At 67.7% G+C, this 56,720-nt stretch carries 51 protein-coding genes (2 of these 51 only partly in view); 29 read left to right on the top strand and 22 right to left on the bottom strand.

Translation table 11 applies throughout. The features are described 5' to 3' along the window. The 5 genes from AC3WLE_RS22635 to AC3WLE_RS22615 all read right to left on the bottom strand — a co-directional run. Nucleotides 1-348: the beginning of a branched-chain amino acid ABC transporter permease gene (locus AC3WLE_RS22635; protein WP_492319098.1), read on the bottom strand. The gene continues 537 nt to the left of window position 1, outside the view; the window shows 348 of its 885 coding nt (coding positions 1-348); its start codon is at nt 346-348; its stop codon lies beyond the left edge, outside the window. 11 nt (nt 349-359) lie between these two features. Then, a complete protein-coding gene (locus AC3WLE_RS22630; RefSeq protein WP_492350989.1) occupies nt 360-1,097 on the bottom strand; it encodes an ABC transporter ATP-binding protein in 738 nt (245 codons plus the stop codon). Next, complete coding sequence (locus AC3WLE_RS22625) at nt 1,094-1,900, bottom strand: ABC transporter ATP-binding protein (protein ID WP_492350988.1); 807 nt, start codon at nt 1,898-1,900, stop codon at nt 1,094-1,096. The genes AC3WLE_RS22630 and AC3WLE_RS22625 overlap by 4 nt, the downstream gene beginning before the upstream one ends. A gap of 7 nt (nt 1,901-1,907) precedes the next feature. Continuing rightward, nucleotides 1,908-3,125, bottom strand: a complete 1,218-nt coding sequence (locus AC3WLE_RS22620) for an ABC transporter substrate-binding protein (protein WP_492356452.1) — start codon at nt 3,123-3,125, stop codon at nt 1,908-1,910. Nucleotides 3,126-3,296: 171 nt separating this feature from the next. Beyond that, nucleotides 3,297-4,901, bottom strand: a complete 1,605-nt coding sequence (locus AC3WLE_RS22615) for an MFS transporter (protein WP_492350986.1) — start codon at nt 4,899-4,901, stop codon at nt 3,297-3,299. A gap of 439 nt (nt 4,902-5,340) precedes the next feature. Between AC3WLE_RS22615 and AC3WLE_RS22610 the strand changes: the two genes are divergently transcribed. Genes AC3WLE_RS22610 through AC3WLE_RS22575 form a run of 8 tightly spaced genes read left to right on the top strand, consistent with a single transcriptional unit; the run spans nt 5,341 to nt 14,055 of the window. After that, complete coding sequence (locus tag AC3WLE_RS22610; RefSeq protein WP_492319103.1) at nt 5,341-6,303, top strand: amidohydrolase family protein; 963 nt, start codon at nt 5,341-5,343, stop codon at nt 6,301-6,303. A 21-nt stretch (nt 6,304-6,324) separates the two neighbouring features. Continuing rightward, nucleotides 6,325-7,077 carry a maleate cis-trans isomerase family protein gene (locus AC3WLE_RS22605; protein ID WP_492319104.1) on the top strand — a complete coding sequence of 251 codons (753 nt, stop codon included), beginning with the start codon at nt 6,325-6,327 and terminating at the stop codon, nt 7,075-7,077. Nucleotides 7,078-7,086: 9 nt separating this feature from the next. After that, complete coding sequence (locus tag AC3WLE_RS22600) at nt 7,087-7,914, top strand: alpha/beta fold hydrolase (protein WP_492356451.1); 828 nt, start codon at nt 7,087-7,089, stop codon at nt 7,912-7,914. A 16-nt stretch (nt 7,915-7,930) separates the two neighbouring features. After that, on the top strand, nt 7,931-8,986 hold the full coding sequence (locus AC3WLE_RS22595) for a 2,5-dihydroxypyridine 5,6-dioxygenase NicX family protein (RefSeq protein ID WP_492319106.1): 1,056 nt from the start codon (nt 7,931-7,933) through the stop codon (nt 8,984-8,986). 2 nt (nt 8,987-8,988) lie between these two features. Next, on the top strand, nt 8,989-9,615 hold the full coding sequence (locus tag AC3WLE_RS22590; RefSeq protein WP_492319107.1) for an N-carbamoylsarcosine amidohydrolase: 627 nt from the start codon (nt 8,989-8,991) through the stop codon (nt 9,613-9,615). Nucleotides 9,616-9,648: 33 nt separating this feature from the next. Then, nucleotides 9,649-12,045, top strand: coding sequence for a xanthine dehydrogenase family protein molybdopterin-binding subunit (locus AC3WLE_RS22585; RefSeq protein WP_492350984.1), 2,397 nt, complete (start codon nt 9,649-9,651; stop codon nt 12,043-12,045). 3 nt (nt 12,046-12,048) lie between these two features. Continuing rightward, the gene (locus AC3WLE_RS22580) at nt 12,049-12,876 is read left to right on the top strand and encodes an FAD binding domain-containing protein (protein WP_492350983.1); all 828 of its coding nucleotides are present in this window, start codon (nt 12,049-12,051) and stop codon (nt 12,874-12,876) included. A gap of 9 nt (nt 12,877-12,885) precedes the next feature. After that, a complete protein-coding gene (locus AC3WLE_RS22575; RefSeq protein ID WP_492356450.1) occupies nt 12,886-14,055 on the top strand; it encodes a xanthine dehydrogenase family Fe-S subunit in 1,170 nt (389 codons plus the stop codon). Nucleotides 14,056-14,090: 35 nt separating this feature from the next. Here AC3WLE_RS22575 and AC3WLE_RS22570 read toward each other — a convergent pair whose 3' ends face one another. Further along, nucleotides 14,091-14,687 (bottom strand): helix-turn-helix domain-containing protein, encoded by a 597-nt coding sequence (locus AC3WLE_RS22570; RefSeq protein WP_010813494.1) that lies wholly within the window; start codon nt 14,685-14,687, stop codon nt 14,091-14,093. A 104-nt stretch (nt 14,688-14,791) separates the two neighbouring features. On the opposite strand from AC3WLE_RS22570, the gene kbl reads away from it, so the two are divergent. Then, complete coding sequence (gene kbl / locus AC3WLE_RS22565) at nt 14,792-15,991, top strand: glycine C-acetyltransferase (RefSeq protein WP_492319111.1); 1,200 nt, start codon at nt 14,792-14,794, stop codon at nt 15,989-15,991. Continuing rightward, nucleotides 15,991-16,947: an L-threonine 3-dehydrogenase gene (locus AC3WLE_RS22560; RefSeq protein WP_492319112.1), complete on the top strand. Its 957-nt coding sequence runs from the start codon at nt 15,991-15,993 to the stop codon at nt 16,945-16,947. Before kbl ends, AC3WLE_RS22560 begins: the two co-directional genes overlap by 1 nt. Before the next feature lie 4 nt (nt 16,948-16,951). Here AC3WLE_RS22560 and ccmI read toward each other — a convergent pair whose 3' ends face one another. Beyond that, entirely contained in the window at nt 16,952-18,100 is a 1,149-nt protein-coding gene (ccmI, locus tag AC3WLE_RS22555; protein WP_492356459.1) for a c-type cytochrome biogenesis protein CcmI, read from the bottom strand. A gap of 54 nt (nt 18,101-18,154) precedes the next feature. On the opposite strand from ccmI, the gene AC3WLE_RS22550 reads away from it, so the two are divergent. Beyond that, on the top strand, nt 18,155-18,436 hold the full coding sequence (locus AC3WLE_RS22550) for a tripartite tricarboxylate transporter substrate-binding protein (RefSeq protein WP_492319114.1): 282 nt from the start codon (nt 18,155-18,157) through the stop codon (nt 18,434-18,436). Here AC3WLE_RS22550 and AC3WLE_RS22545 read toward each other — a convergent pair. The 6 genes from AC3WLE_RS22545 to AC3WLE_RS22520 all read right to left on the bottom strand — a co-directional run bounded on the left by AC3WLE_RS22545 (nt 18,427) and on the right by AC3WLE_RS22520 (nt 23,158). Further along, the gene (locus AC3WLE_RS22545; protein WP_492319115.1) at nt 18,427-18,774 is read right to left on the bottom strand and encodes a hypothetical protein; all 348 of its coding nucleotides are present in this window, start codon (nt 18,772-18,774) and stop codon (nt 18,427-18,429) included. The two genes, AC3WLE_RS22550 and AC3WLE_RS22545, sit on opposite strands and share 10 nt — an antisense overlap. A gap of 175 nt (nt 18,775-18,949) precedes the next feature. Then, the gene (serA, locus tag AC3WLE_RS22540; protein WP_492319116.1) at nt 18,950-20,200 is read right to left on the bottom strand and encodes a phosphoglycerate dehydrogenase; all 1,251 of its coding nucleotides are present in this window, start codon (nt 20,198-20,200) and stop codon (nt 18,950-18,952) included. Nucleotides 20,201-20,276: 76 nt separating this feature from the next. Then, entirely contained in the window at nt 20,277-20,810 is a 534-nt protein-coding gene (locus AC3WLE_RS22535) for a hypothetical protein (RefSeq protein ID WP_492319117.1), read from the bottom strand. A 121-nt stretch (nt 20,811-20,931) separates the two neighbouring features. Then, complete coding sequence (locus AC3WLE_RS22530) at nt 20,932-21,126, bottom strand: lipoprotein (protein WP_010813486.1); 195 nt, start codon at nt 21,124-21,126, stop codon at nt 20,932-20,934. Between the two features lie 108 nt (nt 21,127-21,234). Beyond that, on the bottom strand, nt 21,235-21,903 hold the full coding sequence (locus AC3WLE_RS22525) for a Vgb family protein (protein ID WP_492356449.1): 669 nt from the start codon (nt 21,901-21,903) through the stop codon (nt 21,235-21,237). A gap of 34 nt (nt 21,904-21,937) precedes the next feature. After that, on the bottom strand, nt 21,938-23,158 hold the full coding sequence (locus tag AC3WLE_RS22520; protein ID WP_492350964.1) for a helix-turn-helix domain-containing protein: 1,221 nt from the start codon (nt 23,156-23,158) through the stop codon (nt 21,938-21,940). A gap of 98 nt (nt 23,159-23,256) precedes the next feature. Between AC3WLE_RS22520 and AC3WLE_RS22515 the strand changes: the two genes are divergently transcribed. Together AC3WLE_RS22515 and AC3WLE_RS22510 are read left to right on the top strand one after the other, a co-directional pair. Continuing rightward, a complete protein-coding gene (locus AC3WLE_RS22515; RefSeq protein WP_492356448.1) occupies nt 23,257-24,033 on the top strand; it encodes a DUF899 domain-containing protein in 777 nt (258 codons plus the stop codon). Nucleotides 24,034-24,041: 8 nt separating this feature from the next. Continuing rightward, nucleotides 24,042-24,878, top strand: a complete 837-nt coding sequence (locus AC3WLE_RS22510; protein WP_492356447.1) for a DUF2182 domain-containing protein — start codon at nt 24,042-24,044, stop codon at nt 24,876-24,878. A 161-nt stretch (nt 24,879-25,039) separates the two neighbouring features. Here AC3WLE_RS22510 and AC3WLE_RS22505 read toward each other — a convergent pair whose 3' ends face one another. Then, nucleotides 25,040-25,906 (bottom strand): LysR substrate-binding domain-containing protein, encoded by an 867-nt coding sequence (locus AC3WLE_RS22505; protein WP_492356446.1) that lies wholly within the window; start codon nt 25,904-25,906, stop codon nt 25,040-25,042. A 244-nt stretch (nt 25,907-26,150) separates the two neighbouring features. Between AC3WLE_RS22505 and psrA the strand changes: the two genes are divergently transcribed. The 3 genes from psrA to phnY all read left to right on the top strand — a co-directional run bounded on the left by psrA (nt 26,151) and on the right by phnY (nt 30,157). Next, nucleotides 26,151-27,242 carry an iron-containing alcohol dehydrogenase PsrA gene (gene psrA / locus AC3WLE_RS22500; protein WP_492356445.1) on the top strand — a complete coding sequence of 364 codons (1,092 nt, stop codon included), beginning with the start codon at nt 26,151-26,153 and terminating at the stop codon, nt 27,240-27,242. Between the two features lie 79 nt (nt 27,243-27,321). Continuing rightward, nucleotides 27,322-28,626, top strand: a complete 1,305-nt coding sequence (locus AC3WLE_RS22495; RefSeq protein ID WP_492356444.1) for an MFS transporter — start codon at nt 27,322-27,324, stop codon at nt 28,624-28,626. An 85-nt stretch (nt 28,627-28,711) separates the two neighbouring features. Then, the gene (gene phnY / locus AC3WLE_RS22490) at nt 28,712-30,157 is read left to right on the top strand and encodes a phosphonoacetaldehyde dehydrogenase (RefSeq protein WP_492356443.1); all 1,446 of its coding nucleotides are present in this window, start codon (nt 28,712-28,714) and stop codon (nt 30,155-30,157) included. A 20-nt stretch (nt 30,158-30,177) separates the two neighbouring features. Here the strand turns inward: phnY and AC3WLE_RS22485 are convergent, their stop codons facing one another. Together AC3WLE_RS22485 and phnA are read right to left on the bottom strand one after the other, a co-directional pair. Beyond that, nucleotides 30,178-31,857, bottom strand: coding sequence for a Na/Pi cotransporter family protein (locus AC3WLE_RS22485; RefSeq protein ID WP_492356442.1), 1,680 nt, complete (start codon nt 31,855-31,857; stop codon nt 30,178-30,180). 88 nt (nt 31,858-31,945) lie between these two features. After that, nucleotides 31,946-33,166, bottom strand: coding sequence for a phosphonoacetate hydrolase (phnA, locus tag AC3WLE_RS22480; protein ID WP_492356441.1), 1,221 nt, complete (start codon nt 33,164-33,166; stop codon nt 31,946-31,948). A gap of 112 nt (nt 33,167-33,278) precedes the next feature. Here phnA and AC3WLE_RS22475 point away from each other — a divergent pair, with 112 nt between their 5' ends. Further along, complete coding sequence (locus AC3WLE_RS22475) at nt 33,279-34,175, top strand: LysR substrate-binding domain-containing protein (protein ID WP_492319128.1); 897 nt, start codon at nt 33,279-33,281, stop codon at nt 34,173-34,175. A 75-nt stretch (nt 34,176-34,250) separates the two neighbouring features. On the opposite strand, the gene AC3WLE_RS22470 is transcribed toward AC3WLE_RS22475, so the two are convergent. Together AC3WLE_RS22470 and AC3WLE_RS22465 are read right to left on the bottom strand one after the other, a co-directional pair. Continuing rightward, nucleotides 34,251-34,646: a hypothetical protein gene (locus AC3WLE_RS22470; RefSeq protein WP_492319129.1), complete on the bottom strand. Its 396-nt coding sequence runs from the start codon at nt 34,644-34,646 to the stop codon at nt 34,251-34,253. Between the two features lie 157 nt (nt 34,647-34,803). Next, nucleotides 34,804-35,508 carry a Crp/Fnr family transcriptional regulator gene (locus tag AC3WLE_RS22465; RefSeq protein WP_492319130.1) on the bottom strand — a complete coding sequence of 235 codons (705 nt, stop codon included), beginning with the start codon at nt 35,506-35,508 and terminating at the stop codon, nt 34,804-34,806. A 111-nt stretch (nt 35,509-35,619) separates the two neighbouring features. On the opposite strand from AC3WLE_RS22465, the gene AC3WLE_RS22460 reads away from it, so the two are divergent. Next, on the top strand, nt 35,620-36,390 hold the full coding sequence (locus AC3WLE_RS22460; protein WP_492356440.1) for a class II aldolase/adducin family protein: 771 nt from the start codon (nt 35,620-35,622) through the stop codon (nt 36,388-36,390). A 2-nt stretch (nt 36,391-36,392) separates the two neighbouring features. Further along, complete coding sequence (locus AC3WLE_RS22455; protein WP_492356439.1) at nt 36,393-37,322, top strand: 2-hydroxyacid dehydrogenase; 930 nt, start codon at nt 36,393-36,395, stop codon at nt 37,320-37,322. A gap of 29 nt (nt 37,323-37,351) precedes the next feature. Here AC3WLE_RS22455 and AC3WLE_RS22450 read toward each other — a convergent pair whose 3' ends face one another. Then, nucleotides 37,352-39,361, bottom strand: coding sequence for an alkaline phosphatase D family protein (locus tag AC3WLE_RS22450; RefSeq protein WP_492340459.1), 2,010 nt, complete (start codon nt 39,359-39,361; stop codon nt 37,352-37,354). Nucleotides 39,362-39,652: 291 nt separating this feature from the next. Between AC3WLE_RS22450 and AC3WLE_RS22445 the strand changes: the two genes are divergently transcribed. Then, nucleotides 39,653-40,486, top strand: a complete 834-nt coding sequence (locus AC3WLE_RS22445) for a universal stress protein (protein ID WP_010813371.1) — start codon at nt 39,653-39,655, stop codon at nt 40,484-40,486. Nucleotides 40,487-40,541: 55 nt separating this feature from the next. On the opposite strand, the gene AC3WLE_RS22440 is transcribed toward AC3WLE_RS22445, so the two are convergent. From AC3WLE_RS22440 to AC3WLE_RS22430, 3 genes are all read right to left on the bottom strand, one after another. Beyond that, a complete protein-coding gene (locus tag AC3WLE_RS22440; protein ID WP_492356438.1) occupies nt 40,542-41,564 on the bottom strand; it encodes a Bug family tripartite tricarboxylate transporter substrate binding protein in 1,023 nt (340 codons plus the stop codon). Between the two features lie 9 nt (nt 41,565-41,573). Then, entirely contained in the window at nt 41,574-42,827 is a 1,254-nt protein-coding gene (locus AC3WLE_RS22435) for an alkyl sulfatase dimerization domain-containing protein (RefSeq protein WP_492356437.1), read from the bottom strand. A gap of 222 nt (nt 42,828-43,049) precedes the next feature. After that, a complete protein-coding gene (locus AC3WLE_RS22430) occupies nt 43,050-43,982 on the bottom strand; it encodes a LysR family transcriptional regulator (protein WP_010813374.1) in 933 nt (310 codons plus the stop codon). A 200-nt stretch (nt 43,983-44,182) separates the two neighbouring features. On the opposite strand from AC3WLE_RS22430, the gene AC3WLE_RS22425 reads away from it, so the two are divergent. The 9 genes from AC3WLE_RS22425 to AC3WLE_RS22385 form a co-directional block, all read left to right on the top strand. Next, nucleotides 44,183-45,406: a CaiB/BaiF CoA transferase family protein gene (locus AC3WLE_RS22425; protein ID WP_492356436.1), complete on the top strand. Its 1,224-nt coding sequence runs from the start codon at nt 44,183-44,185 to the stop codon at nt 45,404-45,406. Continuing rightward, nucleotides 45,403-46,092, top strand: coding sequence for an enoyl-CoA hydratase/isomerase family protein (locus AC3WLE_RS22420; protein WP_492319137.1), 690 nt, complete (start codon nt 45,403-45,405; stop codon nt 46,090-46,092). The genes AC3WLE_RS22425 and AC3WLE_RS22420 overlap by 4 nt, the downstream gene beginning before the upstream one ends. Before the next feature lie 14 nt (nt 46,093-46,106). Next, nucleotides 46,107-47,330, top strand: coding sequence for an acyl-CoA dehydrogenase family protein (locus AC3WLE_RS22415; protein ID WP_492356435.1), 1,224 nt, complete (start codon nt 46,107-46,109; stop codon nt 47,328-47,330). Between the two features lie 42 nt (nt 47,331-47,372). Continuing rightward, entirely contained in the window at nt 47,373-48,518 is a 1,146-nt protein-coding gene (locus AC3WLE_RS22410) for an acyl-CoA dehydrogenase family protein (RefSeq protein ID WP_492356434.1), read from the top strand. Nucleotides 48,519-48,623: 105 nt separating this feature from the next. After that, nucleotides 48,624-49,631, top strand: coding sequence for a Bug family tripartite tricarboxylate transporter substrate binding protein (locus AC3WLE_RS22405; RefSeq protein ID WP_492356433.1), 1,008 nt, complete (start codon nt 48,624-48,626; stop codon nt 49,629-49,631). A gap of 55 nt (nt 49,632-49,686) precedes the next feature. Next, nucleotides 49,687-50,712, top strand: a complete 1,026-nt coding sequence (locus AC3WLE_RS22400; protein ID WP_010813380.1) for a porin — start codon at nt 49,687-49,689, stop codon at nt 50,710-50,712. Nucleotides 50,713-51,166: 454 nt separating this feature from the next. Further along, on the top strand, nt 51,167-53,641 hold the full coding sequence (locus AC3WLE_RS22395; protein WP_492356432.1) for a type VI secretion system Vgr family protein: 2,475 nt from the start codon (nt 51,167-51,169) through the stop codon (nt 53,639-53,641). Nucleotides 53,642-53,649: 8 nt separating this feature from the next. Further along, nucleotides 53,650-54,564 carry a DUF4123 domain-containing protein gene (locus AC3WLE_RS22390; protein ID WP_492356431.1) on the top strand — a complete coding sequence of 305 codons (915 nt, stop codon included), beginning with the start codon at nt 53,650-53,652 and terminating at the stop codon, nt 54,562-54,564. After that, nucleotides 54,551-56,720 carry the 5' portion of a T6SS effector BTH_I2691 family protein gene (locus AC3WLE_RS22385; protein WP_492356430.1) on the top strand. Its footprint extends 437 nt past the window's final position, so only the first 2,170 of its 2,607 coding nucleotides appear in the window; it begins with the start codon at nt 54,551-54,553; its stop codon lies beyond the right edge, outside the window. Before AC3WLE_RS22390 ends, AC3WLE_RS22385 begins: the two co-directional genes overlap by 14 nt.

The following is a 56,720-nucleotide window of genomic DNA, read 5'->3' as shown; positions in this document are numbered from 1 at the left end:
CGCGCCTTCGATCAGCAGGCAGATGCCCAGCGTCAGCAGCAGCCCGTACAGGTGGTCGAAGCGGTAGAGGTGGCGCAGCATGGTGCGCTCAAGCACCACGCCGAGGGTCCCGGCCAGCACCGGTGCCAGCACCAGCATCAGCCAGTAGTTGAGCCCGAGGTAGTTCAGGCCCATCCAGGCCAGCACCGCGCCAAGCATGAACAGCGCGCCGTGCGCAAAGTTGATCACGTTGAGCAGGCCGAAGATCACGGCCAGCCCCAGGCTCAGGATCGCGTAGAACGAGCCGTTGACCAGCCCCAGCAGCAACTGGCTCAGCAGCGCGGGCAGGGGCACTCCAAACAATTCCATGAAAAGTCTCCTTAAACGCCCAGCAAGGCGCTGAGCGTGGGCATCTTTCGTTCGAGCTCATCGGCGCCGAAGGCCTCGACGATGCGGCCGTGCTCCATCACGAAGAAGCGGTCCGCCAGCGGCGCGGCAAAGCGGAAGTTCTGCTCCACCATGACGATGGTGTAGCCGCGGCTGCGCAGCATGGCGATCATCTTCGCCAGCTTTTGCACGATCACGGGCGCCAGGCCTTCCGAGATCTCGTCGAGCAGCAGCACGCTGGCGCCAGTGCGCAGGATGCGGGCCACCGCCAGCATCTGCTGCTCGCCGCCCGACATGCGCGTGCCCTGGCTCTTGCGCCGCTCGTGCAGGTTGGGGAACATCTCGTAGATCTCGCCCAGCGTCATGGGCTCGCGCAGTCCGACCGCGCCCGGGGTGCAGGCGAATTGCGGCGGCAGCAGCAGGTTCTCCTCGCAGGACAGGCTGGCGAAGATGGCGCGCTCTTCCGGGCAGTAGCCCAGGCCCAGCGGCGCGATGCGGTGCGTCTTCATGTCGATGGTTTCCTGGCCGTGCACGCGCACCGAACCCTTGCGCATGCCGACCAGGCCCATGATGGCCCGCAGCGTGGTGGTGCGTCCGGCGCCGTTGCGGCCGAGCAGCGTCACCACCTCGCCCGGGTTGACGGTCAGGTCCACGCCGTGAAGGATGTGCGACTCGCCGTACCAGGCGTGCAGGCCGCGGAGTTCGAGGGCAGGGGAGGCCGTCCTGGTCATGATGCCTCCGCGTTCAGCGCCGCCGCGGCTGCGGGGCGGTCTTCGGGTTCGTCGGTGGTTCCCATATAGGCTTCCCTTACCTGCGGATTGCGTGAGATCTCGTCATAGGTCCCTTCTGCCAGCACCGCGCCGCGCTGCAGCACCGTGATGCGGTCCACGATGGACGACACCACGCTCATGTTGTGCTCCACCATCAGCACCGTCCGCCCCGCCGAAACGCGCTTGATCAGGGCGGTGACGGTCTCCACGTCTTCATGCCCCATGCCTTGCGTCGGTTCGTCCAGCAGCATCAGCTCCGGGTCGGTCGCGAGCGTGGTGGCGAGTTCCAGCGCGCGCTTGCGCCCGTAGGCCAGCTCCGCCGTGCCCAGGTGCGCGAAGCCGGCCAGGCCGACCGCATCCAGCAGTTCCATGGCGCGGCCGTCCAGCCGCGACAGGGAGCGCCTGCCGCGCCAGAAATGCCACGAGGTTCCCAACCTGCGCTGCAGCGCGATGCGCACGTTCTCCAGCACCGTCAGTTGCGGAAACACCGCCGAGATCTGGAACGAGCGGATCACCCCCATGCGGGCGATCTGGGCCGGCCGCAGCGCGGTGATGTCGGTGCCGTTGAAGTGGATCGAGCCGGACGAGGGCGCATGGAACTTCGTCAGCAGGTTGAAGCAGGTGGTCTTGCCGGCGCCGTTGGGGCCGATCAGCGCATGGATCGAGCCCCGCCGCACGGACAGGCTGACATCGCTGACTGCGGTAAAGCCCTTGAAGGCCTTGGTCAGTCTCTGCGTCTGCAGGATTACATCAGTGTCAGGCATGGCGCGCTCACTTCTTCACCAGGGGGCATTCGCTGGCGGACAGCGGCCGGAAGGCTTCGTCGCCGGGGATCGTGCCGATGTACCTGACCAGGTCCCACGGGCCCTTGGACTCGGCCGGGGTCTTGGCCTGGGCCAGGTACATGTCATGCACCATGCGGCCGTCGACACGCACCTTGCCGTTGCGCACGAAGGCATCGTTGACGGGCAGCGCGCGCATCTTCTCCGCCACGGCCGGGCCTTCCACGGTCTTGGCGGCTTCCACCCCCTTCAGGTAATGCAGCACGCCTGAATAGACGCCGATCTGGCCATGCGTGGGATAGGCCTTGTGGCGCTTGTAGTAGCGCTCGACGAAGTCCTTCGACTTGCCATCCAGGTCGAGCTTGAACGGGTCGACATAGGTCAGCCCCTGCGCGGCGTTCAGGCCCAGGCTCTTGATATCGGTGATGAAGGTGGAGGGCGTGATCACCGTCTGGCCTGCCTTGATCAGGCCGAACTCGCCGGCTGCCTTGACCCCGTTGATCATGTCGTTGCCGGCATTGGCCAGCACCACCACCTTCGCCTTGGAAGCCGAGGCGGCCACCACCGGGCTGCTGAAATCGCTGGCGTTGAGCGGATGCCGGGTGGCACCCACGTTCTTGCCGCCGCCGGCGTCCACGGCCTTGCGGAAATCCGCCTCCAGCGACTGGCCGAAGGCGTAGTCCACGGTGATGTAGTACCAGCTGTTGCGGCCCTGTTCGATCATGCGCCGCACCAGCGGGTAAGACACCGAATACGTGTCCCAGGCCCAGTGGAAGCCGGTGGGCGAGCAGTTCTGGTTGGTCAGTGCCATGGCGCCGCCGGTCGAGACGATGTCGATCTTCTGCTTCTGCCGCGCCACCTCCTGCACCGCCAGCGCGGTCGACGAGTTGGGGAAGTCGATCACCATGTCGACGCCATCGGTATCGAACCAGCGGCGCGCCAGCGACGAGGCGATATCGGCCTTGTTCTGGTGATCGGCGGAAAGCACCGTCACGGGTTTGCCGAGGGCCTTGCCGCCGAACTCTTCCACCGCCATCTGCGCGGCAAGCACGGAGCCCTTGCCGGAGAGGTCGGCGTAGGAGCCGGACATGTCGGTGATGACGCCGATCTTCACGCCATTGGCGTCGGCCAGTGCGGGCGTGGCGGCGGCCAGGCCCAGCAGGGCGGAGGACGCAGTGAGGGTGCGGAGGATGCGAGAGGTGGACATCAGGGGCTCCAGGTTGTCTACGCGAAAGATTGGAATGGTTGCGATGGCTGCGTCGGCAGACCGCGGCGCCATCGCTGCGCCGCGGGTAGCGCGGATAAACTCAGTATGCTGAATAGTTGACCGGAAGAAAGGGCGGAGAGATCCGCCCTTCAGCTTCACCCGTAGTGCCGCTCAGGTAGCCAGGTCGCGGCCGCGCGTCTCCGGCACGAACAGCATGCCAATGACGAAGGCCAGGCCGGCGATGATCACCGGGTACCACAGGCCGAAGTAGACGTCGCCGCTGGCCACGTTCATGGCCGTGACCACGAAGGACAGCATGCCGCCGACCCAGCCCGCGCCGAGGTGGAAGGGCAGCGACAGCGAGGTGTAGCGCACCCGGGCCGGGAACAGTTCCACCATGAAGGCCGCCATCGGCCCGTACACCATCGCCAGGAACAGGATCGGGACCAGCAGCAGCACGAATACCATCGGCGTGTTGATCTTCGCGGGGTCCGCGCGCTCGGGCCAGCCGGCCGCCACCAGCGCGCTCTTGATGGCGTCGCGGTCAAAGCCCTGCAGCGTGCGATCCGCGATGCGTACTTCCGCCTGCGCCGGATTGCTGGCCGGCACGAAGGTGTAGCCCACGCCCAGGTCGGTCAGGTAGCCGCGGATCTTGTCGCAGGCGGACACCGGCTCGCCGAACAGGCGCGCCTTGCAGTCGCCGGCCGTCACCCGCACGGCGCCTTGCTGCTGGAACTGTTCGAGCGCCGGATTGGCATAGTGGGTCAGGCCCTTGAACACCGGCTGGATGCACACCGCCGCCAGCAGGCAGGCGGCCATCATGATGTACTTGCGGCCGATGCGGTCGGACAGCCAGCCGAACAGCAGGTAGCAGGGCGTGGCCACCACCAGCGCGATCCCGATCAGCATGTGGACCGTTTCGAGCGGCACATGCAGCGTCTTGTTGAGGAAGAACATCGAGTAGAAGTGGCCGGTGCCGAAGATGGCGCCCAGGCCCGCCGCCACCACGAACAGCAGCAGCACCGACCTGAGGTTCTTCCAGTTGGTGAAGCTTTCGCGGATCGGCGCCCTGGAGGTGGTGTTGGCAGCCTTCATCCGGGCAAAGACCGGCGATTCATGCAGCTTGCCGCGGATGTAGACCGAGATCACCAGCATCACCAGCGACACGATGAAGGGAATGCGCCAGCCCCAGTCACGGAACTCGGCCTCGGTCAGGAAGGTCTTGAGCAGGTAGACGACCAGCAACGAGGACAGCAGGCCCAGCGTTGCCGTGGTCTGCAGCGAACTGGTGTACAGCCCGCGCTTGTGCACGGGGGAGTGCTCGGCCACGTAGGTGACCGCGCCGCCGACCTCGCCGCCCAGCGCCAGGCCTTGCAGCAGCCGCAGCAACACCAGCAGCACCGTGGCGGTGATGCCGATCTGCTCATACGTGGGCAGCACGCCGACGCCGACGGTGGCAACACCCATCAGCAGGATGGTGACCAGGAAGGTGTACTTGCGCCCGATCAGGTCGCCCAGGCGGCCGAACAGCAGCGCGCCCACCGGCCGTATCAGGAAGCCTGCGCCGAAGGTGGCCAGGCTGGCCAGGAAGGCGGCAGTCTCATTGCCCTTGGGGAAGAACAGTGCGCCGAAGTACACCGCCAGTGCGGCGTAGATGTAGAAGTCGTACCACTCCATCAGGGCGCCGAAGGAAGAGGCAAGGATGACCTTGCGCTCCTCGGCTGTCATGCCGGAGGCGGGGGCGCGTGTCTCGCTGCGAGTCAGGCTGATCGTCATGGCGGGGGTCCTTTGGTCTAGCTGTTGTCTCTATATGTCTGCTCGTCCCGGCGGTGCCGGCGCCGCTGGCCAGGGCCTGTCGGCCCCTCGCGCAGTGCAGCGCCGCATCCTTCCGGTGCATCAGTCAGTATGCTGATGAGAAACGCAGTATGCTGAGCAAAATGTGGGCCAGTCCACAATGTGCCGGAATGCCCGAAATCGCCTGTTTAAATGGTCTTTTAATATCATCAGCATACTGAGCATCTGGGCTCAGTGTACTGAGGGCCTATGGCCATCGTTATAGGTGTTAACCCTCCGCGCCGCTTCTAGACTTTTGGAAATTCGCTGACTAGAATCCGAAACTAATCAGTGTACTGAGTAATTGCATCGGCGCACGTCGCATGCCATGCAGGACGCGCCCGAAGCGAAGCGATTTCACCAATCAGGAGCCCCCACCAGCATGACCAAAGTGAAGAAGATCGCCCTCGAAGAGCATTTCATGACGCCGGGATTCCAGGCCTATTCCAAGGCGTTCACGCAGCATATCGATCCGGCGGTGTTTGCCGAGCTGGACCGCCGCCTCGCCGATTTCGACGAGGACCGCCTCGCCGAGATGGACCGTGCCGGCATCGACATCACGGTGCTGTCGCAGACTGGCCCGGGCGTGCAGGGCGAGTCCGACACCGGCCTTGCCCTGGCGCGGGCGCGCGAGAGCAATGACTTCCTGGCCGCGCAGATCGCACGCCACCCGACGCGCTTTGCCGGCTTTGCCGCGCTGCCCATGCACGACCCGGAACAGGCCGCGCGCGAGCTGGAACGCGCCGTGTGCGAGCTTGGCTTCAAGGGCTCGCTGGTGAACGGCCATACCCACGGGCGCTACTACGACGACCCGGCATACGATGCTTTCTGGGAACGCATGCAGGCGCTGGACGTGCCCATGTACCTGCACCCGACCGACGCGCTGGTTCAGCCGCAGGTCCTGGCGGGCCACCCCGAACTGACCGGCGCGGCGTGGGGCTGGGGCGTAGAGACCGCATCGCATGCGCTGCGGCTGCTGTTCGGCGGCGTGTTCGACCGCTTCCCGCGCCTGAAGCTCATCCTCGGCCATATGGGCGAGGGCCTGCCGTACCAGCGCTGGCGCTTCGACAGCCGCTTTGCGGTCTATTCGCACGGCGTCCGGCTGGCGCGCGCGCCTTCGGAATACATCGGCACCAATATCGTCATCACCACTTCGGGGGTGTGCTCGCACGGTGCGCTGGCCGGTGCCATTGCCGAGCTCGGCGCGGAGGCCGTGATGTTCTCGGTCGACTACCCCTACGAATCGACCGAAGTCGCGGCGAAGTTCATCGAGGACGCGCCGCTCGACGACACCACGCGCGCGCTGGTCTGCCACGGCAACGCGCAACGCCTGCTCAAGCTGTAACCGTACAACCCGAGGACCCTCATGCAAAAAGTCTTTCGCATCGGCCAGATCGTTCCCAGCTCGAACACGACCATGGAAACCGAGATTCCCGCGATGCTGCTGGCGCGCCAGCAGATCCGCCCGGAGCGCTTTACCTTCCACTCCAGCCGCATGCGCATGAAGAAGGTGGTCAAGGAAGAGCTGGCCGCCATGGATGCCGAATCCGACCGCTGCGCGGTGGAGCTCAGCGACGCCCGCGTCGACGTGCTCGGCTACGCCTGCCTGGTCGCCATCATGGCCATGGGCCACGGCTATCACCGCAAGTCGGAGCAGCGGCTGAAGGCCCACACCATCGAGAATGGCGGCGACGCGCCGGTGATCACCAGCGCCGGTGCGCTGGTGGATGCGCTGCGCGTGATCGGCGCGCGCCGCATCGCCGTGGTGGCGCCGTACATGAAGCCGCTGACCGAGCTGGTGGTGGACTACATCCGCAACGAAGGCTATGAGGTGGTGGACTACCGTGCGCTGGAGATTCCGGACAACCTTGAGGTCGGCCGCCACGATCCGTCGCGGCTGCCGGGCATCGTGTCGCAGATGAAGCTGGCGGATGTCGATGCCATCGTGCTGTCGGCCTGCGTGCAGATGCCGTCGCTGCCGGCAGTGGCAAAAGTGGAGGCGATGACGGGCAAGCCGGTCATCACCGCGGCCATCGCCACCACCTACGCTATGCTCAAGGCGCTGGACCTGGAGCCGGTCGTGCCGGGCGCCGGCGCGCTGCTGTCGGGCGCCTACTGAGGGCATGCCATGACCACTTTCCTTTATGGCGGGCATGTCCATGCCAACGGCATTCGCCAGCACTACCTGCGCTATGGCGGAAGTGACGGTGCACGCGCCGCGCGCGATCCCGTGATCATCGTGCCGGGCATCACCAGCCCGGCAATCACCTGGGGCTTCGTCGGCGAGCGCTTTGGCGCCAGCTTCGATACCTATGTGCTGGACGTGCGCGGGCGTGGCCTGTCGTCGGCCGAGGCCGGGCTGGACTACAGCCTCGACGCCCAGGTCCGCGACGTAGTGGCCTTTGCCGAGGCGCTTGGCCTGCGCCGCTACAGCGTGGTTGGCCATTCGATGGGCGCACGCATCGGCGTGCGCGCCGCGGCGGGCCGGCCTGACGGCATGGCCAGGCTGGTGCTGGTTGATCCGCCGGTGTCGGGGCCCGGGCGCCGCGCATATCCCGCGCAACTGCCGTGGTATGTGGATTCCATCCGCCTGTCGCGCCAGGGCACCGACGTGGAGGGCATGCGCCGCTTCTGCCCGACCTGGACCGACGAACAGCTGCGCCTGCGCGCCGAATGGCTGCATACCTGCAACGAAGATGCCGTGGTGCGCAGCTTCGAGGATTTCCATCGCGACGACATCCATGCGGACCTGCCCCGGGTCAAGGTGCCGACGCTGCTGATGACCGCCGGGCGTGGCGACGTGGTGCGCGCTGAAGACGTGGCGCAGATCCGCACGCTGCTGCCGGGGGTGCTGGTCAGCCACGTTGCCAGTGCCGGCCACATGATCCCGTGGGATGACGAAGCGGGCTTTTACGCGGCGCTGGGGGATTTCCTCGGCGCGCCGCTGACGCAATGACAAGCAAGGAGGCGACATGCCGGTAAGTGACCACCAGATGATCGAGGCCTGGCGCAAGGTGCTGAAGCTGTCGCGGCTGGAGCCGGGCCAGACCGTCACCATCCTGACCAGCGCTGCGACCCACCCGCAGACGCTGTCCACCGCGCTGATCGCCACGCAGGCGATGGGTGCCATCGTCAACCGGCTCGACCTGCCGCCGGTCAACGGTGAAAAGGCGCTGAGCCGCGACGCGCTGGCCTACCTGGGCACGACTCCGCTCACGGGCAACCGTGCCGCGATTGCCGCGCTCAGGGAAAGCGACCTGGTGCTGGACCTGATGACGCTGCTGTTCTCCCCCGAGCAGCACGACATCCTGAAGGGCGGCACCAAAATCCTGCTGGCCGTCGAGCCGCCCGAGGTGCTGGCGCGCCTGGTGCCTTGCGAGGCCGACCGCGAGCGCGTCAAGGCCGCCTCCGAGCGGCTGGCCCGCGCCAAGGAAATGCATGTGGTGTCGCCGGCCGGCACCGACCTGCGCTGCCCGCTGGGCGAGTTCCCGGCCATCAGCGAGTATGGCTTTGTCGACGAGCCCGGGCGCTGGGACCACTGGCCCAGCGGCTTCGCGCTGACCTGGCCCAACGAGGGCGCTGCCAACGGCACCATCGTGCTGGAGCGCGGCGACATCCTGCTGCCGCAGAAGACCTACGTCACCGAGCCGGTCATGCTGACGGTCGAGGGCGGCTTTGCCACGCGCATCGAAGGCGGCCTGCACGCCGAACTGCTGAGCGAGTACATGGCCTCCTTCAACGACCCGCAGGCCTATGCCATCTCGCATATCGGCTGGGGGCTGCAGCCGCGCGCGCACTGGTCCACGCTGGGGCTGTACGATCGCGAGGCCACCATCGGCATGGACGCGCGCGCCTTCGAGGGCAACTTCCTGTTCTCGCTCGGCCCCAATAACGAAGCCGGCGGCAGCCGCACCACAGCCTGCCATATCGATATTCCCGTGCGTAACTGTACCGTCCGCCTGGACGGCGTGGATGTGGTGAGCCGCGGCAAGGTCACGGACGGATTCCGCTATCCGGAGGAGAAGTAGCCATGCACAAGGAGATCGGCGCGTACCAGCGCCAGGGCTTCGGCAACGACCTGGAACTGGCGGGCCCGATCGGGCTGCTGGTGGTCGATTTCGTCAACGGCTTTGCCGATCCGGAGGTGTTCGGCGGCGGCAATATCCGCGAGGCCATCGCCAACACCGTGCCGCTGCTGGCCGTGGCACGGCGCGAGGGCTGGGCGATTGCACACAGCCGCATCGTTTTTGCAGACGATGGTTCGGACCACAACATCTTCTCCATGAAGGTGCCGAACATGCTGTCGCTGAAGGAGCGCGAGCGCAACAGCGCCATCGTCGAAGAACTGGCGCCGCGGGCCGGCGAGCTGGTGGTGCGCAAGACCGTGCCGTCGGCGTTCTTCGGTACGTCGCTGGCCGCCTGGCTGACGCAGCGCGGCGTGCGCACGCTGGTGGTGGCCGGCGCGGTGACCAGCGGCTGCGTGCGCGCCAGCGTGGTGGACGCCATGCAATACGGCTTCCGGCCGCTGGTGCTGTCGGATTGCGTCGGCGACCGCGCGCTTGGACCGCACCAGGCCAACCTGTTCGACATGGAACAGAAATATGCCAAGGTCACCACCCGCGCGGAAGGGCTGGCGGCCATCGGGGTGCGCGAATGAGCGCTTGCATGAATCATCGGGACGGATAAGACAATGACATCGTCGATGGAACCGGATCATTCGGAAGGAGGGCGCGGCCAGGGCGTGGGGGCCCGGGTGGCGCGCAAGGAAGACGCCAGGCACCTGCACGGCAAGGGCCGCTTTGTCGCGGACATCGCCATGCCGGACCTGCAGGAGGTGGCCTTCCTGCGCAGCCCCGTGGCGCATGCCAGGCTGTTGTCCGTGACCAAGCCCGCGCGCCACGCGCAAGCGGTGATCGTGCGCGAGGACATGGCGGCGGCGCGGGACATCGTCGCGGATTCGGCGTTCCCGTCCTACCAGCCGTCGGCTCAGGCGCCGCTGGCCAGCGGCAAGGTGCGCTTTGTCGGCGAGCCCGTTGCCATGGCCTTTGCCCCCACGCGCGCCGAAGCCGAGGACATCGCCGAGCAGGTGGTGGCCGAGTTCGACGAGCTGCCCGCGCTGACCGACGTGGCACAGGCCCGCCAGCTCGCAGGCGAGGTGCGCGTGCACGAACACTGGCGCGACAACACCTTCCTGACGCTGAATATCGACAAGAATTTCGAGGCGCGGCAGCGCGAGGCCTCCGTCGTCGTCCACCGCAAGGTCAACCTGGCGCGCCAGTGCATGGTGCCGATGGAGGGCAAGGCGGTGCTGGCCTACTGGGACCACCAGTTCGACCAGCTGGTGGTGTACAGCGCCACCCAGGTGCCGCATATGATCCGGACCATCCTGAGCCATTGCCTGGGCCTGGACCAGGCGCGCGTTCGCGTGATCTCGCCGGACGTTGGCGGCGCCTTTGGCTACAAATGCGTGCTGCAGCAGGAAGAGCTCTGTATCGCCTGGCTGGCGCTGACCTACAAGCGGCCGTTCCGCTTTATCGAGGACCGGCGCGAGCACCTGACCGCCGGCGCCAACTCGCGTGAGCATCACTACGCGCTTACCGCCTATGCCGACAAGCGCGGCCGCCTGCTGGCGCTGGACGCGAACATCGCCATCGACGGCGGTGCCTATTCGGTCTGGCCCTTCACCATCGGGCTGGAGCCGGGGCAGGCGATCGGCAACCTGCCCGGTCCCTATGCCTTCGACGGATACCGCTGCGAGACTACCTGCGTGGCCACCAACAAGCCGGGTTTCGTGCCGTATCGCGGCGTGGCCCGGACCGGCGTCTGCTTCGCCATGGAACTGATGATGGATGCGATCGCGCGCGAGGTGGGGCGCGAGCCGTGGGAAGTGCGCTGCGAAAACCTGGTGCCGCCGCAGGCCATGCCTTACGTCAACGTGACCAACAAGCACTTCGACGGCGGCGACTACCCGGCCAGCGTGCGCCAGGCGATGGAGATGATCGACCTGCCCGCGATCCGCGCGCGGCAGCAGGCGGGTCCGCAGGGCAGCCGCTATGTCGGCGTGGGCTTCGGCACCTACACCGAGCAGTCGGCGCATGGCACTTCCGTGTTCGCGGCCTGGGGCACGCCGGTGATCCCGGGCTTCGACTCGGCCACGGTGCGCATCACGCCGGACGGCGGCCTCGAAGTGCGCGTCGGCGTGCATTCGCACGGGCAGGGGATGGAGACCACCTTCGCGCAGATTGCCCACGAGATCCTGGGCATTGACATCGGACGGATCAAGCTGGTGCATGGCGATACCGGTCTGACGCCGTTCTCCACCGGCACCTATGCCTCGCGCTCGCTGGTGATGTCGGGCGGCGCGGTGTCGCGGGCGTGCAAGGCGCTGCTGCCGCGGCTGCGGAAGATTGGCGCGCATATGCTGGGGCAGCCGGTGGAGGCGGTGACGTTCGCAGCCGGCGCAGTGCGTGCAGGCGATGCCAACGTCATCCATATCGGCCGCATTGCCGACGCCTGGTACATCAATCCCCACCTGCTGCCGCCCGATGTGGATGCGCAAGGGCTGGAGGTCACCATGGGCTTCAAGCCCGCGGTCGATACCGGCAGCTTCACCTATGCAACCCACGCGGTCGCGGTGGAAGTCGATATCGATTCCGGCCATGTCGAGATCCTGGACTACGTGGTGGTGGAAGACTGCGGCACCATGATCAATCCGATGGTGGTCGAGGGCCAGACCTATGGCGGCGTGGCGCAGGGCATCGGCACCGCGATGTTCGAGGAGATGCGCTATGACGGCAACGGCCAGCCGCTGGCCTCCACGCTGGCGGACTACATGCTGCCCGGGCCGACCGAGATTCCGTCGATCCGCATCCATCATTTCGAGACGCCGTCGCTGCATACGGAATTCGGCGCCAAGGGGATGGGCGAGGGCGGTGCCATCGCACCGCCGGCGGCGATCTTCAACGCGGTGAACGACGCCTTGCGCGACTTCGGCGTCGAACTTCAGGAAACGCCGCTGACCCCGAGAAAGATCCTTGAAGCGCTGGATGCGGCAGTGGCCGGCGCACAAAGCAAGAAGGCAGCCTGACCGATGAAAGCCGTCGCTTTTTCCTATCATGCGCCCGGCTCGCTGCCGGACGCGCTGGCCCGCCTTGGCGCGGGCACCGACGTGGCCAAGACCATGGGCGGAGGCCAGTCGCTCGGCCCGATGCTGAACCTGCGGCTGACCCGTCCCGACACGGTGGTCGATGTGTCGGGGCTGGCCGAACTGCGGCAAGTCGCATCCACCCCCGATGGCATCCGCATCGGCGCCTGCGTGACCCATGCGCAGATCGAGGACGGCGTGTTCGCGCCGCTGCGCGGCACCATGCTGCAGGCCGTGGCGGGCGGCATTGCCTATCGTGCGATCCGCAACCGCGGCACCGTGGGCGGCAGCCTGGCCCATGCGGACCCGGCCGCGGACTGGGTAGTGGCGATGACCGCGCTGGGTGCGCGCATCGAGATCGCGTCCGGCACCGGCACGCGCGAGGTGCCCATGGAAGCCTTCATGATCGGCGCCTACACCACGGTGCTGGCCGATGGCGAGCTGATCGCCGCCGTGCGCGTGCCGCATGCCACGGCGCACAGCCGCTGGGGCTACCAGAAGCTGTGCCGCAAGACCGGCGAGTTTGCCGAAGCCAGCTGCGCCGCGTACTTCGATGCCAGCCGCCGCTTCGCACGCATCGTGCTCGGCGCGCTGGACGGGCCGCCGGTGGTGCTGCGCGGCCTCACGCGCGCGGTCGCCGCGCAAGGCGCCGCGGCGCTCACCGCAGGTGCCGTGGACGAAGCGGTGGCGCAGGCCGCGCCCGGCAAGGACGCCATCGACCGCAAGCTTTACCGTACCGTCGTGATGCGCTGCGTCACGCAAATGCTGAACTGAGGAGCGCCCGTGCAGACCATCGAATTCAATGTCAACGGCCGCCGGGTTTCCGGCGCGTGCGCGGACCGGACGCACCTGGGCGACTTCCTGCGCGACACGCACCGGCTGACCGGCACCCACCTCGGCTGCGAGCACGGCGTGTGCGGCGCCTGCACCGTGCTGCTCGACGATAAGCCGGTGCGCTCGTGCATCACCTTCGCGGCTGCCTGCCAGGGCGCCGACATCGTCACCGTCGAAGGCTATCAGGACGATGCCGTGATGGCCGACCTGCGCGCGGCCTTCAACCAGCACCACGCGCTGCAGTGCGGCTTCTGCACGCCGGGCATGCTGGCGACCGCGCGCGACATCGTGCTGCGCCTGCCCGACGCCGACGACGCCACCATCCGTCACGAGCTGTCGGGCAACCTGTGCCGCTGCACTGGCTATATGGGGATCGTCGCCGCCATTCGCTCGGTACTGGACGCACGCCGCGCCGCAGCCGGCGTGATTGCGCGGCACGCCTCGGGCGCGGCACCGGCCGAAGCGCCGTTCACCGGTTTTGCGGTTGCCGACGAAGCGCTCGGCACGCTGCCGCACCTGGCCGCCGGCACCGGCGCCGAGGCGGAACGGTCAGCCGACCGCAAGGGCTGGTCGCGCATCGAAGGCGGCTTCACCGTTCCCTACGCGCTCGACGCGGTATGGGCCTTCATGGCCGACCTGCCGGCCGTGGCGGGCTGCCTGCCGGGCGCCGTGCTGACTGAAATGGAGGGGGAGAAGGTCAAGGGCCATATCGCCATCAAGTTCGGCCCGATGTCCGCCAGGTTCGAAGGCGCCGCGCGCCTGCAGCGCGACGACGCGAACAAGCGCGGCGTGCTGAAGGGGGCGGGGCAGGACTCGCTCAGCAATTCCAAGGCCGCGGGCGACATCGCCTACCAGCTGAAGGCGCTTGCCGCGCACGAGACCGAAGTCGCGGTCGACCTGCAGTATTCGCTGCAGGGGCCGCTGGCGCAGTTCTCGCGGTCGGGGCTGGTGCGCGATTTCGTGCGGCGCATGATTGCGGATTTCGGCAAGTCGGTGGCGCGCCGGATGGACCCGACGCTGAGCGATGCCGAACGCAACCAGGCGGTACGCCTCAATCCCGTGGCGATGTTCTTCGGCGTGCTGTGGGAGCGGGTCAAACGGTGGTTCGGCGCCCGCTGAACCCGCCCGCCGGGCTGCTGCGCCCCTTGCCCGCGTCAGCCCGGATGCACTACAACCAGTAGTGCGGTGGCAGTGGTCTTGCCGCCATTGGAGATCGCATGTGCGACATCGGCCGCATAGCGCGCGGTCTCGCCGTGCCTCAGCTTCTTCTCATCGGCGCCCGCGCGCACCGTCATCGATCCGCTCAGCACCGACAGGTGTTCCTGGGTGCCGGCCTCGTGCGGCTCGGAGGCCAGCACGCCGCCGGCCTGGATGGTCAGCTCATACCACTCGAAGCGCCCGGCCAGGTCGATCGGGCCCAGGATGCGCAGGTCGCAGCGGGTATCGGGGCTTTTCAGCGACGGGATCGCGTGCGGCTGGACCACGGTGATGCCGCCGGCGGGGCGCTCAGCGGCGCCTCCGGCGAGGAAGTCCGTCAGGTTCACGCCGAGCGCATTGGCCAGGCGCCACAGCACCGCCACGGTGGGGTTGGCCAGGTTGCGTTCGATCTGCGACAGCATCGACTTGGAAACCCCGGCACGGCGCGACAGTTCATCGAGCGACAGCCGTTGCTGCTGGCGCAGCGCCTGCAGCGCCATGCCGACGGCGGGCGGGCCATCGGCCTGCGGGGTCTGGGCGAGGGCTTGCGTCATGGATTAATGTTCGCTATATTGCGCAAAATGTTCGATATACAGAACGTGTTCGATTTATCGATCGAATCCTAGCACATCCCTCGCACACCAACGGGAGCCAAGCCATGTCGAATGCCGAGGCATTCTATGCATCCATCCGTACCGAACTCGAAAGCATCCGCGCGGCGGGGCTGTTCAAGAACGAGCGCGTGATCGCCACGCCGCAGGGTGCGCGGGTGCGCACCACCGACGGCCGCGAGGTCATCAACCTGTGCGCCAACAACTACCTTGGCTTGTCGTCGCACCCGCAGGTGATCGAGGCCGCGCATGAAGCGCTGCGCACGCATGGCTTCGGGCTGAGCTCGGTGCGCTTTATCTGCGGCACGCAAGACCTGCACAAGACGCTGGAGACGCGGCTGTCGGCCTTCCTCGGCACCGAGGACACCATCCTCTATGGCTCGGCCTTCGATGCCAATGGCGGTTTGTTCGAAACGCTGCTGGGCGCGGAAGACGCGGTCATCAGCGATGCGCTCAACCATGCCTCGATCATCGACGGCATCCGCCTGTCCAAGGCGCGCCGCTACCGCTACCAGCACAACGACATGGACGACCTGCGCGTGCAGCTGGAGCAGGCGCGGGCCGACGGCGCGCGCTACATGCTGGTGTTTTCCGACGGCGTGTTCTCGATGGACGGCACCGTGGCGCGGCTCGATGAGATGCGCGCGATCTGCGACGAGTACGGCGCGCTGCTGGGCATCGACGAATGCCATGCCACCGGTTTCATGGGCCAGCGCGGGCGCGGCACGCACGAGGCGCGCGGCGTATTCGGCAAGATCGACATCATCACCGGCACGCTGGGCAAGGCGCTGGGCGGCGCCTCCGGCGGCTTCACCAGCGCGCGCAAGGAAGTCGTGGCGCTGCTGCGCCAGCGCTCGCGGCCCTACCTGTTCTCCAATACGGTGGCGCCGGCCATCGTGGGCGCGTCGATCGCGGTGCTCGACATCCTGGAAGCCAGCACCGAGCTGCGCGACCGGCTGGAGGGCAATACCAGGTTCTTCCGCGCGGGACTGGACCAGCTGGGCTTCGACGTCAAGGCGGGCGACCACCCCATCATCCCGATCATGGTCTACGACGCCGACAAGGCACAGCAACTGGCGCAGCGCCTGCTGGAGCTGGGCGTGTACGTGGTCGGCTTCTTCTACCCGGTGGTGCCCAAGGGCCAGGCGCGCATCCGCGTGCAGATGAGCGCGCTGCATGACGAGGCCGCGCTGCAGGCGGCGCTGGATGCCTTCGGCCAGGCTGGCCGTGAACTGGGGCTGATCTGATGGAAGACGGCAAACCGAAGATCCTGATCGTCGGCGCCAACGGCCAGATCGGGTCTGAACTGGCATTGGCGCTGGCCGAGCGCTACGGGCGCACCAACGTGATCACCTCCGACGTGGTGCCCACCGGCCGCCATGTGCACCTGACGCACGAGATGCTCAACGCCACCGACCGCGGCGAGCTCGCCACCGTGGTCGAGCGCCACGGCATCACCCAGGTCTACCTGCTGGCGGCCGCGCTGTCCGCCACCGGCGAAAAGGCGCCGCAGTGGGCCTGGAACCTCAATATGACCAGCCTGCTCAATGTGCTGGAGCTGGCGCGGCAGACCGGGCTGGAGCGGGTGTTCTGGCCAAGCTCGATTGCGGCCTTCGGCCCGACCACGCCTGCCGGACAGACACCGCAGAAGACCGTGATGGAGCCCACCACGGTCTACGGCATCTCCAAGCAGGCGGGCGAGGGCTGGTGCCGCTGGTATCACGCCAACCATGGCGTGGATGTGCGCAGCGTGCGCTATCCCGGTCTGATCTCGCACAAGACCCCGCCCGGCGGCGGCACCACCGACTATGCGGTCGACATCTTCCATGCGGCGGTGAAAGGCGAGCCCTACACCTGCTTCCTGAAGGAAGACGAGGCCCTGCCAATGATGTACATGCCCGATGCGATCCGCGCCACCATCGAACTGATGGAAGTCCCGGCCGGCAAGCTGAGCGAGCGCGGCAGCTACAACATCGCCGGCATGAGCTTCACGCCCGCGCAGATCGCCGCGGCCATCCGCGAGCAGGTGCCGGGCTTCCAGATCCGCTATGAACCCGACTATCGCCAGGCGATTGCGCAAGGCTGGCCGGATTCGATCGACGATTCGGTCGCGCGCGCGGACTGGGGCTGGCAGGCGGAGTACGGCCTGAAGGAGATGGTGGCGGACATGCTGGCCAACCTGAAGGCGACGCTGCCCGCCTGAGACGCTATGGCGCGATCGTGCCGTCGATGGCGATGCGGGTGCCCTCGGTGCCGACTGCCACCGGTCCGGTGCGTCCCACCAGGTCCCCGGCTTTCGGCAAGGCGCTGCCGCTGGCGGAGATGCGCGCTTCCAGCATGACCTGTTGCTGCCCTGACAGCCGGTGGTCGGGCCGCATCGCCATCACATCGTCCAGGGTGAACGACAGCGGCAGATCGCGCGCCTGCCGGCGCAGCACCGCCAGCGGCATGCGTGAGCCGTCGGCGGGCAGCGCATAGACAAAGAGCGTGTCGCCCGGTTGCGGCGTGCGCCCGGCCTTTTCGCTGAGCGTGACCATGCCGGTGATCTTCGGGGTTTGCGCCGCGGCATCCGTGCCGCGCGCGGCCGCGAGGTTGGCGGCGATGCGCGCCGCGGTCTGCGAATCCGCCGGCAGCAGCCGGTACAGGTGCTCCCAATATCCGATCGCCGCCTGCTTGTCGCCGCGTTCGGCCGCGGCGCTGGCCGCAAGCGCCAGCGCCTTGGGGTCGTCCGGGTCCAGTGCCAGGGCCTGGCGCACCTGTGCCATGGGCGGGCCTTCTAGTGAGCCGCCGTTCAGGCTGGCCAGCACATCGGCGTAGTCCGAGCGCAGCGCGGCCACGTCCGGCGCCAGTTCGACTGCCCGCGCGTACGCCGCGGCGGCATCGGCGTGGCGTTTCATCACGCTGTATGAGCGCGCCAGCATGGCCCAGCCCTGCGCGTCGCCGGGCGACTCGCGCAGGCGCTGCGCGAGCTGGTTCACCATGCCCTCTATCTGCGCGCCGCTCAACTGGTGCTGGCTGCCGGTGTTTTCGGGCAGGTCGTCGGCACGCCAGAGCGCGACCGGGTTGCCCAGGTGCAGATAGAGCAGGATGGCGGCGCTGGGAAGCAATGCGAGCAGCAGCGCGGCGAGCAGCGGCGAGGTGCCTGCCCGTCCCGCGCCGGTGGCGGCGCCGGCGGCGTCATCGAGCAGCCGGCGGCCGAGCTCGTCGCGGGCTTCGGCGTGGCGCGCCGCGGTGAGGGTGCCGCCGCGCAGGTCGGTGTCGAGCTCGCGCAACTGGTCGTGGTATAGGTCAACCAGCAAGGTGCGTTCCGGCGTGCCCGGGTCTGGCACTGCCCGGCGGCGCAGCAGCGGCCACAGCAGGCAGGCCGTGGCGGCAGCGATCAGCGCGGCGGCGAGCAGCCAGAGTCGCGGGTGCGGCGCTGGGTTGGTCTGGGCGCGCGGGCGCAGGGTGGTGCCCAGGGCGTGGATTTCCCGGCACGCACGGTGCGCATCGTGATGCCGTACGCCGCGGGCGGGACCGGCGACGTGGTCGCGCGCATGGTAGCGGACGGCCTGGCCAAGGCATGGGGCAAGGCGGTTGTGTTGGACAACCGGCCAGGCGCCGGGGGCATGATCGGCGCGGACATGGTGGCCAAGGCGGAGCAGGCAGGGCCGGCTGGTGCGGGCGCCTGCCTGCCGCGCGTTTACTGGTAGGTCACTACCACCACGTACGCGTCCGGCGTGCCGCGTTGCCTGGCACGGGCGGGCTCGACGTCCAGCCTTGCCACGCCGATGCGGGCTTGCCCGGGCATCCGGGCAGGCGACAACGGCAACGGCGCCGAGACGATCTGCCCCGACGGCTGCTGGCAGCTCGCCTGCAACTGTCCGGCGGACGGACGGAAGCCGCAGGACGGATACGAGATTCCCCCAAGGAACGTAAGGGTGCCGGTATGCGCGGCAGCGGGGCCGATACCCGCGGCTGCCAGAACGCCCGCTGCGACCAGCCGGCCGGCAACGCCGGCGGCCTTCCTGCTGAGTTCGACCGTTTTCATGACTACCCCTCTCTCTTATTGTCAGCGTGGCCCCGAGACAGGGCGCCACTGAGAACCGGCACAGTGCAGGCCCACGGATCCGCGCGTGGGCCATATTCATCATAGCGACGGTTTCAGAACATTCTTAAGAGTTATGACACTTCTGTGACAATTGAGCCTGGGGACGGCCGCTGTCCTATCGCAGGATCAGCCGCGAGCGGGCAAAGCCTGCATGGGTGCGCAGCGCCTGCATCAGCTGGTCTGACGGCACGCGGTCGAGGTCGGTGACCACATAGCCGGTGTGGCCGCGCGTCTGCAGGTGCTGGCCGGTGATATTCACGCCTTCCTGCGCCAGCAGCGTGTTCAGTGCCGCCAGGGCGCCCGGCGCGTTGCCGTGCACATTGAGCAGCCGCGCCGGCGCGTGCAGCGGGCCGGGATCGACCTCGGGGAAGTTGACGGCGCCGATGGTGCCGCCGGTGGCCAGGAAGTGCGCCAGCTTGGCCGCCACTTCGGTGCCGATATTCTCCTGCGCCTCTTCGGTGCTGCCGCCCACGTGCGGGGTCAGCAGTACGTTGGGCAGGTTCTGCAGTTCGCTGACGAAGGGATCGTTGTTGGTCTTCGGCTCCTCCGGGAACACGTCGATGGCGGCGCCGCCCAGGCGCTTCTCGCGCAGCGCCGCGGCCAGCGCGGCAATGTCCACCACGCTGCCGCGCGAGGCATTGATCAGGATCGCGCCCGGCTTGCAGGCGGCCAGGATGCGCGCATCGATCATATTGCGCGTGCGCGGTGTGGCTGGCACATGCAGGGTCACCACTTCGGCCTGCGACACTGCCTCTTCCAGCGATCCCGCGGCGCGCGCGGAACCGTGCGAGAGTCGCGCCAGCACGTCGTAGTAGACCACGCGCATGCCCATCGATTCGGCCAGCACGCCTACCTGCGAGCCGATATTGCCGTAGCCGACGATGGCAATGGTCTTGCCGCGCGCCTCGAACGCGCCGGCGGCGCCCTTGGCCCACTTGCCGGCGTGTGCCAGGGCGTTCTTTTCCGGAATCCGGCGCAGCAGCATCACTGCTTCCGACACCACCAGCTCGGCCACCGAGCGGGTGTTGGAGAAGGGCGCGTTGAACACCGGGATGCCGGCCGTGGTGGCGGCTTCCAGGTCCACCTGCGAGGTCCCGATGCAGAAGCAGCCAATCGAGAGCAGCTCGGGCGCGCTGCGGATGTCGTCGGCGCGCAGGTGGGTGGCAGAGCGGATGCCGACCACGTCGTGGCTGGCCAGCACCTGGCGCAGTTCGGCACCGGCCAGGGCGCCGGTGCGGCGCTCGACCTGCAGGCCGGCTTCAGCCAGCCGGGCATTGGCGCTCTGGTGGATGTTCTCGAGCAGGATCGCAGTGGTCACGTTCGTTTCCGCATGGAGGGTTGGCGGCGCTTGCCGCATCGTCACCATTCTGCGCGCAAAAAAGCCCGTGGGCCGGGGAGCCCCTGCTGCCGGCAATGGCACCGGCTGCCTCGCTGGCGTCGCTTCAGCGCGAGCGGCGCGCGTCGCCGCCGAGCGGGTCGACGATGATCATGGTCTGGCGCAGCACGCCGGCGTCATCGAAGTAGCAGCTGAAATGCGCGGTCTGCAAGCCATCTTTGTACATGCGCCAGGACCAGGCTTCACGTTTCATCAGGGCGTAGTACTGGATGGGCTCGCGCGGCAGGCCAAAGTGCTCCTGCACGTCCTTCTTGGTCCAGGTCCCGACCTGGGCGCGGTAGATCTCCGTCTCGGTCAGCATCTGGCGATAGTTGGTGAGCTTGCCGCCGGCGTCGAAATCGGCGGCGTAGACCTCATGGCCAAGGGGCTGGCGCGACCAGATCCAGCGGCTGGTGCCGTCGGCGAGGCGGTAGGTCTCGGTGGGGGATCCGAATGTACTGCGTACGGCACTTTCCGGGCTGCCGATCATTCGCTTGCCGGTCTGTTCCGGCTGCAAGGTCGCACAGGCCCCGAGCGAGCCGAGCACGACAGCGGCGACGCACAGTTCGCCGATACACCGGGATGGCGTGCGGGATTGCATGGCGCTCTCCTGCGGACGAGATGCCCGCATCCGGCCATTCTCCGTCCGCCAGGCCGGCCCGTGCAACACCGGCTGGGGCGGGGGGCAGCCGGCCGCCGGTCAGTGCGGCGCCGGCGCTGGCTCAGCAGCGGCCTTTCTTGGCTTGTCCCGGCGGGCAGAAGGACTCGTTGCCGTACGGGTCGACGCGGCAGTTGCCCTTCTTTGCCTGCCCCGGCGGGCAGCCCTGGGGGCCGCTGCCGTAGGTGTCATAAGGGGCTACCACGCAGCCGCCCAGCAGTGCGCTGCAGGCGACCAGAAGGGCCAGAGCGGATTTCATCGCATTCTCCTTGTTGTGGGGGATTCCGTTTGCGACAGGAGAATAGATGGTGGCAGCGCCTTTGTCTGTAAGGAATAGTGAAAACGATCCGCTCAGGATGAATGCCGGCTACTTGCCCGCGGCGCTGGCGGGGCGCTTTCCGGCTGGCCCGGGCCGGCGCACCGCACGGATCTTGCCGCTGTTGCCGCCGCCGCAGAAGAACTGGTCGCCGCCATCGGACTCCAGCCCCGACACGCCCGCACCGGCCGGCATGGTGACCGATTCCAGCACCGCGCCCGATTGCGGGTCGATGCGCCGCAGCTCGCTCTGGTCACCTTCCCAGGTGCCGTGCCAGAGCTCGGCATCAACCCAGGTGACGCCGGTGACAAAGCGGTCGGACGTGATGGTGCGCAGGATCGCCCCCGTCTGCGGATCGACCTGGTGGATCTTCCGCTCCCGGTACTGGCCCACCCACAAGGTGCCTTCGGCCCAGGCAAGCCCCGAGTCGCCGCCGCCGCCCGGCGCGGGGATCGTGGCCAGCACGCGGCCGCTTTGCGGATCGATCTTCTGGATCCGGTCCTCGGCAATCTGGTACAGGTGCTGGCCGTCGAAAGCCGTTCCGGCATGGGCGGCGACATCGAGCGAGCGCAGTGTCCTGCCGGTGACCGGGTCCAGGGCATTGAGCTTGTCTCCGCTGGCAAACCAGACCCGCTGGCCGTCATAGCTGACACCGTGGACGTTCTCGACGCCGGGGAAGGGGCCATACTCGCGAAGCACTTCGGCTTGTGATCGTTTCATGCTGTGATCCTGTTGGCTTGGGGATGGCTACATGCTAGTCAACCGGCAGCGGCGAGGGGAGTAACAAGGTCGTCGTGAATCCCGGCACCGGCGGCGTCATCCAGCGGCGCGCGCGCCCGTGGCCAAGGGACTGGATCTTGCCCGCTGCCGCCAGCGTTTCCAGTGCCCGTTGCACCGAGCGCTGGCCGGCACCCAGCGCCAGCGCGAGCGCGGAACTGGACCATGACTCGCCATCGGCCAGCAAGGCGAGCACTGCTGCGTGCTTCTCTTCCACAGGCCGCGCCAGCACCACTACCTCGCGCGCGCGCTGCGGCACCAGTGCGAAGCCGCGCCCGGTTGCCGTGACGCCGGCAAATGCGCCAAGCACCGCCCGCAGCCGCCCGATCTCGACACGCAGCCGCGCGCGGTGCGAAGCATCGGCATGCCTGGTGCGGAAGGCGTGCGCGATCAGCGTGTCCCGGGGCACGTCGGCGGGCCAGGCCTCGGCCAGCGCGCGCGCCAGCGTGAACAACACCGGCCGCCTGGCGAGCGAGACCGCGGTGCCAGCGCAGCGCACGGCATAGCGGCACGCATCGACGACCAGCGCTTTCGATGCCAGCAGCGCTTCGACTTCCTCGAGCAGCAGCGGCCGTTCCTCGCCGCGCGCGATGCGGCGTGCCGCGGGGCTATGCAGCGCCAGGGCCGCGCTTTCTACCTCGGCGCGCAAGGATGGGATGCCGGCGCGCTGCGCCGCGTGCGCGGCCTGTGCCAGCGCGGCGCGCGCCGGCCGGGTCTGCACGCGCCGCATCGCGATGCCCGCCACGATCAGGGCATGGGTTGTGCGCAATGCGGGCGGGAAGGGGGTGGGGTCAAGCCCGGCAAGCGCCTGCTCGGCGTCGTCGATGCGGCCGATCAGCAGCAGCCGCCGTATCTCCAGATAGCGCGCATGGGCGGCGTTGACCCAGTCGCCGTGCGCTTCCAGGGTGGCGCGCGCGCTGTCCAGCGTCTTTGCGGGCCAGCCCAGGTCGCGCGAGACAAAGGCGATTTCGGTTTCGGCCACCACGCACCTGGCGCGCGCGACGGCTTCGCGCGGACCGAAGGCGCGCGCCGCGCTGCGCAACAGTGCCCGCGCGCGGATGAGGTCGCCAAGCTGCGCCATGGCGATGCCGCGCAGCGCCAGCGCCGGCGGATCGTCGCGCAGGGCAACCCGGTTCAGCGCGCCAAGCGGATCGCCCGCGGCGAGCGCTAGCGCCGCGGCGGCAATGCGTGAGTCCATCCGAATCCCGCCAGAAATCCCGCCACACTTGTCACTCCCACCGTTGGAAGCCGGCGCCTAATCTAGCACACGAACACCAACCAACGGAGGGATGCACGATGACCACACACAGCACCGGAACCCGTGAAGCCTGGCTGGCCGCGCGGCGCGAACTGCTCGAGGCCGAGAAGGATCTCACCCGACGCAGCGATGAACTGGCACGGCAGCGCCAGGCCTTGCCGTGGGTTCGAATCGACAAGCCCTACCGGTTCGAGACCGCGGCGGGCAGCGCCGCGCTGGCAGACTTGTTCCAGGGACGTTCGCAACTGCTGGTCTACCACTTCATGTTCGGCCCGGACTACCAGGCAGGTTGCCCGTCCTGCTCCGCGATTGCGGACGGGTTTGACGGCTTTGCCGTCCACCTGGCGCATCACGACGTCACGCTGGCCGCGGTGTCGCGGGCACCGTTGGCGAAATTGCTGGCGTACCAGCGGCGCATGGGCTGGACCTTCTCGTGGGCGTCGTCGCAGGGCAGCGACTTCAACACGGACTTCAGCGTCTGGTTCAGCGAAGCGCAACAGCGCCAGGGCGATATCGACTACAACTACCGGCGCGAGGCGGCATTCGCCTGGCGACCTGAACTGGAGGCCGGCGGCGCAGCGGCCGAGGCCCAGTTTGCTGCCATGTGCGGCACCGATGCCGCAACGTACCAGCGCGACCGGCCCGGCATGAGCGCCTTCGCGCTGGAAGATGGCGTTGTGTACCACACCTATTCCACCTATGCGCGCGGGATGGATGGCCTGTGGGGCATGTACCAGTGGCTGGACCGCGCGCCGCGCGGACGCAACGAGGCCGGGGTCTGGTGGCGCCGGCACGACGAGTACGAGCAGGGCTGAGGCAGGCCGTGTCCAGCGTACTCACCGCGCACAGGCCGGCGCGCTCACGCAGCGCCGGCCCGCGCCTTGCCTTCTTTGGCATCCTGGCCGTGCTATTCATCGCCGGCGTGGCGGCGACACTCGCCTGGCATGCGTCCATGCCCGCAATGGGCGCGACGCCGATGCCCGGCGGCTGGACCATGTCGATGGCGTGGATGCGGATGTGCGGCCAGACCTGGATCCGCACGGCAATGGCCTTCCTCGGCATGTGGTTCGCCATGATGGTGCCGATGATGCTGCCCTCGCTGGCACCGATGCTGTGGCGCTACCGCCAGGCGCTGGCGGCGGCAGGGCAGGTCCGCCCGGGCATGTCGACGGTACTGGCGGGCGCCGGCTACTTCTTCGTGTGGGGCATGGTGGGCCTCGCCGTTTTCCCGGTTGGCGCTGCGCTGGCAGCGATAGCCATGCAGGCGCAGGGCCTGGCGCGCGCGGCGCCGCTCGCTGCTGCGGTGGTCCTGGTGATAGCAGGCGTGCTGCAGTTCACCGCGTGGAAAGCACGGCAGCTTGCCTGCTGCGCCAGCGCAGCGGGCCGCACGCGCGCACTGCCGGCGGATGCCGGCTCGGCGTGGCGCCATGGCCTGCGGCTGGGCGCGCACTGCACCCGGTGCTGTGCGGGCTTGACCGCGGCATTGCTCGTCATGGGCGTGATGGACCTGCGCGTGATGGCAGCGGTGACATTGGCGATGACGCTCGAACGATGGAAGCCGGCGGGTGCGCACGTGACCAGGCTTGCGGTACGGCTCACCGGGGCCGTCCTGGTCGGCGTGGGCGTGGCTACGCTCGTGCAGGCAGGTTGGGGCGGATGACGGCAGGGTACTCGTGTCCTGTTCCGCAGATACCTTGCCATGAAATCGCCCAGTTGGCCGCCATGCGTCGTTGCTCGTCGTTGCCATAGCTACGGCTATGGCGCCTCCTCGCGCCTGGCCTGACGACCAACTGGACGACAAGCTATCTGCGGAACAGGACACTAGCCCAGCGCGACCGCGAACAGCGCCGCAATCAGCGGCCGCTCCTTGCGCACCGCCAGGCAGCACAGCGAATAATCGATCGACAGCAGCGGCTCGTCGACCGGCACCACCTGCAGGCCCGGCAGCGGGATGCATTCGATCTGCGTGACGAAGCTGATGCCCATGCCATTGGCCACTGCATGCAGGATGGCCTCGCGGCTGTTGATCTCCATCACGCAGTTCAGCGCCACGCCATGCTGTGCGCACGCGCGTTCAACCCGGAGCCGGGTCTTCGAGCCCGGCTCGCGCAGGATCACGGCTTCGCCGGCGACCTCCTGCACCGTGATCGAAGCGCGCGCGGCCAGCGGATGGCCGGCCGGCATCACGGCAACGATGCGCTCTTTCCGATACGGCGCGATATGCAGGCCATCGACCGGATCGGGCTCGGCCAGGATGCCGACGTCGATATCGAAATCCTGCAGGCCGCGCAGCACCGAGGCTTCCGAGCCGATGGTGACCGTCAGTTCCAGCGAAGCATGGGTGGAACGGAAACTACGCGCCAGCCCCAGCGCGATCGGCGGCGACACCGCGCCCACGCGCACCAGCCCGGTCTTGAGCTTGTGCGCGCTCTGCAGGAACTGCATGGCCTCTTCTTCCTGCCCGAACAAGCCCTGGGTGATGGCGTAGAGCCGCTCGCCGGTGTCGGTCAGGCGCACGGTGCGGCCCGCGCGCAGGAACAGCTCCACGCCGAAGCGCGTCTCCAGCGCCTTGACCTGGTCGGTCACGGTCGGCTGCCCGATATGCAGGTATTGCGCCGCGGCAGTGAAGCCGCCCGTCCGGGCGACCGCATGGAAGCAGCGGATCGACTTGTAGTACTGGTGGAACATGGGGTCTCGATGGGGGCTGGCCGCCGTTCTGCGCGGTGTGTGCGGCGAGTCTCCCACAGACGCGTGCCGTTGCGTACAGGGTTTCCCCGAGGCCGGCAGCGTGCCGGCGATCCATCGGTTTTGGCGCACCTCGCCGTCAAAGATGCGATTGGACCGGGGGTTTGGCGTCTCCCAAACTTCAGCCACCAGGAAACGCGGCTCAAGCTGCCGCCCAGGCTACCCAGAAAAGAAGTGAGGAGACCCCATGAACCATGCCTACCACAACCCCGTGTCGATCCATTGCGGGGCTGGCAGCCTTGACCGGCTCCCGGCCCTGCTGCACGGCCGGCGCGTCGTCGTCGTGACCTTTCCCGAAGCGCGTGCGCTGGGGCTGGTGGCGCGGCTTGAAGCCCTGCTGGGCGCAGACCTTGCCGGGCTGATCGAAGACGTGCAGCCGAACCCGGATGTCGCCCAGTTGTCCGGCCTGTACAACCGCTTCTGGGAAGACGCCGACGCCTGCGACGCCATCGTTGCGGTCGGTGGCGGCAGCGCGATCGATACCGCCAAGGCGTTGATGGTAGGGACCAGGTCGGGCCGGTTCGATTCGCTGATCAGCCTGCTGGCGACCGGCAAGGCGTTCACGCCGGCGCAGGTCAAGCCGCTGATCGCGGTGCCGACGACTGCCGGAACCGGCAGCGAAGTGACGCCCTGGGCCACCATCTGGGACGCCGCGAACCAGAAGAAGTACTCGCTTCACCTGCAGGCAACCTGGCCCGAAGCGGCCATCGTGGATGCGGAGCTGATGATGTCGGTGCCGCGGGGCACCACGATCTCCACCGGGCTCGATGCCCTGTCCCACGCGCTGGAATCGATCTGGAACGTCAACGCCAACCCGATTTCCGACACCTTCGCGATTTCGGCGGTGGAGGACATCTTCGACACCTTGCCGGAACTGGTGCGCAACCTGGACGACATTTGCCTGCGTGAGCGCATGGCGCTGGCCGCCCTCAAGGCCGGAATGGCGTTCTCCAATACCAAGACGGCACTTGCGCACTCCATCTCCTACGAAATGACGCTGCGCCATGGCCTGCCGCACGGCATCGCGTGCTCGTTCACGCTGCCGATGGTGCTTGAAAAGGCGTGGGCACGCCGGCCCGACCGCGACCGCACGCTGCAGCGGCTGTTCGGGCCGGTGCTGGGCGACGGGCAGCAGCGGCTGCGCGCCTTCCTGCAGGACCTGGGCGTGAAGACCGAGTTTGCCGACTACGGCGTCTCCGACGACGAGGCCGGCGCCATGATCGCGCGTGCGCTGGACGGCGCCCGGGGCAAGAACTTCATCGGCGCTGTGCCGGCCTAGTGGCACGACCCCCGGCCGACGGGTGCAGCCGGCCAACACGAGCCCGCAATACGGGCCGACAATACAAGAGGAGACAAAAATGGAAACTGCCGATCGCATCCAGGCAGGGGCGTTCGTCGCTCCGGCCGGGCATTCGTTCCGGCGCGCCCAGTGGCGCATGCTGCTGGCCGCGATGTTCTGCTACTTCTTCTTCTACACCGGGCGGCAAACCTTTGGCTTCGCCATTCCCGGCATCCAGCAGGAATTCGGGTTTTCCAAGGAAGCGCTGGGCTGGGCCTCCACCTGCCTGCTGTGGTGCTACGCCATCGGGCAGGCCATCAACGGCAACCTGGGCGACAAGTTCGGCGGCCGCCGCGTGATGACCGCCGGCGCGATCCTGTCGTGCGCCGCCAACTGGGTGGTCAGCTTCGCCGTCGGCTTCAAGAGCCTGGCGATTCCCTGGGGCATCAACGGCTACTTCCAGGCCCTTGGCTGGGCGCCCGGCAGCCGGCTGCTGTCGAACTGGTGGGGCGCCGAGGAACGCGGCAAAGTCTACGGCTTCTACGTGTTCGCGGCCGGCTGCGCCTCGGTGCTGTCGTTCGTCACCTCGATCGTGGTCGTGAACATCCTGCACCTGGACTGGCGCTGGATCTTCCGCCTGCCGGTGCTGCTGATGCTGGTGGGCGGCATCACCTTCTTCCTGATCGTGCGCGAGCGGCCGGAAGACCTTGGCTTCAAGTCGCCCGATACCGGCGTGGCCAAGGCCGAGGATGCGGAGAAGGCCACGGCAGTCGAGACCGATGCCGGCGAAAGCTCCTGGTCGCGCTACAAGGCCGTGCTGCGCAACCCGCGGCTGCTGGTCGCGGGCCTGTCGATCGGTTTCCAGAATGCCGCGCGCTATGGCCTGATCGTCTGGGTGCCGGTCCACTTCCTGGGCAAGAACTGGAAGAGCGCCGAGACCCTGATCGACCCGGCCTGGATCTCGGTGGCGCTGCCGGTGGGCATGGCCTTCGGCGCGCTGTCCAACGGCTGGATTTCCGACCGCCTGTTCGGCTCCAGCCGCAGCAAGGCCATCATGCTCTACATGGTGCTGGGTGCGATTGCCTCGATGATCATGTACCAGCTGCCCACGGGCATGGGCGCGATCGTCGCGCTGTTCCTTGCCGGCTTCTTCGTGTACGGCCCCGCCTCGTCCTTCTGGGCGCTGTGCCCGGACCTGGTCGGCGCCAGGCGGGCCGGCACCGCCACCGGCATCCTGAACTTCTTCTCGTACCTGCTCGCAGGCCTGGGCGAACCTCTGATCGGCCGCATCCTGGACCAGTCCGGCAATACCTCGCTGGTGTTCCCGATCGTGGCAACCAGCTGCATCATCAGCGCCGTGATCGCGGCCTTCATCCGCCGCTGAGCGCGCCGGGCCGGCAAGGCGCCGACCCGCCCGCGACGGCTGCATCTCCTTCCACCCACTGCTCAAGACCCGCGAGGGCAAGCTCATGACCGCATTGCAAGCCACCCCCGAAATCCGCCACGAAGCGCTGCGCATCGCCGGCGAGAAGATCTACCGCGAAGACGTGATCGAGGTGACCTATCCGTACACCGGCGAAGTCATCGCCACCGTGCCGAAGGCCACGCTCGACGACGTGCGCCGCGCCTACCGCATCGCGCGCGACTACCAGCCCACGCTGACGCGCTATGAACGCTACAAGATCCTGATGCGCGCGGGCGAGATCATCGCCTCGCGCCTGGATGAGATCTCGCGCACCATCACGCTGGAATCCGGCCTGTGCCGCAAGGATTCGCTGTACGAGGTGGGCCGCGCCTCTGACGTGCTGCTGTTTGCCGCCAACCAGGCGCTGGTCGACGACGGCCAGGTGTTCTCGTGCGACCTGACCCACCACGGCAAGAGCCGCAAGGTCTATACGCTGCGCGAGCCGCTGCTGGGCATGATCACCGCGATCACGCCGTTCAACCACCCGTTGAACCAGGTGATCCACAAGGTGGCGCCGTCGGTGGCCACCAACAACCGCATGGTGCTCAAGCCCAGCGAGAAGACGCCGCTGGCGGCCTACCTGCTGGCCGATATCCTGTATGAGGCCGGGCTGCCGCCGCAGATGCTGTCGGTCATCACCGGCGACCCGCGCGAGATCGCCGACGAGATGCTGACGCACCCGGACGTGGACCTGGTGACCTTCACCGGCGGCGTGCCGATCGGCAAGTACATCGCCGCCACGGCCACCTACAAGCGCCAGGTGCTGGAGCTGGGCGGCAACGACCCGATCATCGTGATGGAAGACGCCGACCTGGAAGAGGCCGCCACGCTGGCCGCCAGCGGCTCGTACAAGAACTCCGGGCAGCGCTGCACGGCGATCAAGCGCATGCTGGTGCATGAGTCGGTGGCGGACCGCTTTGTCGACCTGCTGGTGGCGAAGACCGAAGCGCTCAACTACGGCGATCCCATGGACCCGAAGGTGGACATGGGCACCGTCATCGACGAAGCCGCGGCGATCCAGTTCGAGGCGGTGGTCAATGAAGCGATTGCCGCCGGGGCCACGCTGCGCTACGGCAATATCCGGCGCGGCGCGCTGTATTCGCCGACGGTGCTCGATCATGTCGATCCCGAAATGACCGTGGCCAGGCATGAGACCTTCGGGCCGGTGTCGCCGGTGATCCGCTTCAGGGACATTGGAGATGCGATCCGCATCTCCAACGGCACCGCCTACGGCCTTTCGTCGTCGGTCTGCACCAACCGGCTCGACTACATCACGCGCTTTGTGCGGGAGCTGAAGGTCGGCAGCGTCAATGTGCGCGAGGTGCCGGGCTATCGCCTGGAGCTGACGCCGTTCGGCGGCATCAAGGACTCCGGACTGGGCTACAAGGAAGGCGTGCTGGAGGCGATGAAGAGCTTTACCAACACCAAGACATATTCGTTGCCTTGGTAGTTAGCGCCCGGTCCTGGCGGTCACGGACTAAGCAGGCGTTCCTGTGCGTGCGGCGTGCCATGGTTGCCGGCAGCCAGGAACGAAGTGTCTTCGCGCAGGGCGCCGGGCATGCCTGCCGGCGCGGCGCACAGCAGCGCGTTCATCTGGGACAGCTCGCGCAGGGTGTCCAGGTGCAGGGCGCTGGTTTCCACGCTTGCGGTACGGCGCTGCGCGACACGGGCAATGTGGCGGGCGGTGAAGCCCTCGGCGCGCGCCTGGAAGTCGCCGGCGCATTCGAGAAGCAACGCCGACGCTGCGCGGTCGTTGGCAACAAAGAGCGACATCCTGGTACGCAGGTTGGCCACCAGCATGTCGCATAGTTCCAGCAGTTCGGCGCTGCCCTCGGCCGAGAAGCAGAAGTTGCGGGCGAGCTTGCGCTGGTCCAGGTCGACCAGGATCCGTTCGACGATATCGCCCGCGTACTCCAGGTTGATATTGACCAGCATGATCGCATCCCAGCGTGCGGCATCCTCGCCGTCGAGGCTGCCGGCGTCGACGTCGGTCAGGTACATCTTGACGGACGAATAGAGGTCGTCGATGCGGTCGTCCAGCGCGCGGCAGCGGGCGTTCGCGGCGCGGTCGTTGCCCACGATCGAGAGCTTCATGCCATTGAGCATCTCCTCGATCACGTCGCCGATGCGCACGACCTCGCGCGTGGCATTGCCCAGCGCGACGGACGGGTGCCGCAGGTCGCCCTGGCTCAGGTAGCGCGCGCCGCCGGGCGCCGCGTCGTCGTGCGCATCAGGCAGCCATCGGGTGCAGAGGGCCGCCACCGGATTGACAAACCAGATCAGCGTTGCGGCCAGGGTCAGGTTGAAGGCCATGTGGAAGTCGATGGCCATGGTGCCGGCACTGCTGCCCAGGCGCGCCAGCAGCCAGGGGATGGCGTCAAGCAGCGGCAGGAATGCCAGTATCCCCACGAACCGGAAGATCAGGTTCGCGAGCGATACGCGCCGGGCAGCAGGCGCACTGCCGGAATTGGCCAGGCAGGCTATCAGTCCACTGCCCAGATTGGCGCCGAGCACCAGCGGCAAGGCGGTGGCAGGGCCGATGACACCACCCATGGCCAGCGTTGCAGTCAGCAGTACCGCGGCCAGGCTGGAGTACGCGAGCAACGTCACAAGGGCGCCGATCACCAGCGCCAGCAGTGCGTCGTTGCCAAGCGAGGTGAAGATGGCGCGCACGATCTCGGCGTGCAGCAGCGGCGCGGCGTAGAGGCGGATCAGCTGCAAGGCCAGCGTGATCAGCCCCAGTCCCACGATGACTTCGCCGGCCTGTCCGCGCAGGCTGGCCTTGCCGGACAGGCGCAGGGCAATGCCGATCACCAGCAGCAGTGGCGAGAGCCAGGAGATATCGACCGACAGCAAGCGTGCCATCAGGCTGGTGCCGACGTCGGCACCGAGCACGATCGGCAGTGCCGCCGGCAACGACACCAGGCCCCCTGCCACAAAGGCGCTGGTCATCAGCGCCGTCGCGCTGCTGCTCTGGATCAGCGCGGTCACGCCAAGCCCGGCCAGGAAGCCACGCGCGGGACTGGCCGTGCCCGCGGCCAGCACCAGCCGCAAGCGCGGCCCCAACAGCTCCAGCATGCCGTGGCGCGTCACATGCGCGCCCCAGATCAGCAGTGCGACCCCGGACATCAGGGAAAGCAGGATTTGCATGGCGCCGCCCCCTGGTGGTGGCTGTCTTCGCGGCCACCCTTATCTGCTTGTTGAGGAAGCGTGCCGGCCAGGCCGGCACACACCGGACTTAGTCCGCGTGGTTCAGCGCCAGCCGCAGGATGTCGAAATTGCGCAGCCGCTGGCCTGCGGGCGCAGTGACCTTGCGGTTGAACAGCAGCGGCACCTTCTGCTCGGACAGGCCGCCGTGCGAGCGCAGCGGGGCATCCAGGCCACTCAGGTCATGGCGCGCCGGCGTGGTGCCGAGCACGGTCAGGCGTTCGCTGACCACCACCAGGTCGCCGATGCGGTCGGGCGGCAGCTCGAAGCGCTCGCTGGCGGCGCGCTTGTCCAGCACCAGTTCGATCCCGGGCAGTGCGGCGATGGCTTCATGCACGGCCTGTTGATCGGTGCCGGCAGGCAGGTACACGGTCGCGTAGGAGCCCAGTGCGCCATGGTGGGCGACGTAGGGATCGGTGATCGGCAGCAGCACGCGCGTGGCGTCCGCGCCGAAACGCTCGTCCAGCACCTGCTGCAGGAACAGGATGTTGGCCTTGCCCAGCGAATCGGTCTTGGCATTCATGCCGTGGTCGGCGGTGACGCCGATGACCGCACCCAGCGCGTCCAGGCGCTGCAGGTAGCTGTCGATCATGGCGTAGAAGGCACTGGCCTGCGGCGTTCCCGGGGCATGCTTGTGCTGGATGTAGTCCGTGGTGGACAGGTACATCAGGTCGGGGCGGACGGTTTCCAGCAAGGCCACGCCGGCGGCGAACACGAACTCGGACAGGTCGGCGCTGTAGACCGAGGGCAGCGGCATGCCGACCTTGCGCAGCACGTCGTCGATGCCGTTGTCTTCGATGGTGGCCTGGTCGGCCTTCTCCGCCGAGAAGCAGATGCCCCTGAGGCCGTGGCCCAGCAACGCGCGCAGCTTGTCCTTGGCGGTGACCACCGCCACCGATGCGCCGGCCTGCGCTGCCGCGGCCAGCACGGTGGGGGCGCGCAGGTAGCGGGCGTCGTTCATCAGCACCTCGGCGCCGGCTTCGGTGTCGTAGAAGAAGTTGCCGCAGATGCCGTGCACCGACGGCGGCACGCCGGTCACGATCGACAGGTTGTTGGGGTTGGTGAACGATGGCACCACGCAATCGCCGGTCAGCACGGTACCGCGTTTGGCCAGGCTGGCGAAGAAGGGGGTGGCGCCCGCCTGCACGGCAAGGCTGATGTATTCCTGCTCGCAGCCGTCGATGCAGACGATGACGGTGGGGCGGGCGGGAAGCTGGTAGTGGTGGCCGTTGACCTGGATCTGGGTGCTCATGGCGTCTCTTGCGGAGGGATTGTGAATGGGATTTGCCTGAGACCCATGCTAAGTTAGGCGATAAGCTCTCACAATCGAGTTTATTTTCCAGATCCTGTCAGGAAATCTCACAATGCCGCACAAGCTGCCCCCGCTCAACGCCCTGCGCATCTTCGAGGTTGCCGCCCGCGCCGGCAGCTATTCGGCGGCCGCGCGCGAGCTGCACCTGACCCATGGCGCGGTCAGCCGGCAGATCGAGATCCTGGAGCAATGGCTGGGGCAGCCGCTGTTTATCCGCCAGGGCCAGCGCATGGTGCCGACTGTCCACGCGCAGGCGTTCGCGCGCGAGATCAGCACGGCGTTCGACCAGATCAGCGCCGCTTCCGAGCGCTATGGCCGCATCGCCACGCGCAAGGTGGTGCGGGTCAATGCCCCGGCAACCTTTGCCATGCGCTGGCTGATTCCGCGGCTGGATGACTTCCGGCGCCAGCAGCCGGAGGTCGATGTGCGTGTGTCGACCGCCTTCAGCAACGAGGCGGGATTCAACGGCACCTTTGACGTGGCGATACGGCGCACCCTCGAACGTGGCGAGCAGTTCGAGTCAGTGCCGATCTTTTCGGAGTACCAGACGGTGATCGCCAGTCCGGCGATACTGGAGCAGGTGCCGTTGCAGGGGGTAGAGGACCTGGTGGAGGGCGTCTTCCTCTATACGGAGACCCGGCCGGGAAGCTGGGAATCGTGGCTGCAGCAGGCGGGACATGCCTCGCTGCTGCCGGTGCGCACGCTGCGCTTCGACCATTTCTTTGTCACGCTGCAGGCGGTGGTGGACAGCCTTGGCTTTGCCATCGGCACCTTTCCGACCCTGGAAACGGACCGCGCGGGCGGGCGCATTGCGACGCCGTTTGCCGCTATCCGCGCACCGGGCAATACCTATCATGCGCTGGTGCCGCGCGATGCCGACAAGCCGCTGCATCTGCGCGCGTTCCTGGAGTGGCTGCAGCAGCAGGGGCAGGCGGCCGCGGCGACCTGAAGCGGCGCGCGCCGGGGAAGCGGGGTGAGGGTGGCGCGCGGCCCGCGCGATGCGGGCCTGCGCTGAGACGGGAGCTCAGGCCCCGTCGAGGAACGCGCTGCGCTGGCCCAGGCGCGAGCCGAGCGCATCGGGTGCCAGGCTCATGCTGGCGGGGTCCACGGCCGAGGCGGGGCTGCCTGCCATGGACGGGTCGGCGGCTGCCGGCGCCATGCCCGGCTGGGCCGCCTGTACCGGAGCCTGGGCATAGCTGCCGCCCGCTGCGGGTGCCACCTGGGCCGACGGCGCTGCCGACGGCATGGCTTGCGCGGGCTGGGCGGACTGCACCGGCTGAGTGGATTGCATCGGCTGCATCGGCTGCGTCATTGGCATCGGCTGGCTCGGCTGCAGGGGCTGAGCCTGCTGCGCAAACAGCGGGTAGGACGCGATCATCGCGCCAGCCACGACCAGGGATTTCGCCAGATGTTGCTTCATTCGTGTACCTCCTAGAACGCCTACAGGCAAGGGAACAGTCACTGTAGCGCCGCGGCACCTGACATTCTGTTTGATTTTGCAACGGTCGTTAACCAGCCTTGCCATCGCGGCCAGGGCAGGTTAATTGCGCGCGCGGCCTGCAAATCTTGCGCGGCCGTCAACGCCGGGCCAATCGCTTGAGCGCCGCGGGGTCCAGCAGTTCGATCTGGCGGTACTCGCGGCGGATCAGGCCCGCGTCTTCCCACGCCTGCAGGTACTTGGCCACGGTCTGGCGCGAGCGGTTGACCATGTCGCCAAGGTCCTCAGCGCTGATGCGCACGACATGGTCGGTGCGGTCGGCCAGTTCCAGCAGGCGCGCCGCCATGCGCGCGTCGATGGGCGCCTGCGCCGCGCTTTGCGCGTGGTCGAACGCTACGCGCAGGCGCGCGCAGATCTGCTGCACGATCAGCTGCATGCCTTCCGGATGCGCGGCCAGGATGCGGTGGAAGTCGCGCTGGCTCAGCACCATCAGTTCCGTGTTGCCGACGGCGAAGGCGTCGTGCGTGCGCGGCTTGCCGTCCAGCAGCGAGATCTCGCCGAACCAGCGGCCACGCCCGATCACCGAGTACACCGACTCGCGCCCGCCCGTGCTGACCCGGCTCATGCGCACCCGGCCCGACAGCACCATGCAGAAGTAGGTGGGCGGATCGCCGCGCGCGAAGATCATCTCGCCGTCGCCAAAGCGCAGGCGGCGTGCGGCGTTCGCCACGGCATCGAGCACGCCCGGCGGCGCATTGCGCAGCCAGCCGCTGGCCAGCACGCTGCGCGGCAGCGTGCGCACCGGCTCCACCGCTCTCGATCCACTCTTCACATCAGCCTTCACATCGCTCTCCTGCTGGAGCCGAGATTGTCCAATACTTAACAGACTTTGGCGCGGTGCGCCCGGACAATGCATCGATTCAATGACTCACATGCCCCGGGGAGGTGTACGCATATGGCGCAAATCCAGCTCGTCGATTCAATCAGGGACCGCGTCTCCGACGCCGAATGGCAGATGCGCGTGGACCTGGCGGCCGCGTACCGCCTGGTCGCCCACTTTGGCTGGGACGACCTGATCTTCACCCATATCTCGGCACGCGTGCTCGAAGCGCCGGACCAGTTCCTGATCAACCCGTACGGGATGATGTTCGACGAGATCACGGCATCGAGCCTGGTCAAGGTCGACCACGAAGGGCAGCCCGTGCTGGAAACGCCGTATGACGTCAACCCGGCCGGCTTCATCATCCACAGCGCCGTGCATGAGGCGCGCCCCGAAGTCGGCTGCGTGATGCACACGCATACCTCGCACGGCGTCGCCGTCTCGGCGCAGCAGGCGGGCCTGCTGCCGATCTCGCAGCAGTCGATGTTCGCGCTGACCGGGCTGGCGTACCACGACTATGAGGGCGTGGCGCTGCGCGAGGACGAAAAGGCGCGGCTGGTGGCCGACCTGGGCCGCTGCAAGCAGATGATCCTGCGCAACCATGGCCTGCTGACGTGCGGGCGCACGGTATCCGATGCTTTCCTGACCATGTACACGCTCGAGTCCGCCTGCCGCATCCAGATCCTGGCGCAAAGCGGCGGCACGCCGCTGACCATGGTGCCCGAAGCCGCCAGCGCCAACATGGGCCAGCAGGCGCGCCAGGCCACCAAGGGCAAGGGCTCCAACCTGGCCTGGCCGGGCCTGCTGCGCCGCCTCGACCGCATCAACCCTGACTACCGCAACTGACCATGGCCATCCTCGTTCACCTGCCGTCGTTCATGGCGGTTCCCATCACTGCCGCGCTGCGCGAAGCCGCGCCGGACATCACCGTGTGGAACGGCCGCGAGGCCGCCGTCGCGGAACAGGTCGAAGCCATCATCGCCTGGGGCCTGAAGCCCGGCGTGCTGCCGGCCTACCCTAAGCTGCGGCTGGTCTGCGCCGCCACCGCGGGCGTCGACAAGCTGCTGGCGGCGCCGGACCTGCCGCCTGGCATGCCGGTCACGCGCATCGTCGATCCCGGCCAGCAGACCGGCATCGCCCACTACGTGCTGGCGATGGCGCTGCGCCATACCCGCGCGCTCGGCCGGTACGCCGAACAGCAGCGCCGCGGCGAATGGAAGCGCCACCCGGGGCGCGATGTGTCGCGCTGCCGCGTGGGTGTGCTGGGGCTGGGCGAGATCGGCAGCGAGGTGGCGCGCATGTTTGCCGCCATCGGCTACCCGGTCAGCGGCTGGAGCCGCAGCGCCAAGCATCTGCCCGGCGTGACCGACTTCACCGGCGACGACGGGCTGGATACGATGCTGGCGCAGAGCGAGATCCTGGCCTGCACGCTGCCGCTGACGCCGCGCACCGAGGGCATGCTGAACCGCCAGACGCTGTCGCGGCTGCCCAAGGGGGCGTTCCTGATCAACGTCGGGCGTGGCGAGCATGTGGTCGAGCCCGACCTGGTCGCACTGATCGACGAAGGCCACCTTGCCGGCGCGGCGCTTGACGTGTTTGCCAAGGAGCCGCCCGCGGCGGACGATCCGGTCTGGAACCATCCCCGCATCGAGGCCACGCCGCATATCGCGGCCGACCCCTCGTACGAACTGGTGGCGCGGCAATGCATCGACAACCTGCGGCGCGCGCGCGACGGGCGTGAACTGTTGAACCAGGTGGACCGGCAGGCGGGCTACTGAGGGCCCGGCGTGCCGGTCCGTCCGGATGGCTATGTCACGCTCACATCGGCGGTGCCGGCCGCCACCTCCAGCAGCCGCGTGCTCGCCGTGGCAGGTAGCGCCGGAGCCGTGCCGCCTTCGAGCAGCTTGAGCGTATGGAAGGTGCAGCTCAGCTTCTCGGGCGTCAGGGTGACCAGCGCGTAGCCCTCGGCGTTGGAGTCGGCGTGGCGCAGCCACGCGTTGAAGGCGCGCAAGGTGGTGTCGAAGGTGTTCACCACCGCGCCGCCCACGTTGCTGTAGACCAGTTCACGCAGCGCGGCGAAGGCCTGGTCGTTGTCGACGATCGAGCGGAATGAACTGAGCAGGGAGTTGCTAGACAGACCGGCCGTGACCAGGTCCACCATCACCGGCGCTGGCGTCGGCGCATCGTAGTCGTCCATCACCTGGCCGGCAAAGAAGGCGTGGATATCGCCGCTCAGCGCCACCACATTGCGCACGCCGTTGTTCTTCAGGAACGCCATCAGGTTCTTGCGCTCGGCGTTGTAGCCATCCCACTGGTCGGCATTGAGGATAAAGCGGTCGAGCAGCGCGATGGCCGGCAACCGGCTTTCGATCAGCGGCTTGATGTTGGCATCGAACGCGGCGCTGTCGATGCCGACCTGCGCCAGTACATTGCGCAGCGCCGTGTAGGCCAGGTTGGCATAGGTGCCGGCGGTCTTGGCCGCGCGCAAGTCGTCGGCCAGCGCATTGGCAATGGCGCTCTCCAGCGAGGACAGGGCATTGTTGGCCAGCACCAGCGCCCTGGCGATCAGCCGCGCCACCGCCTGGATCACATCCACCTGCATGCGCAACAGCGACAGCTGGTTGGCCCACAGCTTCCACGTGGTGGCGTCGGCGCCGACGCGGTCCTGCCACCACGCGCGCTGCGCATCGCCCAGCATCGACACCGGTGTCAGCGTGCCGCCGGCGGCGGCAATCTTCTGCGCTTCGGCCGCGGCCAGTGTCTCGGCCGGGACGAAGTACAGCGCGCCGACTGCGCGGCCGGTGGTTTGCTCGGAGATGATGTGGTCGGCACGGTACAGGCGCTCGTCGGTCATCAGCAGGGTGGCGAGATTGCCGAAGGTGAACGAGCGATAGATCTGGATGTTCTGGAACGACGGGTTGTTGACGTCCAGGCTGACATCGGCCGGCATGAACTCGAACCACGCCTGGTTGGCAGCGCGCCGGCGCGCGGTGCGCGGCGTCAGGTCGTCGTCGGAGTCGTAGGTCTGCCGGTCCTGCCAGCAATTGTCGGCGAACTCATGGTCGTCCCAGATCGCAATCATCGGGAACGCGGCATGCAGGGCCTGCAGGCGCGCGTCGGTGCGATAGCTGCGGTACAGGTGGCGATAGTCGTCCAGCGTGGTGGCGTAGACGCTGCCGTCCGGCAGCGCGGTGCCATTGGGCAGCTGCAGCACGCCGTGGCGATCCTCCACATTGCCGGCGCGCGAGCCGCCCGGGACGGCCTCGTAGATGTAGTCGCCGACATGGACGATGAAGTCCAGCTCCTGCTGCGCCAGTTCTTCCATGCCGGCCCAGTGGTTGGCATTCCAGTCCTGGCAGCTGACAAAGGCGAAACGCAGCTGTGACAAGGGCGTGCCGGCCGCTGCCGCGGTGCGGGTGCGGCCGACGGTGCTGGGGCGGTTGCCCAGCAGGAAGCGGTAGTAGTAGCGGGTGCCGGGGCTCAGGCCCGTGACCTTGTTGCGGATGGTGTAGTCCCAGTCCGGCAGGGCCATCAGCGGTTGATTGACCAGCAGGCTCGGCGGCGGGAAATCAGGCTGCGTCGACACCTGCAGCCGCACCACCACCGGCCGCTTGCCGTTGCTGCCTTCCACCCGCGTCCATACCACCACGCTGTCGGGTTTGGGATCGCCCGAGGCGACGCCATGGACGAAATTGAAGTTCTCCGGATTGCCGGTGTCGGGTTCCGGGTCGTCGCCGCCGCCGCAGGCGCTCAGCCCGCCGGTGGCAACGGTGACGGTCAGGAAACTTCCCCACTTGAGAAACTGTCGGCGGTCCATGGCGCTCCTCCTGTGCTTGCGGTCTCGGTCCACGCAGCGCGCAGCCGTGCCCGGGATGCCGCGTGCGGCACCAGGATTCGTGGGGGCGTGCTGGTTGCTGAATGCATACTAGTGGCTGGCCTGCACGCTCGCCGTCGGTGAGGTTCCGACATCGATATAGGAGGAAGTCGACTGGTTCGTGCCGGCGCTGGCGCACCGCGCACCACCGTTGCTGGCGCGATCGGCAAGTCGGCATGCATTGCCTGCGACGCGGCCTAGACTGAAAGCAAAAGATTCGGACGCGAGGGCATCATGGCGTACGACAGCATCCTGGTCCATCTCGACGGCAACCGGCAGGCCATGCAGCGCTTGCAGGTTGCGGCACGCCTTGCCACCGCCAGCCAGTGTCCGCTGATCGGCCTGCTGGCCGGGCGCGTGCCAGACCCCAGCTGGTTCTACCGCATGAACAATGCCCAGCGCTGCCTGGCCGAAGACCAGGAGCGGCGCCGGCTGCAGCGCGAGAACATGCGTTGTGCCTTCGCGGCCGCCACGCGCGAGCTGGCGGTTGCCTGCGACTGGCGCACCGTCGAGCGCGATCCGGTGCCACTGGCGCTGCGCGAGGCGCGCGAGGCCGGCCTGATCGTCTCCGGCCAGTATGACGCCGACAACGCTGAAGGCCCGGTGGCGCGGCAGTTGTTGGAGGCGCTGCTGCTTGAGAGCGGCCGGCCGGCGCTGGTGGTGCCCTGTTCCGGCGCTTTCGCCACCGTGGGCACACGCGTGCTGGTGGCCTGGAACGGCAGCCGCGAGGCCGCGCGTGCCTTGCACGACGCGCTGCCGCTGATGGCCGGGGCACGCGCGCGGGTGCTGGGCGCCCATGCCGCCAGGGAGCCGCGTGCCGATGCCACTCCGGTCAGCCACGCCGTGCACGTGCTGGAGCGACAGGGTGTGGCAGTTGAGGTGGAGCACGGCCCGGGCGGTGGCGACCTGGCCATCGGTGAGCTGATCCTGTCGCGAGCGTCGGACTTTGGTGCCGACCTGATCGTGATGGGCGCCTACGGCCACGGCCGGCTGCGCGAGCTGGTGCTGGGCGGCGTGACCAGGGTGGTGCTGGAGTCGATGACGGTGCCGGTGCTGTTCTCGCACTGAAGCGCAGCGCCACGATTCCGGCAAGCCGCGCCAGAACAGCGTCCCCTGGTGGTCTTCAGTCGACCGTGATGTGGTTGGCCTGGATCACCTTGCCCCACACGCCCACGTCGTCGCGCACGGTCTGCGCGAACTGCTCGGCACTCCTGGCGGGCGCCATGCCCATGTTCAGCTGCAGGAAGCGCTCGCGCATGGGCGCGTCAGCCAGCAGGCGGGTCACTTCCGCATTGAGCCGCTGCACGATGGCGGCACTGGTGCCGGCCGGCGCGAACAGGCCATACCAGCTGTCGGTATCGAACGGGTAACCTTGTTCGGTCATGGTCGGCACGTCCGGCGTGGCCGGCGCGCGGCGCGTGCCGCTGATGGCCAGCGCGCGCAGCTTGCCGGCGCGGATCAGCGGCAGCGACGACGAGGTATCGACAAAGGCCACCTTGACCACGCCGCCCTGCATGTCGGTCAGGATCTGCGCCACGCCCTTGTACGGCACGTGGCGCAGCTTCATGCCGGTCTGCATCTTGAGGGCTTCCATGGTCAGGTGGCCGCCCGAGCCGATGCCCCATGAGCCGTAGTCGTATGCATCCGGGCGCTTGAGCACGTGGGCGACGAACTCCTTGAGCGTGCGCGCCGGGAAGTCCGGCGTCACCACCAGGAAATTGCCGCCCGCGCCGACCTGCGCCACCGGCAACAGGTCGCGCAGGCCGTCATAGGGCAGCCTGGGCTGCAGGGTCTGGTTGATCACCACCGTGGCGGCATAGGTGAACAGCAGCGTGTAGCCGTCGGGGCTGGCCTTGGCCACGGTATCGTTGCCGATGATGCCGGTCGCGCCGGGCTTGTTGTCGACCACGATGGTCTGGCCCAGCGCCTTGCCGAGCGATGCGGCCAGCGCGCGCGCGAACAGGTCGGTGCCGCCGCCGGGCGGGGCCGGCACCACCAGCCGGATGGGCTTGGCGGGCCAGGCATTGCTGGCGCACAGCGGGCCGGCCGCCGCGCCAAGACCGAGTGCGGCAAGCGCGCGCAGCACGTCGCGCCGGCGCGCGTTGCCAGGCAGTTCCGTCGGAACCGGGTTCATTGCTTGTGCCATGGCGTCTCCCTAGTGCATGCCGAAGTTGTCCGCCGCGTCGCTTTCCAGCGCGTCGGCGGCCGCGCCATACAGGCTGCGCGACACATAGCTGCGGACCTGCGTGGCGCGCTGGCGCAGCCAGGCGGCCTTGAGCTGGCGGGCCTCGCGCACGGTGGGCGTTTCATCGGGCGCCAGCGCCAGCACGTCGATCACGTGCAGCGCCAGCTGCGTGTTGCCGCGTGCGGCCAGGGCCTGGGCGTGGCGGATCAGTGCGCCGTGATCGGCGACGGCCGCGGCGATCTCGGCCGCCGCCCGCTGCGGCGCGGCCGGATGCAGCGTGGTGGCATTGCGGTCCCACCAGCCGTTCTCCGAGCGGTAGATGTCGCGCGCGATGTAGCTGGGGTCGCCATAGGTGGGGCGCATCCAGGGCTGGTCGAACAGCTCAGCCGGCGGCTTGAGCGCGGCCAGCACCTGGCGTTCATTGCAGCCGGCGTTCATCAGCCGCACCACCTCCGCGCGCAGCCAGCGCAAGGCCCTGGCGGTCTGGCACAGCACGCGCTGGCATTCTTCCTCGCCCTGCAGCGTGGCGCCGAACTCTCGCACCACGGTGCGCGGCTGCAGGCCGGCCAAACGTTCCAGCGTATCGGCCCAGCGCACGGTGTCGCGCATGGTGCGGAAGGGGGTGCCGATGTTCGGGATCGAATCGATCACCGCGGGGCCGCCGTACAGCAGGCGCCGGCCCGGCAGCCAGACCGCCACGGCGTCGTCGGTCTCGGACGGTGCCCACAGGATTTCCGCGCGCCGCTCGCCCCGGCCCAGCGTCAGGCCATCGGCAAAGGTCTCGGTGGGTTCGATGTGGACCAGCTTTCCCGCCAGCGCGCCGGCCGGCTGGCGGAACTGGATCTCCGCCATGCGCTCCTGCATGCGCTGGGTCTCGCGGTAGCGCGCCTGCCGCGCCAGCACATTGACGTGGGCCAGCACCCGCGGCGCGGGCTCGCCGCGCGCGGCGGCGTGGTCCAGCCATTGCTGCAGGCCGGCGTTGTAGCCCATATGGCCGTGGCTGTAGCAGATGGCCAGCACCGGCAGCCCGGTCTGCGTGCGCAGCGCCTCGATCATGCCGCGCGTGACGCGCCCGCCGGGGCCGCTGTCGACCACCAGCAGGCCGCCGCCCACGTCGGCGACAAAGCTCTGCCCTTGTCCGTGCAGCAGCCACACGCCGTCGCCGACGCTTTCGATTCCGGTGCCAGTGACCAGTGCCGCCGGCCGGTCCTCAATGTCCTGCATGCTTGCCTCCTCTGCGAACCAGGTCGCGTCCAGCGCAACTGTCACGCAAGAAGGGGCATCCCGGGGATTGGGGAAAGTCCCGCCGGGATGCGGCGTACCGGCCGCAAAGCAAGCGCCGGTGCGGCCCGGCGGAGGTTTTGGAATTTCAGGTGTAAACCGCTGGTTAGCACCGCGCGGGTGCAGGGAGTTCCCCGCCGGCGCGCGCTGCGGTAGCGGCTGCCTTCAGTCCAGTCGGCGCAGCGGACTGTCAGGCAGGTTGGACAGATAGTGGACTTCACGCCGCAGCAGGGTGGCGAACTGCGCCGCCACCGGCGTCATCGGCGAATCGGCGCGGTAGATCAGGCTGACGGTGTGGCTGGGCAGCTTGTCCTCGATCGGCAACGGCACCAGGCCATTGGCGGCCAGCCGGCCGGCCACCATCTGGCGCGGCAGCATGCACAGCAGGTGGCGGTCCTGCATCAGGTGCTCGATCATGCCGATGGTGTCGCAGCGCACCGCCACGCGCGGCAACGGCAGATCGCGTTCACGGAAGGCATCGAGGATGGCGGCGCCCGGGCCGTGCATGCGCTGGCCGGTCAGGATCCAGTCCGAGCCGATCAGTTCGCGCAGGCTGCGGGCGTTGCGCAGCGGATGCTCGCGGTGCGCCATCACGACCGAGTCGTTGTTGTAGAGCGGCTCGCAGGTGAATTCGCGCTCGATGCCCTCATCCGGGACCGGGCTGACTGCCATGTCCATCACGCCCGAGCGCAGTTCGTCCAGGTGGGTCGGGTAGCCCCAGCTGTCAATGCACACCAGCACGTCGGGGTGCTGCACGCGAAAGCGCTTGACCACCGCGGGCAGCAGCACATGCGCCGGGCCGCGGGTGGTGCCGACGCGCACCACGCCGTTGCGCGCGCCCAGCATCTGCGCCATTTCCTCGCTGGCCTTGCGGGCCTCGGTGGCGATCAGCCGCGCGCGCCGCAGGAAGGCGTCGCCGTAGCGCGACAGCACCACGCCGCGGGTGGTGCGGGTCAGCAGCGGCACATGCAGCTCCTCTTCCAGCTGGCGGATGCTCTTGGTCAGTGCCGGTGCCGACACGTCGCGCGCACGGGCCCCGGCGCGGATGCTGCCGTGCTCGGCCACGGCGATGAAGTCCTGGACTTGGCTCAGACGCATGGATTTGGCTCCACTCAAACGACGCACTGGGCGCACAGCATAGCGGCATTCCGGCGGGTTCGGGATAACCCCAGGGTGCTAACCGCTGGTTTGCACCGAAGCAGTTTTGGCATCTGCCGTGATGCGCCGTGCCAACGCATGATCGCTCCACATCGTCGCAAACCGCCGGCAGCGCCGGCATCTTCGAGGAGTGGGATCGCATGGCGAACCGGCAAGACCTGCCGCTGGCAGGCATACGCGTGGCGGAGTTCGGGCAGTTCATCGCGGCGCCGGGTGCGGCCATGATGCTGGCCGACCTGGGCGCCGACGTGGTCAAGGTGGAGGCCTTGCGCGGCGACAGTGCGCGGCGCTTTGACGGCACCAGCCCGCAGAGCCCGATGTACCTGGCCTACAACCGCGGCAAGCGCGGCATCGCGCTGGACCTGCGCACGCCCGGCGGGCTGGACGCCGCACGGCGGCTGGCGCTGGCCAGCGACGTGGTGCTGCACAACACCCGCGCGGGCGTGATGGAAGCGCTGGGGCTGGACGCCGCCACGCTGCGCGCGGCGCGTCCCGACCTGATCCATGCCTCCATCAGCGGCTTCGGCACACGCGGGCCGTCGCGCACGCGGCCCGGGCTGGATATTGCCGCGCAGGCCGAGAGCGGCATGATGTCCGTGACCGGCGAGGCCGGCGGGCAGCCGCTGAAGGCCGGCTTCGCGCTGATCGACGCGGCCACCGCGCTGGCGACCGGCAACGCCATCCTGGCGGCGCTGTTCCGGCGCGAGCGCACCGGCGCCGGCGAGACTATCGAGACCTCGCTGCTTTCGGTCGGCGTGCAGATGCAGGCCCAGCTGTGGGCCGAGTACCAGTGCTCCGGCGCGCTGCCGGTGCGCAGCGGCAACAGCCAGCCCAAGGCGGCGCCGGCCGCGGATGTGATCGCGGTGGCGGACGGGCATATCGTGCTGTCGGCCTATCTCGACGAACACTGGACGCGCCTGTGCGAGGCCATCGGCCAGCCGGCGCTTGCGCAGGACGCGCGCTTTGCCTGCAATGCGCTGCGCGTGCAGAACCGCCCGGCGCTGCTGGCCATCCTGCACGACGCCATGCGCCACCTGAGCGGCGACGCCGCCCGTGCGCTGCTGGAGCGCCACCAGGTGGTGGTGGGCGTGGTGCGTGACTATCACCAGGTCAACGCGAGCGCCGACGTGCGCGCCAGCGGCGTGCTGCAAGCCGTTGACGACGGCGAGGGCGGCCAGCTGGAGCTGCCGGGCCTGCCCTTCACCATGGCCAGCATGCCGGCAGGGGCGATGCCCGCGGTGCCGCGCCTCGGCCAGCATACGACCAAGGTGCTGGCCGAACTTGGCTACAGCGCCGCGGAGATTCACACCATGGCCCGCGCCGGCGCGATCGGCGTGGAACAAGCCCAGCAGGAGCCCGCATGAACACCCCCCAAGCCCCCGTACTGCTGCAGCGCCATGCCGGCTGGGCCGAGGTGGTGCTGAACCGCCCGGCCCGCCGCAATGCCGTCGACATGTCGCTGGCCCGCGCGCTGGGCGACGCCATCGAGACCCTGGCCGCCGACGACAGCGTGCGCGCCGTGCTGCTGCGCGGCGCCGACGGCGCCTTCTGTTCCGGCCTGGACCTGCAGGCACTGCAGGCGGAGCCGGGCGGGCTGGCCGCGTTTGCGCCGGTCTGGGAGCGCGTCCACCTGGGCCTGCTGCAAAGCCGCAAGGCATGGATCGTGGCGCTGGAGCGCCATGCCATCAACGGGGGGGCGGCGCTGGCGCTGGCCGGCGACCTGCTGGTGTGCGGCGCCGGGGCCTTCCTGCAGATCGGCGAGATCCGCCTGGGCATGGCGGCGCCGCGCAATGCCGACTGGCTGGCGCTGCGCCATTCCGAGGCCGTGGCCGCGCGCCTGTGCCTGCTTGGCGACCGCGTGCCCGCGCCGGAGTTGCTGCGCCTGGGCATTGCCACCGAACTGGTCGAAGACGCCGAGGTGCTGGACCGCGCGCGCGGCCTGGCCGCCACCATCGGCGGCTTTCCGGTGGAAGGCGTGGCCGCGATCAAGGGCGGCATGCGCGCCGCGACGAGGCGCATGGCATCTGCCGCGCGCGACAAGCATTCCTGAGGACCGATATTTCCATGACAGATTCCATCACCACCGACGACGACGCGTCGCTGCAGGATTTTCGCCGCGAGGTGCGCGAGTTCGTCGCCCGGTCGCTGCCCCATGCCGTGCGCGAAAAGGTCCGCCTCGGACTGGAACTCAGCAAGCCAGAGCTGGTCGACTGGCAGCACCGGCTGGCCGAACGCGGCTGGCTGGCGCCGCACTGGCCGCCTGAATGGCAGGGCTGCAACTGGAGCGCCGAGCGCCGCGCCGCGTTCCAGGAAGAACTGGTGCTGGCGCACGCGCCCGAGAGCGGCGGCATCACCTTCGAGATGATCGGCCCGATCCTGATCCGCTACGGCACGCCGGCGCAGCAACAGTACTTCCTGCCGCGCATCCTGAACCAGGAGCACTGGTGGTGCCAGGGCTATTCCGAACCGAACGCCGGCTCCGACCTGGCGTCGCTGAAGACGCGTGCGGTGCGCAGGACGGGGCCCGACGGCACCGAGGTCTACGTGGTCAGCGGCAGCAAGATCTGGACCTCCTACGCGCAGTACGCGGACTGGATCTTCTGCCTGGTGCGCACCGATACCGAGGCGCGCGCGCAGCAGGGCATCAGCTTCCTGCTGATCGACATGCGCAGCCCCGGCGTCAGCGTGCGGCCGCTGGTGGGCATCCATGGCTGGCACCTGTTCAACCAGGTGTTCCTCGACGAGGTGGAAGTGCCGGTGCAGAACCTCGTCGGCGAAGAGAACGCCGGCTGGACCATCGCCAAGTCCCTGCTCGAGCATGAGCGGCTGAACCTGGCGCGCGTGGCGGAGAACCGCCGCCGCCTGGCCAAGGTGCGCGCCATCGGCGACGAGCTGGAGGAGGGCGGCCAGCCGCTGTCGCAGCGCCCGTGGTTTGCACGCCGGATGCGCGCGCTGGAGGTGCGGCTCGAAGCGCTGGCTGCAACCGTGCTGCGCTTTCGCAAGCGCGCGCGCGCCGGCGAAACGCTGGGGCCGGAGACCGGCATGCTCAAGCTGCTGGGCAGCCGGCTGATCCAGGACATCGAGAACCTGGCGGTCGATGCGCTGGGGCCGGACACGCTGGCCTATGACCGCGCCGCGCACTTCGAGCCCGCCGTGCCGCAAGCGGGCCAGTCGGCGTACGCCGCGGCGGCATCGGCGCGCCGCTTCGTCACCCGCGGCTACACCATTGCCGGCGGCTCCAGCGAGATCCAGCACGAGCTGCTGGCCAAGCAGGTGCTGGGCCTGTAGTGGCTCCAATCGTGCCCGCAATTCAGGACAAGGACTGAACACATGAGCGATTCAACGGACGATCGCCGCATGCTGCAGGAAAGCGTGCGGCGCTATGTCGAGCGCGGCTACGGCTTCGAGCAGCGCCGCGCGGCGCTGGCCGAGCCCGATGGCTTCTCGCGCAAGCACTGGCAGGCATTTGCCGAAATGGGCTGGCTGGCCGTGGGGCTGCCCGAAGCCTGCGGCGGCCTGGGCGATGCCGCGGACCAGGCCCTGCTGGCCGAGGAACTGGGCCGCGCCCAGCCTGCCGAGCCCTGGCTGGCCAATGCCGCGCTGTGCGCGCCGCTGCTGGCCGCCTGCGGCGATCCCGCCCACGCCGCGATCGCGGCGGCGATGGCCGAGGGTGGCGCGATGCTGGCGCTGGCCGCATGGGAAACGCAGGGACGCTATGACGCTTTCGATATCAGCACCACCGCGCAACAGCATGAGCCGGGGCAATGGACGCTGGACGGCCGCAAGACCCTGGTGCTGGGCGGCGGCAGCGCCGCGGTGCTGCTGGTGCTGGCACGTAGCGGCGGCCAGCGCCGCGACCGCGACGGCCTGACGCTGTTCGCGGTGCCGGCCGACACGCGCGGCATCAGCGTCGATGCGCTGCCGACCTACGACGGCCGCCAGACCGCCAGCGTGACGCTGCGCCGCGCGACCGTGCCGGACAGCGCGCGCATCGGCCCGGTGGACGGCGCCTGGCCGCTGGTGGAAGCCGCCATCGACCAGGCCACGGTGATGGCCTGCGCCGAAGCCGTGGGCACCATGTCGCGCGCGTTCGACCTGACCCGCGACTACCTGGTGACGCGCGAGCAGTTCGGCCGCCCGCTGACGGCCAACCAGGTGATCCGGCACCGGCTGGTGGACCTCTATGTCAGCGTCGAGCAGGCGCGCGCCATCACCGAGCTGGCGGCCAACGCCCTGCAAGGCGATGCGGTGGCGCGCATGCGCGCGGTATCGCATGCCAAGGCCTTTGTCTCGGATGCCGGGCGCACGCTCGGCGAAGACGTGGTGCAGCTGCACGGTGCGGTGGGCATGACCGACGAGATGGAAATCGGCCACTGCTACAAGCGCCTGGCCGCCCACGCCAACCTGTTCGGCGATGCCGACTGGCACTACGAACGGCTGGCGGCACTCGATCACGCCGCGCAGGCGCAAGCCTGAGCCGGTTCAGCCAGGGCGCCCGGGCCGGTGCCCGGTGCGCCCACCCATGACACGCCGGCAACGCACCGGCATGCGCGGCCAATGCGCCGCAATGGAGACAGCAATATGAGCAGCCAGCACACTGGCGCCCGCAGGGCTTGTGCCACGCGCACAGCAGCCCTGGCCGCGGCGCTGGCCCTGGCGGGCGCCGCCAGCGCGCACGCCGAGGCCCCATACCCCAGCAAGCCCATCCGCATGGTGCTGCCCTCGGGCGCGGGCACCGTGACCGACCAGACGGCACGGCTGGTGGCCGAGCGCCTGACCGCCGCGCTCAGGCAGCCGGTGGTGGTCGACAACCGCCCCGGCGCCAACGGCATCATCGCCAACGAGACCGTGGCGCGCGCCGCGCCCGACGGGTACACGCTGCTGTTCACCTATGCCGCGACCATGACGGTGAACCCGTGGACCACGCCGTCGCTGCCCTATGACCCGATCAAGGACTTCACCCCCATCGCACGCCCCAGCCAGCCCGGCGGCAACCTGCTCGCGGTCAGCGCCAATGTGCCGGTGCACAGCCTGCAGGAGCTGATTGCCTACGCCAGGTCCAGCAAGACGGAACTGGCGTACTGCTCATGGGGCGTGGGCTCGGGCGGCCACCTGGCCATGGAATACCTGAAGGCCAAGACCGGCATCCACCTGCGCCATATCCCCTACAAGACCGCCACCCAGTGCAGCAACGACCTGGCCGCGGGCCACGTCACCATCGGCATCACCGACGCCATCTCGTCGGTCCCGCACCTGAAGTCCGGCCGCATCCGGGGCATTGCGGTCTCCGGACCGGAGCGCCTGCTGACGGCGCCGGACGTGCCGACCATGTCGCAGCAGGGCGTGCCCTTCCAGCAAGCCAGCTGGGTCGCGATCTTCGGCCCCAGGGGCCTGCCAGCGCCGATCGTCAACCGGCTGAACGCCGAGGTGAACCGCATCCTGCAGACACCGGGCGACCGCGACAAATTCACCGCCATGAACCTGCAGCCTGCCGCGCCGTCGAGCCCGGCCGACCTGGGCAAGCTGGTCAGCGCCGACCTGGCCGCGTGGGGCGAGGTGGTGAAGGTGGCGGGGCTGCAGGCGAAGTAAGGCTGGACCACAACAACAACAACGGGAGACAGGCAGCGTGAAGGCAAGACAGTGGATGGTGATGGGCGCGGCGCTGGCCGCGGGCAATGCCGTGGCGGGCACGATGCAGTTGTTCGGGGTGGTCGATGCATCGATCGAATACGCCAGGGGCTCGGAAAGCGTGGTGCGCATGCGCGAAGGCCAGCAGGCCGCGTCGCGCTGGGGCATCCGCGGCATCGAGGACCTGGGCGGCGGGCTCAAGGCCAACTTCCTGGTCGAGTCGGGCTTCAACATCGACAACGGCACGGAGTTCTTCGGCAACAACCGGCTGTTCGGGCGGCAGGCCTATCTGGGCCTGTCAGGCAACTGGGGCGAGTTCCGGCTGGGGCGGCAATACACGCCGTCGTTCTATGCGCTACTGCGGCTGGATCCGTTCCTGCTCAATGGCGCGGTGTCGCCGTTCAACCTGCTGAGCGCGACCGCATCGCAGGGCACCGGGCACGTGGCCTACGGCGCCCGCTTCGACAACGCGGTGCAGTATTTCTCGCCCAAGTGGGGCGGCTTTTCCTTTGGCGCGGCCGTGGCCCCGGGCGAGGTGCCGGGGTCGGCGCGCTCAGGGCTGAACTTCGGCATGAATGCGACCTACGAGGCCGGCAACGTCTACGCGTTCTACTCCTACCAGGGGATGTATTCGGGCGCCAACGTGCCGGTGGAACCGACGCTGACTTCCAATCATTTCGTCGGCGGCTCCTATCGCTTCAAGCCGGTGGAGATCGGCCTGCTGTACAGCGCCGCCAGCAGCGACCGGCCCGAGACCCGCTCGGCACGCCACTACGGCGTGACCTTCAGCTGGAACGTGACGCAGCGCGACACCTTCAAGGCCGCCGCACTCAAGCGCCAGATCCTGGGCGGCGGCCAGCGGCCGCTGGCGGTGACGCTGGGGTGGGACCATGACCTGAGCAAGCGCACCACCGCCTATGTGCGGGCGGTGCTGGTGCATAACAGCCCCGGCGGCAGCGTGAGCAACAACAGCATCGTGATCGATCCGGGCAGCGGGGATGATGCGAAGTCGGTGAGCGTGGGGTTGCGGCATCGGTTTTGAAACGGACTGCTGCCCGTTCATGCGGGGCTGAGGCCAAGCGGCTGAGGCTACGGAGACCCGGGGCGGGCTGCCACCTGTCCCGCGGCGCTCCCCGCAAAGTGGGGGAGGGCGCCAATCTCAAGAACGCATCCCGGGCTGTCGCTCCGTGTCGGGTCATTTTCCTTTGTGCTTACTCTTCACGCTTCACAAGGCGAACGAAATCGCACGGAATGACCCTATAGATCATGGCGATACGAGATTGATATAGGACATCCCTTAATTTCAATTGGAATTATCATTCAATCGAAAACAATGGCGATATCTGAATAATCCACCTTCCTTCCTCAACGCATAACGGCTACCGTACGCGACGAACGTATCTTCTTGACGGTCATGCAAATGACGAGAAAAGCAAAGCACCGGAACACTGGTGCTTCTGCGGCAAGAGAAAGTTCAACGCTACGGAGTGCTGCACTTGGATAACCGACCGCCGTTCCTTTCCTCCCGCACCGTCACCGTGTCTGGTCCGGCGTTGCCGGAACTCTTCGGACAGTCCCCCTTCACCTTCGTACGCCTGGAGGGCAAGGAAGGCGTCTGCGGCCTGTTCGAATACGACATCGAACTGAAGACGCCGGACAAGGCCTATAACTTCCACGGCCCGGAAGGTAATTTCGACTTGCGCGAGATGAACGGGCGCGAGCTGACCGTCCATATCGAACTCGACGGCATGGGCACGGGGTTGGCGGGACGCATTGGCGCAGGCACTCGCGAGATCAGCGGCATCGTCGATCGCGCCCGCTACCTGCGTGCCGAAGGGCGGCACTTCGTCTACGGACTGACGCTGCGTCCCTGGCTGTGGATTGCCTCCCAGAACAGGAACAGCCGCGTCTTCGAGAACCGCACCGATATCGAGATCATCGAAGAGGTCCTGTCTGCGTACTCCTTTCCGGTTGAGCGCAGGCTCGACGTGGCGAAATACCCCAGGCGGGTCTACCGCACCCAGTGCGACGAGAGCGACTACACCTTCATCGCCCGCCTCATGCAGCACTGGGGCATATCGTGGTTCTTCGAACATTCTGACGGCAAGCACCGCCTGGTTCTGGTCGATCACGTCGGCGGTTACTTCAACATGCCGAGCGAGGCGTACCAGGTGCTGGAAATCCATCCGCCTGGCGTCAGGGTCGACCAGGAACACCTCGATGCGTTCTCGGTCGTCGATGCCGTGGTCGCAGGCAAGTACACGACCAATGCCTACAGCTTCACCCAGCCGCGCGGCAACCTGAGCGCCAGCAGTTCGGACCCGCGAGACACCGGCCTGAACACTGGCGCGCTGCACCAGGAGGTGTACGACTTCCCCAGCGAGCATGCCCAGCCGGCCACGGACAACCGCCCGTGGGACGAAGGCGACATGATCGCCCGCATCCGCATGGAGGAAATCCGTTCGCGTGGCCTGCGCTGCTTTGGCACCGGCAACCTGCGCGCGGTGGTGCCAGGCTGCACCATGAACGTGAAGGGACACCCCCAGCAGGCGGCCAACCGCGAGTACGTGGTGCTTGGCGCCAGCCTCAGGCTGGAAGACGTGGCCGAGGCCTCCGGCGAGGGCCAGCGCTGGCATTGCCGCGTCGAGTTCGAGTGCCACCCCACCCATGAGGTCTTCCGTCCGGCGCTGAGCATCCCGTGGCCGGTGGTCGCTGGGCCGCAAAGCGCGACCGTGGTCGGGCCGGAAGACCGCCATGTCGTGTGGCCGGATCAGTATGGACGCGTCCGCGTGCAGTTCCCGTGGGACCGCTTCAACAAGATGTCCTGCTGGGTACGCGTGGCGACGCCGTGGGCGGGCTCACAGTACGGCCAGGTCAGCATCCCGCGCATCGGCAGCGAAGTGCTGGTGATGTTCCTGGACGGCGGCGATCCGGACAAGCCCATTGTGATGGGGGCGGTGCCGAACAGCCTCAACATGCCGCCATGGCAGCTGCCGGACCAGCTCGCTCTCACCGGAATTCGCAGCCGCGAGCACGATGGTGGTCGTAGTAACCACCTGGTGCTGGACGACACCAAGGGACAAATCCAGGCGCAGCTCGCATCGGACCACCTGCAGTCGCAGATCAGCATGGGGTACATCACCGGCATTCCTGACGTGCAGGGACGCCGCGACAAGCGTGGTGAGGGGCTGGAGGCGCGCACCGATGGACATGCCGCGCTACGCGCGGCGTTGGGCATGCTGCTAACCACCTACCCGCGTGAACGGGCCGAGGGCAACGCCATGAACGTGGAGGATGTCATCCATGTGTTCATGGAAGCCCTGACCCTGGCGGATTCGCTCGCCCAGAGCGCGGTCAATGCCCAGGCCCAGACCGGGCAGCAGCAGGAGGTTGCCAAGACTTTGCGCAGCCAGGCCGATGCGGTCAAGGGTGGCGGCAAGCTGGGGGAATTCACCGAGCCGCACATCACCGTTGCCAGCCGGGCAGGCATTGCCACCACCGCGCCGGGATCCACGCACGTCTACAGCGGCGAACACATTGCGCTGACCAGCGGCCAGCACCTCTCATTCTCCTGCGGCGGTGGCATGTACGCCACGATCAGCGACCGTTTCTCGCTCTTCGTCCAGCGCGACGGGATCAAGCTGTATTCGGCCAAGGGCAAGGTGGAGGTGCAGGCCCAGTCGGATGGCGTTGATGTGATCGCACAGAAAGTGCTGCGCCTGCTGTCCACGACCGACTGGGTCGAGATCAGCGGCAAGAAAGGCGTTCGGGTCAATGTCGAAGGCAACGAGTTGCGCATCACGCCGGAGGGCATCGAGAACATTTCGACGGGCAAGTGGATTGTGTTCTCGGCCAGCAAGTCGCTCACCGGGCCAAAGAATGCTCCCTATACGATGCCCACCACCAAGATCTGCTCGCACCTGGCCGCGGGAGCGGCGGCATCCGGCGCCGGTGCCGTGCCTCTGCATTGAGGACGAACATGGCCGCACCCATCGGCAACCCATTGACCCAACTGCCCTGGCCGCAGGCCTGGGGCGACGGTTACCTGGTGCTCGATCCGCTAAATCACGATCCCATCCTGGCGGATCTGTCTGCCCTGAGGCTACATCAGTGCTTGCCCGCCGGCATCGGCGACAACGCACACCTGATGCCCGCCGTGGTAGAGCTGGCCACCGTGTCGCCGGCAGACCGGCAGATGCTATTGAACGTGGCCCAGGATGAAGCCGCGCGTGGAGATCCGCCCCTCATCTGCGCGTGGCTGCAGAGCGCCGCCCCTGTCCAGGAAGTCAGCAGCCATCTGGCGTCCTGCCTCACCGGCACCGACCATGCCGGCGGACACGCGCTGTGGCGCTTCTACGACCCTCGCGTATTTGCGCACATGACGTGGCTGCTGCGTCCCGTCCAACTCCGTGCGCTCCTTGGCCCGAGCGAGTCGTGGGGCTTCGCCTGGGCGGGCGATTGGTACCAGTTCGCCAGACCGACGCTGGCGGAGGCACCGCCGACGTTGCCGCGACCCTGGTGGCCAGACGCCAGGCAGTGGCCCACCGTCGAGCAAACCGCCGATATTGCGCAGGTCCTGACACGCATTGCCGGGCGCAACAAGCCGTCCCTGGCACAGGCCCGCACAGTGGACCGCGCCTTGCGGCACGCCGACGAAGTGCTGCATCTGACCCTGCCGGCGGATCGCCGTCACTACGCCACACACGTCGCGGCGTTTGGGCAGCCGTTCGAGGACCAACCGAAACTGCAGGCCGCATGGCCCGCCGTGGCCGCAGGCGAAATGACGCTGCGCCAGGCACTGGGATCGCTGTCCAGCGACGACTGGGAACTCATGAAAATCATGGCGCAGCACGCCAGGCAAATCTCATCGGAACGCCACCATGGTCATGTATAACGTTGACAGCACGATGGAATGTTCATCCAAACCGGTGAAGGCGTGCAATTTTTGTCACCATGAACCCGGTTTGGCCGTGCTGCCGGTCCGGTACGCCGTCGTCGGACCCGAGGACAAGAACGGGGCGCCGCCGCTCTCAGGGAACTTCAGGATCGAGAACGCCCCTGCCCAGCTCGGCAGCGGGGTGCAGTACATCCTTCGCACGATGCGCCCCGGCTTCCTGTACGTCTTCCATGAAGCCATGCAAATGTGGGATGCCTATGTGGTCATGAAGGGCGGTCACCTGTGGAAGGTCATACCGGAGAATCCTGGCCCAGCCAAAGTCCCGGAGGCTTTCAATTGCTGTGTCAGTTCGCACCATAGCCTTGAATCCTTGTATTTCACCATTCCCGATCCCGCGCACGCGACGCATGTCTGGTACGCCTATTCGCATGTAGCCTGGACCAAGGCACAACTGGATGACAACAAGCACAAAGTCGATGTGCGCAGGGCGCATATGCAATGCCTCGACGTGGCCGCCTGGATGGGCAACCAGAACCAGCCACACGGCGGCCGCGCGACGGAAATCAACAAGCGCGTGGCATCGTTCGCCATGACGCCCGAAGCGCAACAACAAGCATTCCGGTATCTGAGCGCGACACCGCCCGGAACCATTAACCTGGGCGAGATTGCTCCGATTGGCCCCACAAGCGGTTCGATGCTTGCGGACCGGATGGAGATCGTGTCCCCCGGCAAGGCGATGATGCTGGCGTTCAATGATCCGCTCGCAATCACTGAAGACCTGGGCATCTTGACCAATCCCAAGCTGCACGCTAAGGCAAACAACGGCGTCATCTGGGACAAGGCAACAGATCTGTTCCTGGATACGCTCGAAAAGAACATCCGGGCCAACGCCGAGGCGCAGCACACGAAAGAGGCGGAGGCCGCGGCAGCCGAGGCCGAGCGCATGGCGACCACGCCGGATGGATTTCCGGCTTACGAACTCATGTCGATTCTGTTTAATGGAAAAGCGACGGCTGAGCGATGGAAACGCGAAGACGCTGCGCGCGAAGCCACGCGACTTGCCCGCAAGAAGGCCGCCAGTGACGCCGCCTGGAAACCCTACGAAGACGAACTCATGCCAGGCAAGCGCCACCAGGACCTGAGTCCCAGACTGAAGGCCCTCAACGAGAACGTGCTGGCACCCATTGCGACCTCGCTCGCACAGTGGCTCATGAGTCCTCAGCTTGCTTCCTACATGCAATACCGGCATGACAAGATGGACCTGCCGCACGGCTATGTCTACAACGAATCCCTGACGCGCTGCCTGGAGAACGCGCTCGACACCGTGGAATGCCGTCGGGTCATCCAGCATTGGTTCAACGAGGCGAATCCGGAAAACCACAGCAATCTGCTTGCGCGCGCCCTGTTGCTGGACCACAAGCCCATCATCGACACCATGCCGGACCCGACCGATCAGGGCTATGCCGCCATCTTCGGCATCCTGAGGAGCGGTCTCGACAAGATGGACTCCATGGCAAAGGGCCTCACCCTTCCCGAAGCCCTAGCGAAAATGGGCCTGGTACCGCGCCTGACCTGGATACTGGCCGACCAGATCATTCCGACCCTTGCAAACAGCTTCAGCTCGGCAGCGGCCAGGCTAGCCTTGTACGGGATGAGCCTGCTAGGCGGCGTGCGCCTGATCGCTCCGACGGCCAGCGTCATGCAAATCCGCGCAGTCGTGCTGAACGATCTCTCCACAGTGAATCCGGAGTTGTACAAGCAACTGGACCGCACCCGACGGCGCGAGGACGCTGTGGCACTCGGACGCGCGGCCAAGCGCATGGCTCAAACCGCCAGGCTGGTGTGGTTCAAGACAGAGGACCTGGAGCGCATTCCGGAACTGAGCGCCCTCAAGCTGCGTACCGCCAATGACGTGCCTGGGGTGCGGCAAGTCAAGGCGGTCCTGGGTTCACGCTTCGTGAATGTCGGGGCGGTCGCCTGCATCCTGCAGGGACTGGCGCTCTATCACGCCACGCAATCGTTCCGCGCGGCGGGCGAGTTCGACGAACCCGAAAGAGGAATCAAGCTGGTCGGAGGCCTGGTGTCCATGGCCGGGACCCTTGCCGAGCAAACTGGCGTCGTGCTGGAGAAGGCGCCGACGCACGCACTGGTCC

It is taken from the genome of Cupriavidus sp. FW306-1B-F12B (assembly GCF_058781795.1).
The sequence above is the reverse complement of the archived record's forward strand: the minus strand, read 5'-3'. Positions and strand labels throughout refer to the sequence as shown.

Bases quoted from the DNA above. Each gene is read 5' to 3' on its own strand.
- AC3WLE_RS22585 (WP_492350984.1), top strand. From the start codon at position 9,649: ATGACATCGTCGATGGAACCGGATCATTCGGAAGGAGGGCGCGGCCAG.
- AC3WLE_RS22450 (WP_492340459.1), bottom strand. From the start codon at position 39,361: ATGGACCGCCGACAGTTTCTCAAGTGGGGAAGTTTCCTGACCGTCACC.
- AC3WLE_RS22530 (WP_010813486.1), bottom strand. From the start codon at position 21,126: ATGAAATCCGCTCTGGCCCTTCTGGTCGCCTGCAGCGCACTGCTGGGC.
- phnA (WP_492356441.1), bottom strand. From the start codon at position 33,166: ATGAGCACCCAGATCCAGGTCAACGGCCACCACTACCAGCTTCCCGCC.
- AC3WLE_RS22430 (WP_010813374.1), bottom strand. From the start codon at position 43,982: ATGCGTCTGAGCCAAGTCCAGGACTTCATCGCCGTGGCCGAGCACGGC.
- AC3WLE_RS22570 (WP_010813494.1), bottom strand. From the start codon at position 14,687: ATGACGCAAGCCCTCGCCCAGACCCCGCAGGCCGATGGCCCGCCCGCC.
- psrA (WP_492356445.1), top strand. From the start codon at position 26,151: ATGAACCATGCCTACCACAACCCCGTGTCGATCCATTGCGGGGCTGGC.
- AC3WLE_RS22515 (WP_492356448.1), top strand. From the start codon at position 23,257: ATGACCACACACAGCACCGGAACCCGTGAAGCCTGGCTGGCCGCGCGG.
- AC3WLE_RS22425 (WP_492356436.1), top strand. From the start codon at position 44,183: ATGGCGAACCGGCAAGACCTGCCGCTGGCAGGCATACGCGTGGCGGAG.
- AC3WLE_RS22520 (WP_492350964.1), bottom strand. From the start codon at position 23,158: ATGGACTCACGCATTGCCGCCGCGGCGCTAGCGCTCGCCGCGGGCGAT.
- AC3WLE_RS22620 (WP_492356452.1), bottom strand. From the start codon at position 3,125: ATGTCCACCTCTCGCATCCTCCGCACCCTCACTGCGTCCTCCGCCCTG.
- AC3WLE_RS22485 (WP_492356442.1), bottom strand. From the start codon at position 31,857: ATGCAAATCCTGCTTTCCCTGATGTCCGGGGTCGCACTGCTGATCTGG.
- AC3WLE_RS22595 (WP_492319106.1), top strand. From the start codon at position 7,931: ATGCCGGTAAGTGACCACCAGATGATCGAGGCCTGGCGCAAGGTGCTG.
- AC3WLE_RS22625 (WP_492350988.1), bottom strand. From the start codon at position 1,900: ATGCCTGACACTGATGTAATCCTGCAGACGCAGAGACTGACCAAGGCC.
- AC3WLE_RS22535 (WP_492319117.1), bottom strand. From the start codon at position 20,810: ATGCAATCCCGCACGCCATCCCGGTGTATCGGCGAACTGTGCGTCGCC.
- AC3WLE_RS22560 (WP_492319112.1), top strand. From the start codon at position 15,991: ATGGAAGACGGCAAACCGAAGATCCTGATCGTCGGCGCCAACGGCCAG.
- AC3WLE_RS22495 (WP_492356444.1), top strand. From the start codon at position 27,322: ATGGAAACTGCCGATCGCATCCAGGCAGGGGCGTTCGTCGCTCCGGCC.
- AC3WLE_RS22400 (WP_010813380.1), top strand. From the start codon at position 49,687: ATGGTGATGGGCGCGGCGCTGGCCGCGGGCAATGCCGTGGCGGGCACG.
- phnY (WP_492356443.1), top strand. From the start codon at position 28,712: ATGACCGCATTGCAAGCCACCCCCGAAATCCGCCACGAAGCGCTGCGC.
- AC3WLE_RS22440 (WP_492356438.1), bottom strand. From the start codon at position 41,564: ATGGCACAAGCAATGAACCCGGTTCCGACGGAACTGCCTGGCAACGCG.
- AC3WLE_RS22600 (WP_492356451.1), top strand. From the start codon at position 7,087: ATGACCACTTTCCTTTATGGCGGGCATGTCCATGCCAACGGCATTCGC.
- AC3WLE_RS22475 (WP_492319128.1), top strand. From the start codon at position 33,279: ATGCCGCACAAGCTGCCCCCGCTCAACGCCCTGCGCATCTTCGAGGTT.
- AC3WLE_RS22470 (WP_492319129.1), bottom strand. From the start codon at position 34,646: ATGAAGCAACATCTGGCGAAATCCCTGGTCGTGGCTGGCGCGATGATC.
- AC3WLE_RS22605 (WP_492319104.1), top strand. From the start codon at position 6,325: ATGCAAAAAGTCTTTCGCATCGGCCAGATCGTTCCCAGCTCGAACACG.
- AC3WLE_RS22445 (WP_010813371.1), top strand. From the start codon at position 39,653: ATGGCGTACGACAGCATCCTGGTCCATCTCGACGGCAACCGGCAGGCC.
- AC3WLE_RS22610 (WP_492319103.1), top strand. From the start codon at position 5,341: ATGACCAAAGTGAAGAAGATCGCCCTCGAAGAGCATTTCATGACGCCG.
- AC3WLE_RS22420 (WP_492319137.1), top strand. From the start codon at position 45,403: ATGAACACCCCCCAAGCCCCCGTACTGCTGCAGCGCCATGCCGGCTGG.
- serA (WP_492319116.1), bottom strand. From the start codon at position 20,200: ATGGTGACGATGCGGCAAGCGCCGCCAACCCTCCATGCGGAAACGAAC.
- kbl (WP_492319111.1), top strand. From the start codon at position 14,792: ATGTCGAATGCCGAGGCATTCTATGCATCCATCCGTACCGAACTCGAA.
- AC3WLE_RS22415 (WP_492356435.1), top strand. From the start codon at position 46,107: ATGACAGATTCCATCACCACCGACGACGACGCGTCGCTGCAGGATTTT.
- AC3WLE_RS22390 (WP_492356431.1), top strand. From the start codon at position 53,650: ATGGCCGCACCCATCGGCAACCCATTGACCCAACTGCCCTGGCCGCAG.
- AC3WLE_RS22405 (WP_492356433.1), top strand. From the start codon at position 48,624: ATGAGCAGCCAGCACACTGGCGCCCGCAGGGCTTGTGCCACGCGCACA.
- AC3WLE_RS22505 (WP_492356446.1), bottom strand. From the start codon at position 25,906: ATGTTCCACCAGTACTACAAGTCGATCCGCTGCTTCCATGCGGTCGCC.
- AC3WLE_RS22545 (WP_492319115.1), bottom strand. From the start codon at position 18,774: ATGAAAACGGTCGAACTCAGCAGGAAGGCCGCCGGCGTTGCCGGCCGG.
- AC3WLE_RS22615 (WP_492350986.1), bottom strand. From the start codon at position 4,901: ATGACGATCAGCCTGACTCGCAGCGAGACACGCGCCCCCGCCTCCGGC.
- AC3WLE_RS22580 (WP_492350983.1), top strand. From the start codon at position 12,049: ATGAAAGCCGTCGCTTTTTCCTATCATGCGCCCGGCTCGCTGCCGGAC.
- AC3WLE_RS22435 (WP_492356437.1), bottom strand. From the start codon at position 42,827: ATGCAGGACATTGAGGACCGGCCGGCGGCACTGGTCACTGGCACCGGA.
- AC3WLE_RS22455 (WP_492356439.1), top strand. From the start codon at position 36,393: ATGGCCATCCTCGTTCACCTGCCGTCGTTCATGGCGGTTCCCATCACT.
- AC3WLE_RS22460 (WP_492356440.1), top strand. From the start codon at position 35,620: ATGGCGCAAATCCAGCTCGTCGATTCAATCAGGGACCGCGTCTCCGAC.
- AC3WLE_RS22590 (WP_492319107.1), top strand. From the start codon at position 8,989: ATGCACAAGGAGATCGGCGCGTACCAGCGCCAGGGCTTCGGCAACGAC.
- AC3WLE_RS22525 (WP_492356449.1), bottom strand. From the start codon at position 21,903: ATGAAACGATCACAAGCCGAAGTGCTTCGCGAGTATGGCCCCTTCCCC.
- AC3WLE_RS22410 (WP_492356434.1), top strand. From the start codon at position 47,373: ATGAGCGATTCAACGGACGATCGCCGCATGCTGCAGGAAAGCGTGCGG.
- AC3WLE_RS22630 (WP_492350989.1), bottom strand. From the start codon at position 1,097: ATGACCAGGACGGCCTCCCCTGCCCTCGAACTCCGCGGCCTGCACGCC.